Annotated in this window: 52 protein-coding genes and 1 pseudogene; 40 read left to right on the forward strand and 13 right to left on the reverse strand. The window is 71.8% G+C overall.

The window, feature by feature from the left end; all coding sequences use genetic code 11:
- The 3 genes and pseudogenes from AC07FT_RS27305 to AC07FT_RS27315 form a co-directional block, all read right to left on the reverse strand.
- Positions 1–278, reverse strand: a pseudogene (locus AC07FT_RS27305) (sensor histidine kinase); the annotation flags it as partial.
- Complete coding sequence (locus tag AC07FT_RS27310) at positions 236–1,075, reverse strand: ABC transporter permease (RefSeq protein WP_479178499.1); 840 nt, start codon at positions 1,073–1,075, stop codon at positions 236–238. The pseudogene AC07FT_RS27305 and the gene AC07FT_RS27310, both read right to left, overlap by 43 nt.
- Entirely contained in the window at positions 1,072–1,950 is an 879-nt protein-coding gene (locus AC07FT_RS27315) for an ABC transporter ATP-binding protein (RefSeq protein ID WP_479178500.1), read from the reverse strand. The genes AC07FT_RS27310 and AC07FT_RS27315 overlap by 4 nt, the downstream gene beginning before the upstream one ends.
- Before the next feature lie 194 nt (positions 1,951–2,144).
- On the opposite strand from AC07FT_RS27315, the gene AC07FT_RS27320 reads away from it, so the two are divergent.
- Complete coding sequence (locus AC07FT_RS27320; RefSeq protein WP_479178501.1) at positions 2,145–2,801, forward strand: vitamin K epoxide reductase family protein; 657 nt, start codon at positions 2,145–2,147, stop codon at positions 2,799–2,801.
- Positions 2,802–2,842: 41 nt separating this feature from the next.
- A complete protein-coding gene (locus AC07FT_RS27325; RefSeq protein ID WP_479178503.1) occupies positions 2,843–4,216 on the forward strand; it encodes a replication-associated recombination protein A in 1,374 nt (457 codons plus the stop codon).
- A gap of 64 nt (positions 4,217–4,280) precedes the next feature.
- Here AC07FT_RS27325 and AC07FT_RS27330 read toward each other — a convergent pair whose 3' ends face one another.
- Complete coding sequence (locus AC07FT_RS27330; RefSeq protein WP_479178504.1) at positions 4,281–5,021, reverse strand: DUF2470 domain-containing protein; 741 nt, start codon at positions 5,019–5,021, stop codon at positions 4,281–4,283.
- Positions 5,022–5,214: 193 nt separating this feature from the next.
- Here AC07FT_RS27330 and rpsD point away from each other — a divergent pair, with 193 nt between their 5' ends.
- The 14 genes from rpsD (at position 5,215) to nusB (ending at position 19,367) form a co-directional block, all read left to right on the forward strand.
- Positions 5,215–5,826, forward strand: coding sequence for a 30S ribosomal protein S4 (gene rpsD / locus AC07FT_RS27335; RefSeq protein ID WP_176179690.1), 612 nt, complete (start codon positions 5,215–5,217; stop codon positions 5,824–5,826).
- Positions 5,827–6,095: 269 nt separating this feature from the next.
- Entirely contained in the window at positions 6,096–6,536 is a 441-nt protein-coding gene (locus AC07FT_RS27340; RefSeq protein WP_254742092.1) for a DUF948 domain-containing protein, read from the forward strand.
- An 8-nt stretch (positions 6,537–6,544) separates the two neighbouring features.
- Positions 6,545–6,871 carry a DUF6167 family protein gene (locus tag AC07FT_RS27345; RefSeq protein ID WP_479178506.1) on the forward strand — a complete coding sequence of 109 codons (327 nt, stop codon included), beginning with the start codon at positions 6,545–6,547 and terminating at the stop codon, positions 6,869–6,871.
- Positions 6,871–9,540, forward strand: coding sequence for an alanine--tRNA ligase (gene alaS / locus AC07FT_RS27350; RefSeq protein ID WP_479178507.1), 2,670 nt, complete (start codon positions 6,871–6,873; stop codon positions 9,538–9,540). Before AC07FT_RS27345 ends, alaS begins: the two co-directional genes overlap by 1 nt.
- Before the next feature lie 5 nt (positions 9,541–9,545).
- On the forward strand, positions 9,546–10,010 hold the full coding sequence (gene ruvX / locus AC07FT_RS27355) for a Holliday junction resolvase RuvX (RefSeq protein WP_254742083.1): 465 nt from the start codon (positions 9,546–9,548) through the stop codon (positions 10,008–10,010).
- Between the two features lie 85 nt (positions 10,011–10,095).
- A complete protein-coding gene (mltG, locus tag AC07FT_RS27360; RefSeq protein WP_479178508.1) occupies positions 10,096–11,955 on the forward strand; it encodes an endolytic transglycosylase MltG in 1,860 nt (619 codons plus the stop codon).
- A 6-nt stretch (positions 11,956–11,961) separates the two neighbouring features.
- Positions 11,962–12,807 carry a shikimate dehydrogenase gene (locus AC07FT_RS27365; protein WP_479178510.1) on the forward strand — a complete coding sequence of 282 codons (846 nt, stop codon included), beginning with the start codon at positions 11,962–11,964 and terminating at the stop codon, positions 12,805–12,807.
- Between the two features lie 225 nt (positions 12,808–13,032).
- The gene (gene aroC / locus AC07FT_RS27370; protein ID WP_479178511.1) at positions 13,033–14,217 is read left to right on the forward strand and encodes a chorismate synthase; all 1,185 of its coding nucleotides are present in this window, start codon (positions 13,033–13,035) and stop codon (positions 14,215–14,217) included.
- A 47-nt stretch (positions 14,218–14,264) separates the two neighbouring features.
- On the forward strand, positions 14,265–14,747 hold the full coding sequence (locus tag AC07FT_RS27375; RefSeq protein ID WP_479178614.1) for a shikimate kinase: 483 nt from the start codon (positions 14,265–14,267) through the stop codon (positions 14,745–14,747).
- Positions 14,744–15,838: a 3-dehydroquinate synthase gene (gene aroB / locus AC07FT_RS27380; RefSeq protein ID WP_471205354.1), complete on the forward strand. Its 1,095-nt coding sequence runs from the start codon at positions 14,744–14,746 to the stop codon at positions 15,836–15,838. Before AC07FT_RS27375 ends, aroB begins: the two co-directional genes overlap by 4 nt.
- Before the next feature lie 315 nt (positions 15,839–16,153).
- On the forward strand, positions 16,154–17,080 hold the full coding sequence (locus AC07FT_RS27385) for a Pro-rich N-terminal domain-containing protein (RefSeq protein WP_479178512.1): 927 nt from the start codon (positions 16,154–16,156) through the stop codon (positions 17,078–17,080).
- 82 nt (positions 17,081–17,162) lie between these two features.
- Positions 17,163–18,278: a M24 family metallopeptidase gene (locus AC07FT_RS27390; protein WP_479178513.1), complete on the forward strand. Its 1,116-nt coding sequence runs from the start codon at positions 17,163–17,165 to the stop codon at positions 18,276–18,278.
- Positions 18,279–18,354: 76 nt separating this feature from the next.
- Positions 18,355–18,921 (forward strand): elongation factor P, encoded by a 567-nt coding sequence (gene efp, locus AC07FT_RS27395; RefSeq protein WP_471205350.1) that lies wholly within the window; start codon positions 18,355–18,357, stop codon positions 18,919–18,921.
- Between the two features lie 2 nt (positions 18,922–18,923).
- Complete coding sequence (gene nusB, locus AC07FT_RS27400; protein ID WP_254742060.1) at positions 18,924–19,367, forward strand: transcription antitermination factor NusB; 444 nt, start codon at positions 18,924–18,926, stop codon at positions 19,365–19,367.
- Positions 19,368–19,550: 183 nt separating this feature from the next.
- Here nusB and bldD read toward each other — a convergent pair whose 3' ends face one another.
- Positions 19,551–20,051: a transcriptional regulator BldD gene (gene bldD, locus AC07FT_RS27405; RefSeq protein ID WP_014056259.1), complete on the reverse strand. Its 501-nt coding sequence runs from the start codon at positions 20,049–20,051 to the stop codon at positions 19,551–19,553.
- Between the two features lie 195 nt (positions 20,052–20,246).
- On the opposite strand from bldD, the gene pyrR reads away from it, so the two are divergent.
- From pyrR to AC07FT_RS27475, 14 genes are all read left to right on the forward strand, one after another.
- Positions 20,247–20,831 (forward strand): bifunctional pyr operon transcriptional regulator/uracil phosphoribosyltransferase PyrR, encoded by a 585-nt coding sequence (pyrR, locus tag AC07FT_RS27410; protein WP_471205347.1) that lies wholly within the window; start codon positions 20,247–20,249, stop codon positions 20,829–20,831.
- A gap of 137 nt (positions 20,832–20,968) precedes the next feature.
- Complete coding sequence (locus tag AC07FT_RS27415; protein WP_254742054.1) at positions 20,969–21,940, forward strand: aspartate carbamoyltransferase catalytic subunit; 972 nt, start codon at positions 20,969–20,971, stop codon at positions 21,938–21,940.
- Positions 21,941–21,942: 2 nt separating this feature from the next.
- The gene (locus AC07FT_RS27420) at positions 21,943–23,241 is read left to right on the forward strand and encodes a dihydroorotase (protein ID WP_479178514.1); all 1,299 of its coding nucleotides are present in this window, start codon (positions 21,943–21,945) and stop codon (positions 23,239–23,241) included.
- On the forward strand, positions 23,238–23,825 hold the full coding sequence (locus AC07FT_RS27425) for a PH-like domain-containing protein (RefSeq protein ID WP_479178515.1): 588 nt from the start codon (positions 23,238–23,240) through the stop codon (positions 23,823–23,825). The genes AC07FT_RS27420 and AC07FT_RS27425 overlap by 4 nt, the downstream gene beginning before the upstream one ends.
- Positions 23,822–24,961 (forward strand): glutamine-hydrolyzing carbamoyl-phosphate synthase small subunit, encoded by a 1,140-nt coding sequence (gene carA, locus AC07FT_RS27430; protein ID WP_479178516.1) that lies wholly within the window; start codon positions 23,822–23,824, stop codon positions 24,959–24,961. The genes AC07FT_RS27425 and carA overlap by 4 nt, the downstream gene beginning before the upstream one ends.
- The gene (gene carB, locus AC07FT_RS27435; RefSeq protein ID WP_471205339.1) at positions 24,954–28,265 is read left to right on the forward strand and encodes a carbamoyl-phosphate synthase large subunit; all 3,312 of its coding nucleotides are present in this window, start codon (positions 24,954–24,956) and stop codon (positions 28,263–28,265) included. The genes carA and carB overlap by 8 nt, the downstream gene beginning before the upstream one ends.
- 89 nt (positions 28,266–28,354) lie before the next feature.
- Positions 28,355–29,464, forward strand: coding sequence for a quinone-dependent dihydroorotate dehydrogenase (locus AC07FT_RS27440; protein ID WP_479178615.1), 1,110 nt, complete (start codon positions 28,355–28,357; stop codon positions 29,462–29,464).
- Positions 29,461–30,315, forward strand: a complete 855-nt coding sequence (gene pyrF, locus AC07FT_RS27445; protein ID WP_432012764.1) for an orotidine-5'-phosphate decarboxylase — start codon at positions 29,461–29,463, stop codon at positions 30,313–30,315. Before AC07FT_RS27440 ends, pyrF begins: the two co-directional genes overlap by 4 nt.
- Before the next feature lie 204 nt (positions 30,316–30,519).
- Positions 30,520–30,843: an integration host factor gene (locus AC07FT_RS27450; protein WP_009713618.1), complete on the forward strand. Its 324-nt coding sequence runs from the start codon at positions 30,520–30,522 to the stop codon at positions 30,841–30,843.
- Positions 30,844–30,882: 39 nt separating this feature from the next.
- The gene (gene gmk / locus AC07FT_RS27455; RefSeq protein WP_431775232.1) at positions 30,883–31,449 is read left to right on the forward strand and encodes a guanylate kinase; all 567 of its coding nucleotides are present in this window, start codon (positions 30,883–30,885) and stop codon (positions 31,447–31,449) included.
- Positions 31,450–31,479: 30 nt separating this feature from the next.
- A complete protein-coding gene (rpoZ, locus tag AC07FT_RS27460) occupies positions 31,480–31,752 on the forward strand; it encodes a DNA-directed RNA polymerase subunit omega (RefSeq protein WP_005319902.1) in 273 nt (90 codons plus the stop codon).
- A 128-nt stretch (positions 31,753–31,880) separates the two neighbouring features.
- Positions 31,881–33,098 (forward strand): bifunctional phosphopantothenoylcysteine decarboxylase/phosphopantothenate--cysteine ligase CoaBC, encoded by a 1,218-nt coding sequence (gene coaBC, locus AC07FT_RS27465; protein WP_479178517.1) that lies wholly within the window; start codon positions 31,881–31,883, stop codon positions 33,096–33,098.
- A 241-nt stretch (positions 33,099–33,339) separates the two neighbouring features.
- Positions 33,340–34,548: a methionine adenosyltransferase gene (gene metK, locus AC07FT_RS27470; protein ID WP_254742030.1), complete on the forward strand. Its 1,209-nt coding sequence runs from the start codon at positions 33,340–33,342 to the stop codon at positions 34,546–34,548.
- Positions 34,549–34,681: 133 nt separating this feature from the next.
- A complete protein-coding gene (locus AC07FT_RS27475; protein ID WP_479178519.1) occupies positions 34,682–36,853 on the forward strand; it encodes a primosomal protein N' in 2,172 nt (723 codons plus the stop codon).
- 90 nt (positions 36,854–36,943) lie between these two features.
- On the opposite strand, the gene AC07FT_RS27480 is transcribed toward AC07FT_RS27475, so the two are convergent.
- Positions 36,944–37,489 (reverse strand): hypothetical protein, encoded by a 546-nt coding sequence (locus tag AC07FT_RS27480; RefSeq protein WP_479178520.1) that lies wholly within the window; start codon positions 37,487–37,489, stop codon positions 36,944–36,946.
- A gap of 260 nt (positions 37,490–37,749) precedes the next feature.
- On the opposite strand from AC07FT_RS27480, the gene fmt reads away from it, so the two are divergent.
- From fmt to AC07FT_RS27495, 3 genes are all read left to right on the forward strand, one after another.
- Positions 37,750–38,685 carry a methionyl-tRNA formyltransferase gene (fmt, locus tag AC07FT_RS27485; protein WP_479178522.1) on the forward strand — a complete coding sequence of 312 codons (936 nt, stop codon included), beginning with the start codon at positions 37,750–37,752 and terminating at the stop codon, positions 38,683–38,685.
- Positions 38,686–38,887: 202 nt separating this feature from the next.
- Positions 38,888–40,807, forward strand: coding sequence for an ABC transporter ATP-binding protein (locus AC07FT_RS27490; protein WP_479178523.1), 1,920 nt, complete (start codon positions 38,888–38,890; stop codon positions 40,805–40,807).
- Positions 40,808–40,848: 41 nt separating this feature from the next.
- On the forward strand, positions 40,849–42,339 hold the full coding sequence (locus tag AC07FT_RS27495; RefSeq protein ID WP_479178525.1) for an RsmB/NOP family class I SAM-dependent RNA methyltransferase: 1,491 nt from the start codon (positions 40,849–40,851) through the stop codon (positions 42,337–42,339).
- Between the two features lie 2 nt (positions 42,340–42,341).
- On the opposite strand, the gene AC07FT_RS27500 is transcribed toward AC07FT_RS27495, so the two are convergent.
- Positions 42,342–43,268 (reverse strand): serine hydrolase, encoded by a 927-nt coding sequence (locus tag AC07FT_RS27500; protein ID WP_479178526.1) that lies wholly within the window; start codon positions 43,266–43,268, stop codon positions 42,342–42,344.
- A 259-nt stretch (positions 43,269–43,527) separates the two neighbouring features.
- On the opposite strand from AC07FT_RS27500, the gene rpe reads away from it, so the two are divergent.
- From rpe to AC07FT_RS27515, 3 genes are all read left to right on the forward strand, one after another.
- Entirely contained in the window at positions 43,528–44,226 is a 699-nt protein-coding gene (gene rpe, locus AC07FT_RS27505) for a ribulose-phosphate 3-epimerase (RefSeq protein ID WP_479178528.1), read from the forward strand.
- A gap of 112 nt (positions 44,227–44,338) precedes the next feature.
- On the forward strand, positions 44,339–45,328 hold the full coding sequence (locus AC07FT_RS27510; RefSeq protein WP_254742598.1) for a sugar-binding transcriptional regulator: 990 nt from the start codon (positions 44,339–44,341) through the stop codon (positions 45,326–45,328).
- Between the two features lie 155 nt (positions 45,329–45,483).
- Entirely contained in the window at positions 45,484–46,923 is a 1,440-nt protein-coding gene (locus tag AC07FT_RS27515) for a GuaB1 family IMP dehydrogenase-related protein (protein ID WP_479178530.1), read from the forward strand.
- A gap of 99 nt (positions 46,924–47,022) precedes the next feature.
- Here the strand turns inward: AC07FT_RS27515 and AC07FT_RS27520 are convergent, their stop codons facing one another.
- Both AC07FT_RS27520 and AC07FT_RS27525 read right to left on the reverse strand, forming a co-directional pair.
- A complete protein-coding gene (locus AC07FT_RS27520) occupies positions 47,023–47,853 on the reverse strand; it encodes a DUF2637 domain-containing protein (RefSeq protein ID WP_479178531.1) in 831 nt (276 codons plus the stop codon).
- Positions 47,850–48,056 (reverse strand): hypothetical protein, encoded by a 207-nt coding sequence (locus AC07FT_RS27525; RefSeq protein ID WP_479178533.1) that lies wholly within the window; start codon positions 48,054–48,056, stop codon positions 47,850–47,852. Before AC07FT_RS27525 ends, AC07FT_RS27520 begins: the two co-directional genes overlap by 4 nt.
- A gap of 301 nt (positions 48,057–48,357) precedes the next feature.
- Here AC07FT_RS27525 and AC07FT_RS27530 point away from each other — a divergent pair, with 301 nt between their 5' ends.
- The 4 genes from AC07FT_RS27530 (at position 48,358) to AC07FT_RS27545 (ending at position 53,087) form a co-directional block, all read left to right on the forward strand.
- Positions 48,358–49,830, forward strand: a complete 1,473-nt coding sequence (locus AC07FT_RS27530) for an amino acid permease (protein WP_479178534.1) — start codon at positions 48,358–48,360, stop codon at positions 49,828–49,830.
- 10 nt (positions 49,831–49,840) lie between these two features.
- Complete coding sequence (locus tag AC07FT_RS27535) at positions 49,841–50,296, forward strand: Lrp/AsnC family transcriptional regulator (RefSeq protein WP_254741998.1); 456 nt, start codon at positions 49,841–49,843, stop codon at positions 50,294–50,296.
- A 176-nt stretch (positions 50,297–50,472) separates the two neighbouring features.
- Positions 50,473–51,279: a carbon-nitrogen hydrolase family protein gene (locus AC07FT_RS27540; RefSeq protein ID WP_471205315.1), complete on the forward strand. Its 807-nt coding sequence runs from the start codon at positions 50,473–50,475 to the stop codon at positions 51,277–51,279.
- A gap of 86 nt (positions 51,280–51,365) precedes the next feature.
- Positions 51,366–53,087 (forward strand): flavin monoamine oxidase family protein, encoded by a 1,722-nt coding sequence (locus AC07FT_RS27545; protein ID WP_479178536.1) that lies wholly within the window; start codon positions 51,366–51,368, stop codon positions 53,085–53,087.
- Here the strand turns inward: AC07FT_RS27545 and AC07FT_RS27550 are convergent.
- The 4 genes from AC07FT_RS27550 to AC07FT_RS27565 all read right to left on the reverse strand — a co-directional run bounded on the left by AC07FT_RS27550 (position 53,048) and on the right by AC07FT_RS27565 (position 57,060).
- Positions 53,048–53,815, reverse strand: coding sequence for a DUF5995 family protein (locus tag AC07FT_RS27550; protein WP_479178538.1), 768 nt, complete (start codon positions 53,813–53,815; stop codon positions 53,048–53,050). The two genes, AC07FT_RS27545 and AC07FT_RS27550, sit on opposite strands and share 40 nt — an antisense overlap.
- Before the next feature lie 132 nt (positions 53,816–53,947).
- Entirely contained in the window at positions 53,948–55,330 is a 1,383-nt protein-coding gene (locus AC07FT_RS27555; RefSeq protein WP_479178539.1) for a uracil-xanthine permease family protein, read from the reverse strand.
- Positions 55,331–55,456: 126 nt separating this feature from the next.
- On the reverse strand, positions 55,457–56,293 hold the full coding sequence (locus AC07FT_RS27560; protein WP_479178541.1) for an isocitrate lyase/PEP mutase family protein: 837 nt from the start codon (positions 56,291–56,293) through the stop codon (positions 55,457–55,459).
- Between the two features lie 59 nt (positions 56,294–56,352).
- Positions 56,353–57,060 (reverse strand): ArsR/SmtB family transcription factor, encoded by a 708-nt coding sequence (locus AC07FT_RS27565; RefSeq protein ID WP_479178542.1) that lies wholly within the window; start codon positions 57,058–57,060, stop codon positions 56,353–56,355.
- Positions 57,061–57,115: the final 55 nt, after the last annotated feature.

Raw genomic sequence — 57,115 nt, forward strand, 5'->3', positions numbered from 1 at the left:
AAGAGGGGAACCCCCCGGGGGCGCCGTTCGTCCTCTCGGCCAAACAGGACCTGTAGGCAGACAAGCACGCACGGGGGGGAGGCAGGGGAAAAGAGCGCCGCCGCGCCCGCGCGGGCGCCGGGACCCGGATCGGATCCGAACACGATGAACAGCAGGGTCGCCACGAACACGATCGCGTAATAGGCGTCCCAGCGGGGGTAGATGCGGAAGTACACGTCGGGCGGGAGGGGGCCGGTCAGCCGTCGCGACGGCTCTTCCAGCGGAACGTCAGCAGGCACAGCACCAATCCTCCGGCGCACCAGCCGCCCAGCACCAGCGCGATCCGCCCGTACTCCCAGGCGCCCGTCTGCTCCAGCACGGCCGCCGAATCGGGCAGGAATACCCCGCGGAACCCCTGGCACATCCACTTCAGCGGGAAGAGGGCGCCCACATCGAGCATCCAGTCCGGCAGCGTGTCGATGGAGATATAGACGCCGGAGATGAACTGGAGCACCAGGAACGGCAGAACGACCACCGAGGTGGCGCTCTTGCCCGAGCGCGGCACACTGCTGATGGCGATGCCCAGCAGCGCGCAGCCGGTCAGACCGAGGGCGAGGACCCAGCCGAACGTCAGCCACTTGTCCGCGCTCGTGGGCAGTTCCAGATCGAACAGGGACGCTCCGACGAGCAGCAGCAGGACGGTTTCCACGACCCCGGTGACCAGCACCAGCCACAGCTTGCCGAGGAAGTACGCGGCCGGGGGCATCGGGGTGCCGCGCAACCGCCGCAGCACCTTCTCGTCGCGCTCGACCGCGATGGAGACGCCCAGCGACTGGAAGCTGGTCGACATCACCCCCGCGGCGATCATGGCCGCCACATAGAGCTGTGAGGCGGTGACACCGACCCCCTTGACGTCATCGCTGAAGACCGAGGCGAACAGGGCCAGGAGGACGACGGGGAAGGCAAAAGTGAAGACCACCTGTTCGCGTTGGCGGAAGAACTGCCGCAGCTCGATGACGCCACGGTGAAGTCCGACACTCCAGGCGCCGGGCAGCGGGCGGGAGGCGGCGGCACCGCTGGTACGGCTCGTGGTCATCGCATGTTCTCCTCGTCCGCCGCCGGGCCGCCGAACCGGCCGCTGAGCCGCAGATAGACGTCCTCCAGGGTGGGGCGGACGATCCGCAGCCCGGGTATCTCGCCGTCGAAGCGGCGCATCAGCGCGGCGACGGTACGGGTCGGGGTGGCGGTCTCCTCGCTGCACGGCCCGGTCCCGGGATCGGTCCAGTGGACCGTCGCCAACGATCCGTACCGGTCGCGGAGTTCGGCGGGGGCGCCTTCGGCGGCCACCCGGCCCGCGGTGATGACCGCGAGGCGGTCGGCGAGCTCCTCCGCCTCCTCGAGATAGTGCGTCGTCAGCACGATCGTGGTGCCCTCCGCAGCCAACTTCCGCATCAGCTGCCAGAACTGACGTCGCGCCACCGGGTCGAAGCCGGTGGTCGGCTCGTCCAGGAGCAGCAGATCCGGATCGCCGATCACCCCGAGGGCCACATCCAGCCGGCGCCGCTGGCCGCCCGACAACGCCTTGACCCGGCTGCGCGCCTTGGCCTCCAGCCCGACCAGCCCGATGACCTCCTCGGGGTCGCGCGGCCGGGGGTAGTAGCGGGCGAAATGGCGCACCGTCTCCTCCACCGTCAACTCGGCGGGAGACGACTCATCCTGCCAAACGATGCCGATCCGGGAACGCCAGTCCCGTCCCGCCGAGCCGGGGTCCTGGCCCAGCACGTTGACGTCTCCCGAATCCCGGTCGCGATGGCCCTGGAGGATCTCCACCGTCGTGCTCTTGCCCGCCCCGTTGGGACCCAGGATCCCGAACACCTCACCCTGCTGAATGTCCAGGTCAACGCCGTCCAGCGCGGTGATCGCGCTGTATCTCTTGCGGAGTCCGCGCACCCGTACCGCTTGATGTGTCATGGTCACGAGACTCGCGCCCCGGGCGGCTTCCGGGGACGACCGGGCGGCCGGCCTTATGTCCGTCGAACGGGGGACACGCGATGATGGCCGAGCTGTGGTAACCGGGCCGTACGGCGATGCCCGTTGCGGCACAATGGCCGTGCCCGACGGGGGCCTGGACACTCTGGACTCTGTGGAGAGCGACGGACGGCGATATGGCGACGACAGTGGTGGACGACGTGGAGTCCGGCGAGGTGCGGGAGAGCGTGCGGAGCGGGACCGGAGGCGGTCGTGCCTTCGCGCTGTTGCTCGTGATCACCGGAGCGCTGGGGCTGCTCGCCGCCTGGGTCATCACGATCGACAAGAACAAGATCCTCGAGGCCAAGGCGGAGGGGAAGACCTTCACCCCCGGCTGCAGCCTCAACCCGATCGTCTCCTGCGGCAACATCATGGAGAGCGACCAGGCCCAGGCGTTCGGCTTCCCGAACCCGATGCTGGGGCTCGTCGCCTACGGCATCGTCGTGTGCGTGGGCGTGTCCCTGCTGGCCGGGTCCCGGTTCCCGCGCTGGTACTGGCTGACGTTCAACGCGGGCACGCTGTTCGGCGTCGCGTTCTGCACCTGGCTCCAGTACCAGTCGCTGTACGTCATCGGTTCGCTGTGCCTGTGGTGCTGCCTGGCCTGGGTCGCCACCATCGTGATGTTCTGCTACGTCACCGGCTACAACATCAAGCACGGCTACCTGCCGGCCCCGGAGGGGCTCAAGCGGGGACTGCTGGAGTTCCACTGGGTGGTGCCGGTGTTGTGGATCGGCATCATCGGGATCATGATCCTGACCCGCTGGTGGGACTTCTGGACCGGCGCCCAGGGCTGACGCGGGGCGGCGCTGTCAGTGGGGTGTCATAGGCTTCCCGGGTGGAGCCAGACCTGTTCACCGCCGCCGCTGAGGAACGCCAGGAGAAGGACCCCGCCAGCAGTCCGCTGGCCGTGCGCATGCGTCCGCGCACCCTGGACGAGGTCGTGGGGCAGCAGCATCTGCTGCGGCCCGGGTCTCCGCTGCGGAGACTGGTCGGCGAGGGCAGCGGGGGACCGGCCGGACCGTCCTCGGTGATCCTCTGGGGGCCGCCGGGCATCGGGAAGACCACGCTGGCCTATGTGGTCAGCCAGGCCACCCAGAAGCGCTTCGTGGAGCTGTCGGCGATCACCGCCGGGGTCAAGGAGGTGCGGGCCGTCATCGACGGGGCGCGCCGGTCCTCCGGGGCGTACGGCCGGGAGACGGTGCTGTTCCTCGATGAGATCCATCGCTTCAGCAAGGCCCAGCAGGACTCCCTGCTGCCCGCCGTGGAGAACCGCTGGGTGACGCTGATCGCCGCCACCACCGAGAATCCCTATTTCTCGGTGATCTCCCCCCTGCTGTCACGTTCGCTGCTGCTCACCCTGGAGCCGCTGACCGATGACGACTTGCGCGGGCTGCTGGGCCGGGCGCTGGCCGATGAGCGGGGGCTCGGGGGCGCGGTCACGCTGCCCGAGGAGGCCGAGGCGCATCTGCTGCGGATCGCGGGCGGGGACGCCCGGCGCGCGCTGACGGCGCTGGAGGCGGGCGCGGGCTCGGCGATAGCCAAGGGCGAAGCGGAGATCACGCTGACCACGCTGGAGGAGGCGGTCGACCGGGCGGCGGTGAAGTACGACCGCGCGGGCGATCAGCATTACGACGTGGCGAGCGCCCTCATCAAGTCCATCCGCGGCTCGGACGTGGACGCGGCGCTGCACTACCTGGCGCGGATGATCGAGGCGGGGGAGGACCCGCGGTTCATCGCGCGGCGGCTGATGATCTCGGCGAGCGAGGACATCGGACTGGCCGATCCCACCGCGCTGCCCACCGCCGTGGCGGCGGCCCAGGCGGTCGCGCTGATCGGCTTTCCCGAGGCGGCGCTCACCCTCAGCCACGCCACCATCGCGCTGGCCCTCGCGCCCAAGTCCAACGCCGCCACCACGGCGATCGGCGCGGCGCTGGCAGATGTCCGGGCGGGGCTGGCCGGACCGGTACCGGCGCATCTGCGGGACGGCCACTACAAGGGCGCCGCGAAGCTGGGGCACGCCCAGGGCTATCTCTATCCGCATGACCTCCCGGGCGGGATCGCCGCGCAGCAGTACGCCCCGGACAAGATCCACGGCAAGCGGTACTACGAGCCGACGCGGTACGGCGCCGAGGCGCGTTACGCCGATGTGGTCGAGCGCGTGCGCGCCCGGCTGCGCGGCGATGCGCCCCCCGCACCGGATGCGTCGTAGCTGCCGCGCGCTCGTCCCTTCGGGTGCGGTTCGGGTGCGTTCTTCAACCGGCATCAACCGGCCTTCAACCGGCCGCGTCGAACAGCAGATGCATCGCCCGCCGCAGCTCGGACACGGTGCGCACCGGCTCCGGGAAGTCGAAGCGCGCGTCGAAGGGCCGGCCGGAGCCATCGGTGAAGCGGATCCTGAGCCCGAAGCGGTCCAGCGCCACCGGGATCGCCTGGCCGTGGGTGCACACCAGCGACGAGCGGTCGCCGAGCAGGGCGCACAGCCCGCGCACCTGGTCGCTGTGGGCGGAGTGCAGATGCTGGAGCAGATCGGCCTCGTGCGCGGCCAGCGGATCGGGGTCGGCCACCGCGAACTCCTCCGGCTCGACGTCGTCCGCGCCCCACAGGTCGTCCACGCACGCCTCGGCGACCTCCAGCCGCAGCAGGGTCCACGAGGTCCGCGGGGAGGGGCCGTTGCCGGAGTCGGGCAGCAGCGCCTCGCGCAGCCCGAGCAGTTCCCCGACCGGGTGGTGTTCGGCCATCAGAGCGGCTCCGGCCGCCCGTTCGCCGTTGCGCACGGGGGTGAGCCAGCCGGAGATCCAGGCCCGGCCGCGGATCCGGTGGGGCATCGCCACGGGGGCGACGTCCGTGATCTCCATCACGCAGGCCAGGTCGTCATGCTGGGCGTACGCGGCGGCGCGGGCGGCCGGAGAGCCGCCCGGGACCAGCAGCAGAACGTCCCCCTCGGGGGTCACGGTACGGGCCGCCGGCTCATGTGCGCCGAGCTCATCGGGGACCTCGATTCCGGGAATCGACAAAGACGCCGTAGCCTTGGCATCCACGAGAGTCCGTATGCGCTCCGCCGCCGATGGCCGCAGGGCGCCTTCCATGGGACGCGGCTGACCCTTCTCGGCGCTCTGACCAGTGCTGGGCAGGGGGATCCCAGGTCGAAACATGCGTTCTCCTCGGCTAAGGTAAGGCTAACCTAACGTACATGGAGGAAGGTTCCACGTGAACCAGTCGCGTCCCAAGGTCAAGAAGTCGCGAGCGCTCGGCATCGCGCTGACCCCGAAGGCCGTCAAGTACTTCGAAGCTCGCCCGTACCCGCCGGGTGAGCACGGCCGTGGCCGCAAGCAGACCAGTGACTACAAGGTCCGTCTGCTGGAGAAGCAGCGTCTGCGCGCTCAGTACGACATCAGTGAGCGCCAGATGGCCCGTGCCTACGACCGCGCTCGGAAGGTCGAAGGCAAGACGGGCGAAGCCCTGATCGTCGAGCTTGAGCGCCGTCTGGACGCGCTCGTCCTGCGGAGCGGTATCGCCCGCACGATCTACCAGGCCCGCCAGATGGTGGTCCACGGCCACATCGACGTCAACGGCCGCAAGGTCGACAAGCCCTCCTTCCGCGTCCGCCCGGACGACGTGGTGATGGTTCGCGAGCGCAGCCGCGACAAGCACCCCTTCCAGGTGGCCCGTGAGGGTGGCTACGCCCCCGACGGCGAGACCCCGCGCTACCTTCAGGTCAACCTGAAGGCGCTGGCCTTCCGCCTGGACCGGGACCCCAACCGCAAGGAGATCCCGGTGATCTGCGACGAGCAGCTCGTCGTCGAGTACTACGCCCGCTGATCCAGCGGACACCGCGTACTCATCCGGCCCGCGGGTTCCCCCGACTTCGTCGACGGGGGCCCGCGGGCCGTTCGGTCCCCGCTCGTCCGGTCCGGTTCCCACCGGCCGCGAGTGCGGGACCCTAATGCGTTTCAGGTGGGCCCGCGCGGCGCGATAAGGTCGATACCTGCCGCCCGCGCCCGGATGACCGCCCGAGAGCGGCGGGCGACGGACGACGGACGACCGAGTACGACGACCGACGACGAGCGGCAGCAGGGGAGCGGTGCAACGTGTCCGGTGGAGAGGTGGCCGGGATCCTCGTGGCCGTCTTCTGGGCGATCCTCGTGTCCTTCCTCGCCTTCGCACTGGTGAGGCTCGCGCAGACGCTCAGGGCGACCACCAAGCTGGTGGCCGAGGTCACCGAGCAGGCCGTACCGCTGCTCAGTGAGGCCTCCGCGACCGTCCGCTCGGCCAACACCCAGCTCGCGCGGGTGGACTCGATCGCGGCCGACGTCCAGGAGGTCACCTCCAACGCCTCCGCGCTCTCCTCGACCGTCTCCACCGCCTTCGGCGGACCGCTGGTCAAGGTGGCCGCGTTCGGCTACGGCGTGCGCCGCGCGATCGGCCGCAAGGGGCGCCCGGACGAGCGTCCCGCGCGCACCGTCGTCGTCGGCAAGACCCTGCCGTCCGCCCGCTGGGGCGGCCGCCGCAACCGTGGATCGAAGGGCTGACAGACCGGATGTTCCGCCGCACGTTCTGGTTCACCACCGGCGTCGCCGCCGGTGTGTGGGCCACCACCAAGGTCAACCGCAAGCTCAACCAGCTCACCCCGGAGAGCCTGGCGGCGCAGGCCGCCGACCGGGCGGTGCTCGCGGGCCGGCGGATCAAGGTCTTCGCGCTCGACGTGCGGGACGGCATGGCCGACCGTGAGGCGGCGCTCAAGGACGCGCTCGGTCTGACCGCGGCACCCCCCGCCGACGACATCCGGCAGCTGCCCGCCCAGCGTGGCCGCGCCCAGCTCACCCACCCCCACCACCCCACATCCGCCGGAAATGAGGACCACTGATGGAGTCGGCTGAAATCCGCCGCCGCTGGCTGCGCTTCTTCGAGGAGCGCGGGCACACCGTCGTGCCGTCGGCGTCGCTCATCGCGGACGACCCGACGCTGCTCCTGGTCCCCGCGGGCATGGTCCCCTTCAAGCCGTACTTCCTCGGCGAGGTCAAGCCGCCCTTCGACCGGGCCGTCAGCGTGCAGAAGTGCGTCCGCACCCCGGACATCGAAGAGGTCGGCAAGACCACCCGGCACGGCACCTTCTTCCAGATGTGCGGCAACTTCTCCTTCGGCGACTACTTCAAGGAAGGGGCCATCCGCTACGCCTGGGAGCTGCTGACCTCCTCCGTCGAGGACGGCGGCTACGGCCTGGAGGCCGACCGGCTGTGGATCACCGTCTACGAGCAGGACGACGAGGCCGAGCGCATCTGGCGTGATGTCATCGGCGTCCCCGCCGAGCGTATCCAGCGCCTGGGCATGGGCCCCAACTACTGGTCCATGGGCGTCCCCGGCCCCTGCGGTCCCTGCTCCGAGATCAACTACGACCGTGGCCCGGAGTTCGGCGAGGAGGGCGGCCCGGCCGTCAACGACGAGCGCTACGTGGAGATCTGGAACCTGGTCTTCATGCAGTACGAGCGCGGTGCGGGCGAGGGCAAGGAGAACTTCCCGATCCTCGGTGAGCTCCCCTCCAAGAACATCGACACCGGTCTCGGCCTCGAGCGGCTCGCCATGATCCTCCAGGGCGTGCACAACATGTACGAGACCGACACCCTGCGCGTGGTCATGGACAAGGCCACCGAGCTGACCGGGGTCGCCTACGGCGCCGCCCAGGACAGCGATGTCGCGCTGCGCGTGGTCGCCGACCACATGCGCACCTCCGTGATGCTCATCGGCGACGGCGTCACCCCCGGCAACGAGGGCCGCGGCTATGTGCTGCGCCGCATCATGCGCCGCGCCATCCGCAACATGCGCATCCTCGGTGCCACCGGCCCGGTCGTCGGTGAGCTGGTCGACGTCGTCCTGAAGACGATGGGCCAGCAGTACCCGGAGCTGCTCACCGACCGCAAGCGCATCGAGACCGTCGCCCTCGCCGAGGAGGCCGCCTTCCTCAAGACGCTGAAGGCCGGCACCAACATCCTGGACACCGCCGTCAGCGACACCAAGGCCGCCGGTGGCCGTGTGCTCGCCGGCGACAAGGCGTTCCTGCTCCACGACACCTGGGGCTTCCCGATCGACCTCACCCTCGAGATGGCCGCCGAACAGGGCCTGAGCGTGGACGAGGACGGCTTCCGCCGTCTGATGAAGGAGCAGCGGGAGCGCGCCAAGGCCGACGCCAAGGCCAAGAAGACCGGTCATGCCGATATGTCCGCCTACCGTGAGGTGGCCGACACCTCCGGCTCCACCGTCTTCACCGGCTACACCGCCACCGAGGGCGAGTCCACGGTCGTCGGACTGCTGGTCGACGGGGTGTCCTCACCCGCCGCCGGCGAGGGCGACGAGGTCGAGGTCGTCCTGGACCGCACCCCGTTCTACGCCGAGGGCGGTGGCCAGCTCGCCGACACCGGCAGGATCCGGCTGGACTCCGGCGCCGTCGTCGAGGTCCGTGACGTCCAGCAGCCGGTGCCCGGTGTCAGCGTGCACAAGGGCGTCGTCCAGGTCGGTGAGGTGACGGTCGGCTCCGGTGCCCACGCCCAGATCGACGTCACCCGGCGCCGTGCCATCGCCCGTGCCCACAGCGCCACCCACCTGACCCACCAGGCGCTGCGCGACGCCCTCGGCCCGACCGCCGCCCAGGCCGGTTCGGAGAACTCGCCGGGCCGCTTCCGCTTCGACTTCGGCTCCCCGGCCGCCGTACCCGGCACCGTGCTCACCGATGTCGAGCAGAAGATCAACGAGGTCCTCTCCCGGGAGCTCGACGTCACCGCCGAGGTGATGAGCATGGACGACGCCAAGAAGCAGGGCGCCATCGCCGAGTTCGGCGAGAAGTACGGCGACCGGGTGCGCGTGGTGACCATCGGCGACTTCTCCAAGGAGCTGTGCGGCGGTACGCATGTGCACAACACCGCCCAGCTGGGTCTGGTGAAGCTGCTCGGCGAGTCCTCCATCGGCTCCGGGGTGCGCCGTGTCGAGGCCCTGGTGGGCGTGGACGCCTACAACTTCCTCGCCCGTGAGCACACGGTCGTCTCCCGGCTGACCGAACTGGTCAAGGGCCGCCCGGAGGAGCTCCCGGAGAAGATCTCCGGCATGCTCACCAAGCTCAAGGAGGCGGAGAAGGAGATCGAGCGGTTCCGCGCCGAGAAGGTGCTCCAGGCCGCCGCCGGTCTCGCCGCGGGCGCCAAGGACGTCCGGGGCGTGGCCCTGGTCGCCGCCAAGGTGCCGGACGGCACCTCCGCCGACGACCTGCGCAAGCTGGTGCTGGACGTCCGCGGGCGCATCCCGGGTGACCGCCCGGTCGTCACCGCCCTGTTCACGGTGGCGAACGACCGTCCGCTGACCGTCATCGCCACCAACGAGGCCGCCCGTGAGCGCGGGCTCAAGGCCGGTGACCTGGTCCGCACCGCCGCCAAGACGCTCGGCGGCGGAGGCGGCGGCAAGCCGGACGTCGCCCAGGGCGGCGGCCAGAACCCGGGCGCCGTCGCCGAGGCCATCGAGGCCGTCGAGCGGCTCGTCGCGGAATCGGCCTGACCGCCGTGCGACGCGGCAGGCGCATCGCCATCGACGTCGGGGACGCCCGCATCGGGGTCGCCTCGTGCGACCCCGACGGGATCCTCGCCACCCCCGTGGAGACGGTGCCGGGACGTGACATCCCGGCCGCCCACAAGCGGCTGGCGGCGATCGTCGGGGAGTACGAGCCCCTGGAGGTGGTGGTCGGCCTGCCGCGTTCGCTCAGCGGACGCGAGGGGCCGGCCGCGGCCAAGGTACGGACCTTCGCGCGGGAGTTGGCGCGGCGGGTGCAACCGGTCTCGGTGCGGCTGGTCGACGAGCGTATGACCACTGTCACAGCGGCCCAGGGGCTGCGCGCTTCCGGCGTGACGTCCAAGAAGGGCCGTTCGGTGGTTGACCAGGCAGCCGCCGTGGTGATCCTGCAGAGCGCGCTGGAGGCGGAGCGTACCTCGGGACGGCCGCCGGGAGAGGCCGTCGAAGTGGTCATCTGATCGCGATACGGTAACGTTCCGCGCGACATGGCAGCCGCGAACCCGAGCACCGACCGCGGCCGCCACCACCGTCGCTAGGGGTTCGATGACTGAGTACGGCCGGGGACCCGGCTCCCAACCGTGGCATCCCGAGGACCCGTTGTACGGGGACCAGGGATGGGGACACCAGGCGGTTACCGGTCACGATCCCCAGCAGGCCGCTTACGGCCAGGACCCGTACGCCCAGGACCCGTACGGGCAGGGCGCGCACGCACCGGACGGCTACGGCCAGGACCCCTACGGACAGGATCCGTACGGACACCAGCGTGACCCCCACGGCCATCCGCAGGACCCCCAGCAGTACCAGCAGCAGCCGCAGCAGCCGCAGTGGAACGGGCAGAACGGCGGCCATCCGCAGCAGATGCCGCAGAACTACGCGGGCGGCGGCTGGGACGGCGGCTACGGCGGCGGTCTCGATCCGCACGATCCCTACGCCCGGCCCGCCGACCCGTACGGCGCCGGCCAGGGCGCCCCCGCCCCCGGCGGCTACTACGGCCAGGACGGCTACCAGCAGCAGGTTCCGCAGCAGGCCCAGCACCAGGTTCAGCAGCAGGTCCCGCAGTCCGCGCCGCAGACACAGGCCATGCCGCGGGTGCAGGAGGCGCCGCAGACGCAGGAGATGCCGCAGGTGCCCCAGGATCCGGCCGCGCCGGATCCGGCCGCCGAGGAGACCCGTCGGCGCGGGCGCCCGGAGGAGGACCACCCCTTCTTCCAGGACGGCAAGGGCAGCCGTGGCCGGATCCCGTCGGACGATGACGGGGACGACGACGCCGATGACGGCGCCGCGACCGGTGAACGCCGCGGCAAGAAGGGCGGATCGGGCAAACCTGCCAAACGCCGCAGTGGCGTCGCCTGCCTGTTCGTCACCGTCGCCCTGGTGGGCGTGGTCGGGGGTGGCGGTTACTTCGCCTATGACTTCTGGCAGAGCCGGTTCGGCCCGGCGCCGGACTACTCCGGTGCGGGCAGCGGCTCGGTCACCGTCGAGATCCCCGAGGGCTCCGGCGGTGCCACGATCGGCGACATCCTCACCAACAAGGGCGTGGTGAAGAGCAGCCGGGCCTTTGTGAAGGCGGTGGAGGACAGCGGCAAGGTCATACAACCGGGCACCTACACCCTGAACAAGGAGATGTCGGGTGCCGCCGCGGTCAAGATGATGTCCGACCCGACGAGCCAGAACGCCCTGATGGTCACCGAGGGCATGCGCAACGCCACGGTCTACGCGGCCATCGACAAGAAGATCGGCCTGAAGTCGGGCACCACCGCGGGCATCGCCAAGAAGGAGGCCAAGAACCTGGGCCTGCCGTCCTGGGCCGATGACAACGCCAAGATCAAGGATCCGCTGGAAGGATTCCTCTACCCGTCGCGCTACAGCGTCGGCGAGGACGCCAAGCCCAAGGATGTCCTGCGCAAGATGGTCGCCCTGGCCCGGCAGAACTACGCCAAGCAGGACCTGGAGGGCAAGGCCGACGAACTCGGCCTGAAGTCGCCGCTCCAGCTGATCACCGTCGCCAGCCTGGTCCAGGCGGAGGGCGTCACCCACAGCGACTTCCGCAAGATGTCCGAGGTCGTCTACAACCGGCTGAAGCCGGGCAACACCGAGACCAACGGCAAGCTGGAGTTCGACTCCACGTACAACTACATCAAGAACCAGAGCAAGATCGATATCTCCATCAGAGAGATCAAGAAGTACAACAATCCGTACAACACGTACTTCTACGCCGGGCTGACCCCCGGTCCGATCGGCAACCCGGGCCAGGACGCGCTCAAGGCGGCGATGAACCCGACCGACGACGGCTGGTACTACTTCATCTCGCTCGACGGCGAGACGAGCCAGTTCTCCAAGACCTACGCCGAACACCAGAAGTGGGTCGACAAGTTCAACCGGCAGCGCAAGAACGACGGCTGAGGAAAGATGTCGGAAAACCGCAGGGCCGCGGTGCTCGGTTCGCCCATCGCCCACTCCCTGTCACCGGTACTGCACCGGGCCGCCTACCGCGAACTCGGCCTGGGCGGCTGGGTCTACGACCGCTTCGAGGTGGACGAGGCCGCACTGCCCGGCTTCCTCGCGCGGCTCGGCGAGGACGGCGGCCCCGCCTGGGCCGGGCTCTCGCTGACCATGCCGCTCAAGCGCGCCGTCATCCCGCTGCTGGACCGGGTCAGCGAGACCGCGGCATCGGTGGAGGCCGTCAACACGGTGGTCTTCACCGACGACGGCCACCGCGTCGGGGACAACACCGACATCCCGGGAATGGCGGCCGCCCTGCGCGAGCGCGGGGTGGAGCGGGTCGAGCGCGCCGCCGTGCTGGGCGCCGGGGCCACCGCCTCCTCCGCCCTCGCCGCGCTCGCCCTGATCTGCGACGGCGAGGTCACCGCATACGTCCGCAGCCAGGCGCGGGCGGCCGAGATGCGGCAGTGGGGTGAGCGGCTGGGTGTGGTGGTGCGCACGGCGGACTGGTCCGACGCGGCCACCGCCTTCGACGCCCCGCTGGTGATCGCCACCACCCCCGCGGGTACCACCGACGCGCTGGCCGGGTCCGTCCCGGACCGGCCCGGCGCGCTCTTCGACGTGCTCTACGATCCCTGGCCGACCCCGCTGGCCGCGGCCTGGTCGGCGCGCGGCGGCGCGGTCGTCGGGGGTCTGGACCTGTTGGTGCACCAGGCGGTTCTGCAGGTCGAGCAGATGACCGGCCGGGCACCCGCGCCGCTGGCCGCGATGCGCGCGGCGGGCGAGGCCGCGCTGGCGGCGCGCGGCCGCTGACGCCCCCGCCCACCCGCTGATGCACCCGGCCCACCCGCTGACGCCCCGGCCCACCCGCTGATTCCGGGACGATGGGGTCCGCCAGCTGGACCGGAGCCCCGGTGGCCCTCGTGGACGTGGGAGGATCGTAGGTGGCGGGCCGGGGCCGGTGCCCCCAGCCACCGCTGGGAGGTGTGCCCAGGCCGCGCCGTACGACGTCGAGGCGCGAAGCATGAGGGAGCACCGTTGAGCAGGTTGCGTTGGCTGACCGCGGGGGAGTCGCACGGCCCCGCACTCGTGGCGACGCTGGAGGGGCTGCCCGCCGGTGTACCGATCACCACCGAGATGGTGGCGGACGCCCTGGCGCGGCGGCGGCTCGGCTACGGCCGCGGTGCCCGGATGAAGTTCGAGCGGGACGAGGTCACCTTCCTCGGCGGCGTACGCCACGGTCTGACCCTCGGCTCACCGGTCGCCATCATGGTCGGCAACACCGAGTGGCCGAAGTGGGAACAGGTCATGGCAGCCGACCCGGTGGACGAGGAGATCCTCGCGGGACTGGCCCGTAACGCGCCGCTCACCCGCCCCCGCCCCGGCCACGCCGACCTAGCCGGAATGCAGAAGTACGGCTTCGACGAGGCCCGGCCGATCCTGGAGCGCGCCAGCGCCCGGGAGACCGCCGCCCGGGTCGCCCTCGGCACCGTCGCCCGCTCCTACCTCAAGGAGACGGCCGGGATCGAGATCGTCTCCCATGTGGTGGAGCTGGCCGCGGCCAAGGCCCCCTACGGTGTCTACCCCCGGCCGTCCGACGTCGAGCAGCTGGACGCCGATCCGGTGCGCTGCCTGGACTCCGGCGCGAGCAAGGCGATGGTGGCCGAGATCGACCAGGCCCACAAGGACGGCGACACCCTCGGCGGTGTCGTGGAGGTGCTGGCCTACGGCGTGCCGGTGGGCCTCGGCTCCCATGTGCACTGGGACCGGCGGCTGGACGCCCGGCTGGCGGCGGCCCTCATGGGCATCCAGGCCATCAAGGGCGTCGAGGTCGGCGACGGTTTCGACCTCGCCCGGGTGCCCGGCTCCCAGGCGCATGACGAGATCCTGCCGTCCGAGGACGGCATCAAGCGCGCCTCCGGCCGCTCCGGCGGCACCGAGGGCGGGCTGACCACCGGTGAGCTGCTGCGCGTCCGCGCCGCGATGAAGCCGATCGCGACCGTGCCGCGCGCGCTGGCCACCATCGACGTCACCACCGGTGAGCCGACCACCGCCCACCACCAGCGCTCCGATGTGTGCGCCGTCCCGGCGGCGGGGATCGTCGCCGAGGCGATGGTCGCGCTGGTGCTCGCCGACGCGGTCGCGGAGAAGTTCGGCGGCGACTCGGTCCCCGAGACCCGCCGCAATGTGCGGAGCTTCCTCGAGAACCTGGCCATCCGGTGAGCGCCCCGAGCGGGCCGGGCGGACCCGCGGTGGTCCTGGTCGGGCCGATGGGCGTGGGCAAGACGACCGTCGGACGGGTGCTCGCGGACCGGCTGGGCACCACCTTCCGTGACACCGACGCCGATATCGTCGCGGCCTCGGGCAAGGAGATCGCGGAGATCTTCATCGACGAGGGCGAACCGCACTTCCGCGAACTGGAGCGGCAGGCGGTGCGCACCGCGGTCGCCGGGCACACCGGTGTGCTGGCCCTGGGCGGCGGCGCGGTGATGGACGAGGGCACCCGTGCCCTGCTGTCCGGGCTCCCGGTGGTCTTCCTGGAGATGGGCGTCGCCGAGGCCGTGCGGCGCACCGGTCTGGACGCCCCGCGTCCGCTCCTCGCCGTCAATCCCCGGCAGCGCTGGCGCGAGCTGATGGAACAGCGCCGCCCCCTGTACACCGAGGTCGCCCGTGCCGTGGTGGCGACCGAGGGCCGCACCCCCGAAGACGTCGCCGACGCCGTCCTGGACGCACTGGAGCTGAAGCAGGCATGACCACCGACACCCCCACGCGCATCCAGGTCGCCGGTACGGCGGGGACCGAGCCGTACGAGGTCCTGGTCGGGCGGCAGCTGCTCGGGGAGCTCCCCGGGCTGATCGGCACCCCGGCCAAGCGCGTCGCCGTCCTGCACCCCGAGGCGCTGGCCGAGACCGGTGAGGCGGTCCGCCAGGACCTCGCCGACCAGGGTTACGAGTCCATCGCCATCCAGCTGCCGAACGCGGAGGAGGCCAAGACCGCCGAGGTCGCCGCCTACTGCTGGAAGGCACTCGGCCAGACCGGCTTCACCCGCACCGACGTGATCATCGGGGTCGGCGGCGGCGCCACCACCGACATCGCGGGCTTCGTGGCCGCCACCTGGCTGCGCGGAGTGCGCTGGATCGCCGTGCCGACCACCGTGCTGGGCATGGTGGACGCCGCGGTCGGCGGCAAGACCGGGATCAACACGGCCGAGGGCAAGAACCTCGTCGGCGCCTTCCACCCCCCGGCCGGGGTGCTGTGCGACCTCGCCGCGCTGGACTCGCTGCCCGTCAACGACTTCGTCAGCGGACTGGCCGAGATCATCAAGGCGGGCTTCATCGCCGACCCGGGGATCCTGGAGCTCATCGAGCGGGACCCGGCCGCGGCCCGCACCCCCACCGGTCCGCACACCGCCGAGCTGATCGAGCGCTCCATCCGGGTCAAGGCCGAGGTCGTCTCCGGTGACCTCAAGGAGTCCGGCCGGCGCGAGATCCTCAACTACGGGCACACCCTCGCGCACGCCATCGAGAAGAACGAGCGCTACAACTGGCGGCACGGTGCGGCGGTCTCCGTCGGCATGGTCTTCGCGGCCGAACTCGGCCGTCTCGCGGGCCGGTTGGACGACGCCACCGCCGACCGGCACCGCGCCGTGCTGGAGTCCGTGGGGCTGCCGCTGACCTACCGCGGTGACCAGTGGCCCCGGCTGCTGGAGACCATGAAGGTCGACAAGAAGTCCCGCGGTGACCTGCTGCGCTTCATCGTGCTCGACGGGCTGGCCAAGCCCTCGGTCCTGGAGGGCCCGGACCCGGCCGTCCTGCTCGCGGCGTACGGGGAGATCTCGGCCTGAGCCGGGCCGCCGGGCGGGTGCGGACCACCGGCCGGCGGACCGGATCCCCTCTTCCCCTCGTCCTGGCCGACGGAGATGGCCACCGGAGCCCGCGGTACCGCCGCGGGCTCCGGTGATTTCCGCTCCGGAAGTCCGCGGCCACGGGCTTCCGGAGAGGAATCGCCTGGCAGACGCGGTGTACCGGGCACGCAACAGGTTCGTCCGCCGTTCACACAGCGGACGTCGGGCCAGGTACCGTTCGGTAGGAGCGGCCTCACCGCCGCCTCGCTACGCGACAGTTGCCGGACTTGCCTGTACGAGACGGAGTGCCACCGGATGCAGCACGCAGTGGGAGCTCCGCTGCCACCGCCCCACGGACCGGGGCAGGGGCCCGGACCGCGGGACGGAGGCTGGGCCCAGGGCGCAGGCCACCACCCGGGCCCTCACCCGAACCCTCCCGTTCCGCCCGTGCCCCCGCCGCCCGCCCACCCGGGCCCGCCCGCACACCAGGTCCCGCCGCCGCAGCCCCCCGTCCACCAGGGCCCGCCCCCTCAGGTACCGCCGCCGGTCCCGCAGGCGGCGGCCCCCTCCGTGGCGCCGCCGTCCGCCGAGACCGGGGGTGTCACCGGCCATGTCCAGCTGCCCCCCGGCGGTCCGGTGCCGCTGCCGCATCCCTCGCCTGACCAGCCGGTGCCCGACGCCTCGCAGACCGCGGTGGCGGTGCTGCTGATCGGCCCGGCCGGAGCGGGCAAGACGACGGTCGCCCGCCACTGGGCCGACCGCCGGCGGGTGCCCACCGCCCACATCAGCCTGGACGACGTCCGCGAATGGGTCCGCTCCGGATTCGCCAACCCGCAGTCGGGGTGGAACGAGAACTCCGAGGCGCAGTACCGGCTGGCCCGCCGCACCTGCGGCTTCGCCGCCCGTAACTTCCTGGCCAACGGCATCTCCTGCATCCTCGACGACGCGGTCTTCCCGGACCGTCCGGTCGTCGGGCTCGGCGGCTGGAAGCGCCATGTCGGCCCCGGTCTGCTGCCCGTGGTGGTGCTGCCCGGTCTGGAGATCGTGCTGGAGCGGAACGCGGAGCGCAGCGGCAACCGCCGCCTCAGCGACGACGAAGTGGCCCGGATCCACGGCCGGATGGCCGGCTGGTACGGCTCCGGGCTGCCGATCATCGACAACTCCACCCATGACGTGGAGACCACCGCGCGGATGCTGGACGAGGTCGTCGCCCGGTCCATCGCGAGCCCGCCCACCTGGTAGCCCGCGCGGCGCTCCGGCGGGCGACGCCCATACGGCCCCGCTCGACCGGCCGCGGGGCGCGACCCTGCGTACGCTCGGGGTCATGTCCGAGGTGTACGCCGTTCGCCGTGCCCGTCTGCGCGATCAGTGCGCCACGGCCGGGAGCGGCGCCGCGCTGGTCTCCCGGCCGGCCAATGTGCGCTATCTGTGCGGTGTCGCGCCGCCCGGAGCCGTGCTGCTCCTCGGCCCGGCCCAGGACGTGCTGGTGGCGGCCGAGACCCCGGCGGCCCCGGGCTGGGGGGTGGGGAACCCCTCGCATCCGGAGGATCTGCGGCTGCTGATGCTGCCCGGAGGCGACGGTGACCCGGCCGCGGCCGCCGCCGATCTGGCCGCGGCCGACGGTGCCGAGTCACTGGCGGTGGAGGAGCACGACCTGACCGTCGCCCGGCACCGGGCGCTCGGCTGCGCCGCCCCCAAGCTGCTGCTGGCCGATCTCGGCCGGGCGGTGGAACAGCTGCGGCTGATCAAGGACGACGAGGAGATCTCCCGGCTGCGGATCGCCGGGGAGCTGGCCGACCAGGCCCTCGGTGAACTGCTGGAATCGATCCTGGTGGGCCGGACCGAGCGTCATCTGGCGCTGGAGCTGGAGCGCCGGCTGGTGGATCACGGCGCGGACGGACCGGCCTTCCCCACCGTGGTGGCCGCGGGGCCGAACGCCGGACGGGCCGGGCACCTGCCCACCGACCGGCGGGTCGAGGAGGGAGATTTCCTCAGCATCTGCCTGGGCGCGGACTACCGCGGCTACCGCTGTCAGGTGGGACGGACGTTCGTCATCGGCCCCTCGCCCGCGGACTGGCAGGTCGAGCTCTACGACCTCGTCTTCGCCGCTCAGCGGGCCGGACGGGAGGCCCTGGTGCCGGGTACGGCCTACCGGGACGTGGACCGGGTGACCCGCCAGGTGCTGGACGCGGCGGGCTACGGAGACGGGCTGGAACCCCGTACCGGACACGGTGTGGGCCTGGAAATCGACGAGGACCCTCGGCTCGGGCCGTCGGCCATGGGTAAACTGGACGCTTGTGTGCCGGTCACCGTCGAGCCGGGGGTCCACCTTCCGGGCCGGGGCGGTGTCCGGATCGACGACACGCTCGTCGTCCGCCCCGAGGCGGACGGCGGACCCGAGCTACTCACCATCACGACCAAAGAGCTGCTCGCGCTCTAGCCTCGGCTCCGGCTGACGAACGGCGCGTCGCAACTTTCTGGTCTCCATCAGCTGCAGTCCAGGAGATCCCGCAACCGTGGCATCCACGAACGACCTCAAGAACGGCATGGTGCTCAAGCTCGAAGGCGGCCAGCTCTGGTCCGTCGTCGAGTTCCAGCACGTCAAGCCCGGCAAGGGCCCTGCTTTCGTGCGCACCAAGCTCAAGAACGTGCTGTCCGGCAAGGTGGTCGACAAGACCTTCAACGCCGGCGTGAAGGTCGAGACGGCCAATGTCGACAAGCGTGGCATGCAGTTCTCGTACAAGGACGGCGAGAGCTTCGTGTTCATGGACATGGACACGTTCGACCAGATCTACATCACCCCCGAGGTGGTCGGTGACAACGCCCGCTACCTGCTCGAAGGGTTCGAGGCGGTCGTCGCGATGTACGAGGGCAACCCGCTCTACGTCGAGCTGCCCGCGGCCGTCGAGCTCGTGATCGAGTACACCGAGCCGGGCGTCCAGGGCGACCGCTCCACCGGTGGCAGCAAGCCGGCGAAGCTGGAGACCGGCTACGAGATCGGTGTGCCGCTGTTCATCACCACCGGTGAGAAGATCAAGGTTGACACCCGTTCCGGTGAGTACCTCGGTCGGGTGAACAACTAACCGTGGCTGCCCGCAACAAGGCCCGTAAGCGTGCCTTTCAGATTCTCTTCGAGGCCGACCAGCGTGGCAGCTCCGTGCAGACCGTCCTCGCGGACTGGATACGGCACGCCCGGACCGACGACCGGCAGCCTCCGGTCAGCGAGTACACGATGCAGCTGGTCGAGGGGTACGCGCAGTACACCGCGCGGATCGACGAGCTGATCGCCACCTATGCGGTGGGCTGGACGCTGGACCGGATGCCGGTCGTCGACCGGAACATCCTGCGGCTCGGCGCGTATGAGCTGGTGTGGGAGGACGAGACCCCGGACGCGGTGGTGATCGACGAGGCGGTGCAGCTCGCCAAGGAGTTCTCCACCGATGACTCGCCGGCGTTCGTCAACGGTCTGCTGGGCCGCTTCAAGGAGCTGAAGCCGAGCCTGCGCCGCGACCTCGAGCACCCGGCGTGACGCACTGCCGCCGCTGAGGCGCCGCACACGCCGCCCCCGGGCGACGTGACCGATACGAAACCGCCGGGGGCGGTGGAGGGCCTGAGAGGGGCCTCCACCGCCCCCGGCGGCACGTTTCTGCTGTTCTCTGCTGCTTGAGGTGGGTCAGTCGGCCCCAAGGCGTCCGACGGCGTCTGAGGTGGCTCAGACGTCCTCGTGCTGGACGGCCCGTCGGGCGTCGGCGCCCAGCACACCCCAGCTGATCAGCTGCTCGGTCAGCACGGAGGGCGACTGGTCGTAGATAACGGCGAGGGTGCGCAGATCGTCCTGGCGGATCGAGAGCACCTTGCCGTTGTAGTCACCGCGCTGGCTCTGGATCGTCGCGGCGTACCGCTGAAGCGGGCCCGCCTTCTCGACCGGCACATGGGCCAGCCGCTCCAGGTCCAGTACCAGCTTCGGCGGCGGCTCGGCGGCGCCGGCCGGGCTCGTGCCCGGAAGCAGCTCCTGAACCGGGACGCCGTAGAAGTCGGCCAGTTCGGCGAGACGCTGTACGGTCACGGCGCGGTCGCCGCGCTCATACGATCCCACCACCACGGCCTTCCAACGGCCCTGGGACTTCTCCTCGACACCGTGGAGGGAGAGGCCCTGCTGGGTGCGGATGGCGCGGAGCTTGGCCCCGAGCTGTTTGGCGTATTCGCTGGACATAAAGCTCCCCGGACGAAGACTGGTAACTCACTGTGAGGTTACGCAGCGTAATCTCGATCGTCAAGCCGAACGAGGCGGAGGGGCTCCCGCCAGGGGTGATGACGGGTGACTCCCTCGTCCCTGCTAATGTGATTGGCGCAAATCCGACGTCCTTTAAGGTCCGTCCCGTGAGGCGGAGAAGGAGGTCCGTTTCGTATGGACGCACACACCTCGAGTCCCGCGCGCTCGGTGCTGGAAGCACCCGACATCGCGCGAGTCCTCACCCGCATCGCCCACGAGATCGTCGAGCGCGCCAAGGGCGCCGATGACGTGATGCTCCTGGGAATCCCCACCCGCGGTGTCCATCTCGCCCGGCGGCTGGCCGCCCGGCTGGAGGAGATCACCGACCGGGCGCCCGGTGAGGTCCCCGTCGGCTCGCTCGACATCACCATGTACCGCGACGACCTGCGGCTGCGCCCGGCCCGCGCGCTCGCCCGCACCGAGATCCCCGGCGACGGCATCGACGGACGCCTGGTGGTCCTCGTCGACGACGTGCTCTTCTCCGGCCGCACCATCCGCGCCGCGCTCGACGCCCTGGGTGACATCGGGCGCCCCCGCGCGGTCCAGCTGGCGGTCCTGGTCGACCGGGGCCACCGGGAACTGCCGATCCGCGCCGACTACGTCGGCAAGAACCTCCCGACGTCGCTGCGGGAGACGGTCAAGGTCCAGCTGACCGAGGAGGACGGCCGCGACAGCGTCCTCCTCGGCCTGCGCGAGACCGCCCCCGCGGACGGGCAGTAGCGCCCGCCGAGGCGGCGGCCCGGCACCCGGCGATCCCGGGGACCGGCCGTCGTCACGCCCCGGTGCCGCCCCGCGCCACCGGGCAGCGCACGCCCGCCCGTACGCCCGCACACCTCCTTCACCCACGGAGCATCCGGATGAAGCGCCACCTCATCTCGGCCGCCGACCTCTCGCGCGATGACGCCGTCCTGATCCTGGACACCGCCGAGGAACTGGCCCGGCTCGCCGACCGGCCGATCAAGAAGCTGCCCACGCTGCGCGGCCGTACCGTCGTCAACCTCTTCTTCGAGGACTCCACCCGCACCCGCATCTCCTTCGAGGCGGCCGCCAAGCGGCTCTCCGCCGACGTCATCAACTTCTCCGCCAAGGGCTCCTCGGTCTCCAAGGGCGAGTCCCTGAAGGACACCGCGCTCACCCTGGAGGCGATGGGCGCCGACGCGGTGGTCATCCGCCACCACTCCTCGGGCGCCCCGCACCGGCTGGCCACCTCCGGCTGGATCGGCGGCTCGGTCGTCAACGCGGGTGACGGCACCCATGAGCACCCCACCCAGGCGCTGCTGGACGCCTTCACCATGCGCCGCCATCTGACCTCCGGCACCGGCCAGGACCTCGCGGGCCGCCGGATCACCATCGTCGGCGACATCCTGCACAGCCGGGTGGCCCGCTCCAACGTCCACCTGCTGGCCACCCTGGGCGCCGAGGTCACCCTCGTGGCCCCGCCGACCCTGGTCCCCTTCGGGGTCGAGAGCTGGCCCTGTGAGGTCTCCTACGACCTGGACGCGGTGGTGGGCAAGTCCGACGCCGTGATGATGCTGCGGGTCCAGCGCGAGCGCATGAACGCCGCCTTCTTCCCCACCGAGCGGGAGTACGCGCGCCGCTACGGCCTGGACGGCGACCGGATGGCCCGGATGCCCGAGCACGCCATCGTCATGCACCCCGGCCCGATGAACCGCGGGATGGAGATCACCGCCGAGGTCGCCGACTCCGACCGCTGCACCGCCGTGGAGCAGGTCACCAACGGCGTCTCCATCCGCATGGCCGTCCTGTATCTGCTGCTCGGCGGGAACGAGTCCGCCGTCGCCGCCGCCCGCACCGAGGAGAGCAAGTAACCATGAGCGAGACGAACACGACGCTGCTGCGCGGCGCGAAGGTGCTCGGCGGCGAGCCGCAGGACGTGCTGATCGAGGGCGAGCGCATCGCCGCCGTCGGCACCGGGCTGGACGCCCCCGCCGGTGCCATCGTGATCGAGGCCGCCGGACAGATCCTGCTGCCCGGCCTCGTCGACCTCCACACCCATCTGCGCGAGCCCGGCCGCGAGGACTCCGAGACCGTCCTGACCGGCACCAAGGCCGCCGCCGTCGGCGGGTTCACCGCCGTGCACGCCATGGCCAACACCTTCCCGGTCGCCGACACCGCGGGCGTCGTCGAGCAGGTCTGGCGGCTCGGCAAGGAATCCGGCTACTGCGACGTCCAGCCGGTGGGCGCCGTAACCGTCGGCCTGGAGGGCAAGAAGCTCGCCGAGCTGGGTGCCATGCACGACTCCGCCGCCGGGGTGCGCGTCTTCTCCGACGACGGCAAGTGCGTCGACGACGCGGTGATCATGCGCCGCGCCCTGGAGTACGTGAAGGCGTTCGACGGAGTGATCGCCCAGCACGCCCAGGAGCCCCGGCTCACCGAGGGTGCCCAGATGAACGAGGGCATCGTCTCCGCGGAGCTCGGCCTCGGCGGCTGGCCCGCCGTCGCCGAGGAGTCGATCATCGCCCGCGATGTGCTGCTCGCCGCGCACGTCGGCTCCCGGGTGCACATCTGCCACCTGTCCACCGCGGGCTCGGTCGAGATCGTCCGCTGGGCCAAGTCCAAGGGCTGGAACGTCACCGCCGAGGTCACCCCGCACCACCTGCTCCTCACCGACGAGCTCGTACGGTCCTACAACCCCGTCTACAAGGTGAACCCGCCGCTGCGCACCGAGGCCGATGTGATGGCGCTGCGCGAGGCCCTGGCCGACGGCACCATCGACTGCGTCGCCACCGACCACGCCCCGCACCCGCACGAGGACAAGGACTGCGAGTGGGGCGCGGCGGCCATGGGCATGGTGGGTCTGGAGACCGCGCTGTCGGTGGTCCAGCACACGATGGTGGACACCGGGCTGCTGGACTGGGCGGGGGTCGCCGACCGGATGTCGCACCGCCCGTCGGTCATCGGCCGCCTCACCGGCCACGGCCGTCCCATCGCCGCCGGGGAGCCCGCCAACCTCACCCTGCTCGACTCCGCTTACCGTGGTGTGGTGAACCCCGCGGGCTTCGCCTCCCGCAGCCGCAACACCCCCTACGAGGGCCGTGAACTGCCGGGCCGTGTGACGCACACCTTCCTGCGGGGCCGGGCGACGGTCGTGGACGGGAAGCTGGCGTGACACCTCTGAGCAATCCGGCGGCGGGCCTCACGGCCCTGGCCGCCGACCAGAAGTCGCAGGACGTGACGGACTGGGCCGCGCGGATCGGCTGGGTCGTCGGACTGCTGCTGGTCATCGCGCTCGTCTACTGGCTGATGCGCGAGGGCTGGCGGTGGCGCGGCACCCTCCAGGGCGATCTGCCGGAGCTGCCCGAGGCCCCCGCCGAGCCCGGCGACCCGCGACTTGAGATGACCGGCCGCTACCACGGCTCCACCACCGCCGGGCAGTGGCTGGACCGGATCGTGGCCCATGGCCTGGGCAGCCGCAGCCGCGTCGAGCTGACCCTCACCGACGCCGGGGTGAGCGTGGTCCGCCCCGGGGCCCGGGACTTCTTCATCCCGGCCGGGAGCCTCCTCGGCGCCCGGCTCGACAAGGGCATCGCGGGCAAGGTCCTCGCCGAGGGCGGGCTGCTGATCATCACCTGGCGGCACGGCGACCGGTCGATCGACTCCGGTTTCCGCTCCGACCACGCCGCAGAGCACCGGGCCTGGGTCGAGGCCCTGGCCGTCAAGAACACCGAGCACAACCAGGAAGGCGCACGATGACGACCTCCACCCGGGGGGCCAGGACCCCCGCCGTACTCGTCCTGGAGGACGGCCGCACCTTCCGTGGCCGTGCCTACGGGGCCGTGGGGGAGACCTTCGGCGAGGCGGTGTTCTCCACGGGGATGACCGGCTACCAGGAGACCCTGACCGACCCGTCCTACCACCGCCAGGTCGTCGTCATGACCGCCCCCCACATCGGGAACACCGGCGTCAACGACGAGGACCCCGAGTCCCGGCGCATCTGGGTCTCCGGCTACGTGGTGCGCGACCCCGCCCGTACGCCCTCCAACTGGCGCTCCCGCCGCTCCCTGGACGAGGAGCTGACCGCACAGGGCGTCGTCGGCATCAGCGGGATCGACACCCGCGCCCTCACCCGCCACCTGCGCGAGCGCGGTGCCATGCGGGTGGGCATCTTCTCCGGTGACGCGGTCGCCGACGAGGCCACGCTGCTGGCCAAGGTGCAGGCCGCCCCGCAGATGAAGGGCGCCGACCTCAGCGGCGAGGTCGCCACCGACGAGACCTACGTCGTCCCGGCGATCGGCACCAAGCGGTTCACCGTCGCCGCGATCGACCTCGGCATCAAGGGCATGACCCCGCACCGGATGGCCGAGCGCGGTATCGAGGTGCACGTGCTGCCCGCGACCGCCACTCTGGAGGACATCTACGCCGTCAACCCCGACGGGGTGTTCTTCTCCAACGGACCGGGCGACCCGGCCACCGCCGACCACCCGGTCTCGCTGATGCGCGGAGTGCTGGAGCGCGGCACCCCGCTGTTCGGCATCTGCTTCGGCAACCAGATCCTCGGGCGGGCCCTCGGCTTCGGCACCTACAAGCTGAAGTACGGGCACCGCGGGATCAACCAGCCGGTGCAGGACCGTTCCACCGGCAAGGTCGAGGTCACCGCCCACAACCACGGCTTCGCCGTCGACGCCCCGCTCGACGCGCCCTCCGACACCCCCTACGGACGGGCCGAGGTCTCCCACGTCTGCCTGAACGACGACGTGGTCGAGGGGCTCCGCCTGCTCGACCGCCCGGCCTTCAGCGTCCAGTACCACCCCGAAGCCGCCGCAGGTCCGCACGACGCCGCGTACCTGTTCGACCGCTTCGTCACCCTGATGGAGGGCCAGCGTGCCTAAGCGCACCGACATCCAGTCCGTCCTGGTCATCGGCTCCGGCCCGATCGTCATCGGCCAGGCCGCCGAGTTCGACTACTCCGGAACCCAGGCGTGCCGCGTCCTCAAGGCCGAGGGGCTGCGGGTCATCCTGGTCAACTCCAACCCGGCCACGATCATGACCGACCCGGAGATCGCCGACGCCACCTACGTCGAGCCGATCACCCCCGAGTACGTCGAGAAGATCATCGCCAAGGAGCGCCCCGACGCGCTGCTGCCCACCCTCGGCGGCCAGACCGCGCTCAACACGGCGATCTCCCTGCACGAAGCGGGCACCCTCGCCGAGTACGGCGTCGAGCTGATCGGCGCCAATGTCGAGGCCATCCACAAGGGTGAGGACCGCGACCAGTTCAAGGAGGTCGTCAGGGCGGTCCACGCCAAGATCGGCCACGGTGAGTCCGCCCGCTCGGTCATCTGCCACTCCATGGACGACGTCCTCGCCGGTGTCGAGGAGCTCGGCGGCTACCCGGTCGTCGTCCGCCCCTCCTTCACCATGGGCGGCGCCGGTTCCGGCTTCGCCCACGACGAGGACGAACTGCGCCGGATCGCCGGCCAGGGGCTGACCCTCTCGCCGACCACCGAGGTGCTCCTGGAGGAGTCCATCCTCGGCTGGAAGGAGTACGAGCTGGAGCTGATGCGCGACAAGCACGACAACGTCGTGGTCGTCTGCTCCATCGAGAACTTCGACCCCATGGGCGTGCACACCGGTGACTCCATCACCGTCGCCCCGTCGATGACCCTCACCGACCGTGAGTACCAGGTCCTGCGCGACATCGGCATCGCCGTGATCCGCGAGGTCGGGGTGGACACCGGCGGCTGCAACATCCAGTTCGCGGTCAACCCCGAGGACGGCCGGGTCATCGTCATCGAGATGAACCCGCGCGTCTCCCGCTCCTCGGCGCTGGCCTCCAAGGCGACCGGTTTCCCGATCGCCAAGATCGCCGCCCGGCTCGCGGTGGGCTACACCCTCGACGAGATCCCCAACGACATCACCGAGCAGACCCCGGCGTCCTTCGAGCCCACGCTCGACTACGTCGTGGTCAAGGTGCCGCGGTTCGCGTTCGAGAAGTTCCCGGCCGCCGACGCCCGGCTGACCACCACCATGAAGTCGGTCGGCGAGGCCATGGCCATCGGCCGCAACTTCACCGAGGCGCTGCAGAAGGCGCTCCGCTCGCTGGAGAAGAAGGGCAGCCAGTTCGACTTCACCGGTGATCCCGGCGACAAGCTCGAACTCCTCCAGCGGGCCGACATCCCCACCGACGGCCGGATCAACACGGTCATGGCGGCCATCCGCGCCGGGGCCACCCCGCAGGAGGTCTTCGACGCCACGAAGATCGACCCGTGGTTCGTGGACCAGCTGTTCCTGATCAAGGAGATCGCGGATGAGCTGGCCGCCGCCGACAAGCTGGGCCCGGAGCTGCTGACGGAGGCCAAGCGGCACGGCTTCTCCGACGCCCAGATCGCCGGGATCCGCTCGCTGCGCGAGGACGTCGTCCGCGAGGTGCGGCACGCCCTCGGCGTCCGGCCGGTCTACAAGACCGTCGACACCTGCGCCGCCGAGTTCGCCGCGCGGACGCCGTACTTCTACTCCTCCTACGACGAGGAGTCCGAGGTCGCCCCGCGCGAGACCCCCGCGGTGATCATTCTCGGTTCGGGCCCCAACCGCATCGGCCAGGGCATCGAGTTCGACTACTCCTGTGTCCACGCCTCCTTCGCGCTGCACGACGCGGGCTACGAGACCGTCATGGTCAACTGCAACCCGGAGACCGTCTCCACCGACTACGACACCTCCGACCGGCTCTACTTCGAGCCGCTCACCCTGGAGGACGTCCTGGAGATCGTGCACGCCGAACAGCAGGCGGGCCCGGTCGCCGGTGTGGTCGTCCAGCTCGGCGGCCAGACCCCGCTGGGCCTGGCCCAGGCGCTCAAGGACAACGGGGTGCCGATCGTGGGCACCTCGCCCGAGGCGATCAACCTCGCCGAGGAGCGCGGCGCCTTCGGCCGGGTGCTCACCGAGGCCGGGCTGCCCGCCCCCAAGTACGGCACCGCCTTCTCCTTCGACCAGGCCAAGGGCATCGCCGCCGAGATCGGCTACCCGGTCATGGTCCGCCCCTCCTACGTGCTGGGCGGCCGTGGCATGGAGATCGTCTACGACGAGCCCTCGCTGGCCGCGTACCTGGAGCGGCACGCGGGTCTGATCTCCGAGCACCCGGTGCTCATCGACCGCTTCCTCGACGACGCCATAGAGATCGACGTGGACGCCCTCTACGACGGTCAGGAGCTCTACCTCGGCGGCGTCATGGAGCACATCGAGGAGGCCGGTATCCACTCCGGCGACTCGGCGTGCGCCCTGCCCCCGATCACCCTCGGCGGCTTCGACATCAAGCGGCTGCGGGCCTCCACCGAGGCCATCGCCCGCGGGGTCGGGGTGCGCGGTCTGATCAACATCCAGTTCGCGATGGCCGGGGACATCCTGTACGTGCTGGAGGCCAACCCCCGCGCCTCCCGGACCGTGCCCTTCACCTCCAAGGCCACCGCGGTACCGCTGGCCAAGGCCGCCGCCCGGATCTCGCTGGGCGCGACCATCGCCGAACTGCGCACCGAGGGGCTGCTCCCCGCGGCCGGTGACGGCGGCACCCTGCCCATGGACGCCCCGATCTCCGTCAAGGAGGCCGTGATGCCCTGGAGCCGGTTCCGCGACTCCTCGGGGCGCGGGGTGGACACCATCCTCGGCCCGGAGATGCGCTCCACCGGCGAGGTCATGGGCATCGACTCGGTCTTCGGCTCGGCCTACGCCAAGTCGCAGGCCGGGGCGTACGGCGCGCTGCCCACCAAGGGCCGCGCGTTCGTCTCGGTGGCCAACCGCGACAAGCGCTCGTTGATCTTCCCGGCCCGTGAACTGGTCGGCCTCGGCTTCGAGCTCATGGCCACCTCGGGCACCGCGGAGGTCCTCAAGCGCAACGGCATCAACGCCACGGTGGTGCGCAAGCAGAGCGAGGGCGAGGGCCCGGACGGTGAGAAGACCATCGTCCAGCTGATCCACGACGGCCAGGTCGACCTGATCGTCAACACCCCCTACGGCACCGGCGGCCGGCTCGACGGCTATGACATCCGCACCGCCGCCGTGGCCCGCGGCGTCCCCTGCCTGACCACGGTCCAGGCGCTGGCCGCCGCCGTCCAGGGCATCGAGGCGCTGGGCCGGGGCACGGTCGGTGTCCGGTCGCTCCAGGAACACGCGGAACATCTGACCGCGGCCCGCGAGGAGTGAGGCGAGGGAGGGGGACACCGGCCGGTGTCCCCCTCTTCATGAGCCCTCCTCATGAGTCCCTCGCCCTCACCCCCTCCCAGAAAGAGACCATGTACCAGCTCCTGTTCCGCCTGGTCTTCCGGCGCATGGACCCCGAGAAGGCCCACCACCTGGCCTTCGGCTGGATCCGGCTCGCCGCCCGCATCCCCGTACTGCGGACCTTCGCCGCCGCCGTCCTGGCCCCCCGCCACAAGGCGCTGCGCACCGAGGCGCTGGGGCTGCGGATGCACGGCCCGTTCGGGCTGGCCGCCGGGTTCGACAAGAACGCCGCCGCCATCGACGGCATGGCCATGCTCGGCTTCGACCACGTCGAGATCGGCACCGTGACCGCCCAGCCGCAGCCCGGCAACCCCAGGCAGCGGCTCTTCCGGCTGGTCGCCGACCGCGCCCTGATCAACCGCATGGGCTTCAACAACGACGGATCGGCCGCGGTCGCCGCCCGGCTGGCCGAGCGCCGCCCCGTCTTCGGTACGACGGTCGGCGTCAACATCGGCAAGACCAAGGTCGTCCCCGAGGCGGAAGCCGTCGGCGACTATGTGACGTCCACCGAGCGGCTGGCCGCCCACGCCGACTACCTCGTCGTCAACGTCTCCTCGCCCAATACCCCCGGACTGAGGAACCTCCAGGCCGTCGACCACCTGCGGCCGCTGCTCACCGCCGTCCGCGAGGCCGCCGACCGCACGGTCACCGGCCGCCGGGTACCGCTGCTGGTCAAGATCGCCCCGGATCTGGCCGACGAGGACGTGGACGCGGTCGCCGACCTCGCCGTCGACCTCGGCCTGGACGGCATCATCGCCACCAACACCACCATCGCCCGCGAGAGTCTGGGGCTGCGCTCCGGCGCGGGGCTCACCGGCGAGACCGGCGGACTGTCCGGCGCGCCCCTGAAGGCCCGCTCCCTTCAGGTGCTGCGGCGGCTGTACGCGCGCGTGGGGGACCGGATCACCCTCGTCGGCGTCGGCGGGATCGAGACCGCGGACGACGCCTGGGAGCGCATCCTGGCCGGGGCCACGCTGGTCCAGGGCTACAGCGCGTTCATCTACCGGGGCCCGTTCTGGTGCCGGGAGATCCACCGCGGCCTCGCCGACCGGCTCGCCGCCTCCCCCTACGCCACCCTCGCCGACGCCGTCGGTGCCGAGGCCCGCAAGGAGACCGCATGACCACCGCCCCGTTCGGCGCCCGGCTGCGCGCCGCCATGGACGCCCGCGGCCCGCTGTGCGTCGGGATCGACCCGCACGCCTCCCTGCTCGCCGAATGGGGCCTGGGGGACGATGTGGCGGGCCTGGAGCGGTTCACCCGCACCGTGGTGGACGCCCTCGCCGGGCGGGTCGCCGTCCTCAAGCCGCAGTCGGCCTTCTTCGAGCGCTTCGGTTCGCGCGGGATCGCCGTCCTGGAGCGGGCCGTGGCCGACGCCCGGTCCGCCGGGGCGCTGGTCCTCATGGACGCCAAGCGCGGTGACATCGGCTCCACCATGGGCGCGTACGCCGCCGCCTATCTGGACCCGGGCAGCCCGCTGTTCTCCGACGCGGTCACCGTCAGCCCCTACCTCGGCTTCGGCTCGCTGCGCCCGGCGCTGGACGCGGCCCGGGCGAGCGGGGCGGGGGTGTTCGCGCTGGCGCTGACCTCCAACCCGGAGGGCGCCGAGGTGCAGCACGCGGTCCGCGCGGACGGCACCTCCGTCGCCGCCTCGGTGCTGGCGTCCCTGAAGGCGGAGAACGCCGCGGAGGCGGCCGCGGGGCGGCTCGGCTCCTTCGGCGCGGTCGTCGGCGCGACGCTGGGCACCGCGGCATCCCGGGCGGGCGCCGAGCTGACGATCGACGGACCGCTGCTCGCCCCCGGCATCGGGGCGCAGGGAGCGACCCCGGCCGACCTTCCCGGGGTCTTCGGCGCGGCGGTCCGCAATGTCGTCCCGAGCGTCAGCCGGGGGGTGCTCCGGCACGGCCCGGACGCGGCCTCGCTGGTCGAGGCGGCTGCCCGAATGGCCGATGAGGTGCGCGCCGTGGCCGAATAACCAGGCTATTTTGTCCGGAAATGTACCGGTCGAGCGAGTCTGACCAGGACTTTTCGTCTGTTCTCGCTGACTGGAGCGGGATGGGCCGCTAGTCTCCGACGAGAGCGAACGTGCGCGTGCGTTGCGCGTTGCTCCGCAGGTGAGGGCCGACTAGGTTCCTCACCGGTCCATATCCGACAGTTCGACATCCGAGGTGACGAAGGCGTGGCTCTTCCGCCCCTTACCCCTGAACAGCGCGCAGCCGCGCTCGAAAAGGCCGCCGCGGCTCGCCGGGAGCGCGCCGAGGTCAAGAATCGGCTCAAGCACTCCGGCGCCTCCTTGCACGAGGTCATCAAGCAGGGCCAGGAGAACGATGTCATCGGCAAGATGAAGGTCTCGGCTCTCCTGGAGTCCCTGCCCGGCGTCGGCAAGGTCCGCGCCAAGCAGATCATGGAGCGCCTCGGCATCTCCGAGAGCCGCCGCGTGCGGGGTCTCGGCTCCAACCAGATCGCATCGCTCGAGCGTGAGTTCGGCGGCGCCGCCGGCTGACGTTTCCAGGCACCTCCGGGAACCTGGATAATCGCTGCCATGGCAGCACACTCCGCACGTCCGCGACTGACCGTGCTCTCCGGCCCCTCCGGGGTCGGCAAGAGCACGGTCGTCGCCCATATGCGCAAGGAACACCCCGAGGTCTGGCTCTCGGTCTCGGCCACGACCCGCAGGCCCCGCCCCGGCGAGCAGCACGGCGTCCAGTACTTCTTCGTGGACGACGGGGAGTTCGACAAGCTCATCGCCAATGGTGAGCTGCTGGAGTGGGCCGAGTTCGCGGGCAACCGCTACGGCACCCCGCGGCAAGCCGTGCTCGACCGCCTCGAAGCGGGTGAGCCGGTGCTGCTGGAGATCGATCTCCAGGGCGCCCGCCAGGTCCGTGAGTCCATGCCCGAGGCGCAGCTCGTCTTCCTCGCCCCGCCCAGCTGGGAGGAGCTGGTCCGCCGGCTCACCGGCCGCGGCACCGAGGCGCCGGAGGTCATCGAGCGGCGGCTGGAGGCCGCCCGGACCGAACTGGCCGCGGAGTCCGAGTTCGACCGGACCCTGGTCAACACCTCCGTCGAGGACGTGGCGCGTGAGCTGCTAGCCTTGATGAAGGTTCTATAGATCTTTATCCCCCTTTTCGGAAGGTAGAGCGTGTCCTCTTCCATCACCGCGCCCGAGGGCATCATCAACCCGCCGATCGACGAGCTGCTCGAGGCCACTGACTCGAAGTACAGCCTCGTGATCTACGCGGCCAAGCGTGCGCGGCAGATCAACGCGTACTACTCCCAGCTCGGCGAGGGCCTGCTCGAGTACGTGGGCCCCCTGGTGGACACCCACGTCCACGAGAAGCCGCTCTCGATCGCGCTCCGCGAGATCAACGCGGGTCTGCTGACCTCCGAGGCCATCGAGGGCCCGGCGCAGTAGTTTCAGATCGCTCATCACCGGCCCGGCACGGGGCGCCTCCAGCGACGGCTGAGGGTCCCGAAAGCCGGGCTCGTGGTGTGTCATGGGTGGGTACGTACGACGGCGTACACGGCGGGGAGAGGCGAGCGATGACCACGGCGGACAGGCCCAGGGTCGTGCTGGGCGTCAGCGGCGGGATCGCCGCGTACAAGGCGTGTGAGCTGCTGCGGCGCCTCACCGAGTCCGGACACGAGGTACGGGTGGTGCCCACCGCCTCGGCGCTGCAGTTCGTCGGCGAGGCCACCTGGTCGGCGCTGTCCGGCCGGCCCGCGAAGACCGAGGTGTGGGAGTCCGTCCACGAGGTCCCGCATGTGCGCATCGGCCAGTCCGCCGATCTCGTCGTGGTCGCCCCCGCCACCGCCGACCTGCTCGCCAAGGCCGCCCACGGCCTCGCCGACGATCTGCTCACCAACACCCTGCTCACCGCGCGATGTCCGGTCGTCTTCGCCCCCGCGATGCACACCGAGATGTGGGAGCACCCCGCCACCCGGGAGAACGTGGCCACCCTGCGCCGCCGCGGCGCGCTGGTCATCGAGCCCGCCGTCGGACGGCTGACCGGTGTGGACACCGGCAAGGGCCGGCTGCCCGACCCCGAGCAGATCTTCGAGGTCTGCCGCCGGGTGCTGGAGCGCGGGGAGCGTGCGGGGGAGCAGGACCTCGCCGGACGCCATGTGGTGGTCAGCGCGGGCGGCACCCGTGAGCCGCTGGATCCGGTGCGCTTCCTCGGCAACCGCTCCACCGGCCGCCAGGGCTACGCCCTCGCCCGCGCCGCCGTCGCCCGGGGGGCCCGGGTGACGCTGGTCTCGGTCAACAGCGAGCTGCCCGACCCGGCCGGGGCCGATGTGGTGCGCGCGGGCACCGCCGCTCAGCTGAGGGAGGCGGTCCTGAAGGCCGCCGCGGACGCCGACGCGGTGGTGATGGCCGCCGCGGTCGCCGACTTCCGGCCCGCCCAGTACGCCCAGGGCAAGATCAAGAAGCGGGAGGGCGCCGAGCCCGAGCCGCTCGCGCTGGTGCGGAATCCGGACATTCTCGCGGAGATCTCCGCGGACCGTGCCCGCCCCGGCCAGATCGTCGTGGGCTTCGCCGCCGAGACCGATGACGTCCTGGCCAACGGGCGCGCCAAGCTGGCGCGCAAGGGCTGCGATCTGCTCGTGGTGAACGAGGTGGGGGAGCACAAGACGTTCGGTTCCGAGACCAATGAGGCCGTTGTGCTTGCGGCCGACGGCACCGAGACCCCCGTTCCGCACGGCCCCAAGGACGCCCTGGCCGACACCGTCTGGGATCTTGTGGCCGCCCGGCTGGGCTGACCGGCGCGCCCCGCGGCCGGGGGACGGCCGATCGGGCCATGACACCTTCCTGACGGGCCGCCGTGGCTGTTTTTCCGTCCTCGTCGGGGTATGTTCCAGGTCACGGCCTGCCCGTTCTGTGGGACGGGATGCCCGACCGGCCCGCGTGCCGGATAAACTGGCCGAGGAACCGCACCGGGCGCAGCCCCCGAGCGGTCCCGCCCATGATCAGCCAGCAGCCGCTGCAACCCCAGGGAGCGATGTGTCCCGCCGCCTGTTCACCTCGGAGTCCGTGACCGAGGGTCACCCTGACAAGATCGCTGACCAGATCAGCGACACCATCCTCGACGCCCTCCTCAAGGAGGACCCGACCTCCCGGGTCGCGGTCGAGACCCTGATCACCACCGGCCTGGTCCACGTGGCCGGCGAGGTGACGACCAAGGCGTACGCTCCGATCGCGAGCCTCGTCCGCAGCAAGATCCTCGAGATCGGTTACGACTCGTCGAAGAAGGGCTTCGACGGCGCCTCCTGCGGCGTCTCGGTGTCGATCGGCTCACAGTCCCCCGACATCGCCCAGGGTGTCGACTCGGCCTACGAGCTGCGGGTCGAGGGCGACGAGGACGAGCTGGACAAGCAGGGCGCGGGTGACCAGGGCCTGATGTTCGGCTACGCGTGCGACGAGACCCCCGAGCTGATGCCGCTGCCGATCAACCTGGCCCACCGGCTCTCCCGCCGGCTGTCCGACGTCCGCAAGAACGGGACCATCCCCTACCTGCGCCCGGACGGCAAGACCCAGGTCACCATCGAGTACGACGGCAACAAGGCGGTCCGGCTGGACACCGTCGTCGTCTCCTCGCAGCACGCCTCCGACATCGACCTGGACTCGCTGCTCGCCCCGGACATCCGTGAGTTCGTCGTCGAGCACGTGCTGAACGAGCTGGTCGAGGACGGCATCAAGCTGGACACCGAGGGCTACCGCCTGCTGGTCAACCCCACCGGCCGCTTCGAGATCGGCGGTCCGATGGGTGACGCCGGTCTCACCGGCCGCAAGATCATCATTGACACCTACGGCGGGATGTCCCGCCACGGTGGCGGCGCCTTCTCCGGCAAGGACCCGTCCAAGGTCGACCGCTCCGCCGCCTACGCGATGCGCTGGGTCGCCAAGAACGTGGTCGCCGCCGGGCTCGCCCAGCGCTGCGAGGTCCAGGTCGCGTACGCCATCGGCAAGGCCGAGCCGGTCGGTCTCTTCGTCGAGACCTTCGGTACCGCCACCATCGACGCCGAGAAGATCGAGAAGGCCATCTCCGAGGTCTTCGACCTGCGCCCGGCCGCGATCATCCGCGATCTCGACCTGCTGCGCCCGATCTACGCCCAGACCGCCGCCTACGGCCACTTCGGCCGTGAGCTGTCGGACTTCACCTGGGAGCGCACCGACCGCGTGGACGCGCTCCGCGCCGCCGCCGGGCTGTAAGCCCTCCGGTTCCGTACAGGGCCCGGCACCCCGGAAGGGGTGGCCGGGCCCTGCGGCGTCCCAAGGGCCGCCGGTCCCGGGCCCGTGGCCCGGAAGGATCTCCGTGTCGGCGCCGTCTGCTAAGACTTGAGCTGTGAGCAGCGAGAACCAGGGGCCGAAGCGGGACGCCGAGGCGCAGCCGCCCGGCGGGGAGCAGCTCGCGCTCATCCGGGAGACCGTGCGCGGCGCCAAGGTGCCGCGGGCCAAGCCGCGCACCTGGCGGGGGGCCGCGCTGGCGGCGGAGCTGCCGGTGGCCAAGGTCCTCGTCGACAAGGGCCCGGTGCACCTGGACAAGTTGTGGGACTACGCCGTCCCCGCCGAGATGGACGCCGAGGCCCAGCCCGGAGTGCGGGTGCGGGTGCGGTTCGGGGCCGGGACGGGCAGGGTGCGCGAGGGGCGCCGGGAAGGCGGCGGACTGCTCGACGGCTACATCATCGAGCGGGTGGCCGAGTCCGACTACCGCGGTCCGCTGGCCGCCCTGGCCCAGGTGGTCTCCCCGGAGCCGGTGCTCGGGCCCGGCCTGCTGGCGCTGTGCCGGGCCGTCGCCGACCGCTACGCCGGATCGCTGGCCGATGTGCTCCAGCTCGCCGTGCCCCGGCGCAGCGCGCGGGCCGAGGCCGAGCCGTCCCCGCCGGGGCTGCCGCCCCCTCCGCCGCCCGCGGCCGGCACCTGGGCGCGCTATCCGGCCGGACCCGGATTCCTGGAGGCGCTCGCCCGCGGCGACCTGCCGCGCGCGGTGTGGACCGCGCTGCCCGGACCGCACTGGCCCGCCGAATGGGCCGCCGCCGTGGCCGCCACCCTCGCCTCCGGCCGCGGCGCCCTGATCGTGGTGCCGGACGGAAAGACGGCCGCCCGGGTGGACGTGGCGCTGACCGCCGCTCTCGGCGGCCCGGGGCGGCATGTGCTGCTCACCGCCGAACTCGGGCCCGAGGAGCGCTACCGCCGCTGGCTGGCGGTCGCCCGGGGCGCGGTACGGGCCGTGGTGGGCACCCGCGCCGCGATGTTCGCGCCGGTCCGGGAGCTGGGCCTGGTGGGGATCTGGGACGACGGCGACCAGAGCCACAGTGATGACCACCTGCCCCGGCCGCACGCCCGGGACGTCCTGCTGCTGCGCGCGGTCCAGGAGCGGACCGGTTTCCTGCTGGGTGATCTCGGCCGCACCGTGGAGGCCGCCCAGCTGGTGGAGAACGGCTGGGCGCGGCCCCTGGAGGCCGGGCGCGACCAGGTCCGCGCCGCCGCGCCCCTGGTCCGCACGGTCGACGAGGGTGAGGTGGCCCGGGACGCCGAGGCCCGCGCCGCCCGGCTGCCCACGCTCGCCTGGCAGACCGTGCGCGAGGCGCTGACCCGTGGTCCGGTGCTGGTGCAGGTGCCGCGCCGGGGCTATGTGCCCCGGCTGGCGTGTGAGCGCTGCCGGGAGCCCGCGCGCTGTGGTCACTGCTCCGGTCCGCTGGAGGCGCGGGACGCGGACCGGCTGGTGTGCGGCTGGTGCGGACGGCCGGAGACCGGCTGGCACTGCGCATCCTGCGGCGGCGCGCGGCTGCGGGCAAGTGTGGTCGGGGCCCGGCGCACCGCCGAGGAACTGGGCCGGGCGTTCCCGGCCGTCCCGGTCCGTACCTCCGGCCGGGACCATGTGCTGACCACGGTGCCCGACCGTCCGGCGCTGGTGGTGAGCACCCCGGGCGCCGAACCGGTCGCCGAGGGCGGCTACGCGGCGGCGCTGCTGCTGGACGGCTGGGCGCTGCTGGGCCGCCCCGATCTGCGGGCGGGCGAGGACGCGCTGCGCCACTGGCTGGGGGCGGCCTCCCTGGTGCGCGGCCACGGTGAGGGCGGGGGCGCGACCGGCGGTGGCACGGTGGTGGTGATCGCCGAGCCGACACTGCGTCCGGTGCAGGCGCTGGTGCGCTGGGATCCGGCCGGGTACGCGGCGCGGGAGCTGGCCGAGCGGGCCCAGCTGGGCTTTCCTCCGGTCTCGCGGATGGCGGCGGTGTCCGGTCCGGCGGAGGCGGTGGCCGAGCTGATCGCCTCGGCATCGCTGCCGGAGGGGGCGGAGACCCTCGGTCCGGTGCCGCTGCCGGTGAGCGAGCCGGGGCGGCCGCGCCGTCCCGGTGATCCGCCGCCGGGCGAGCGGTGGGAGCGGTCGCTGGTGCGGGTCCGGCCCGGTCAGGGCAGCGCGCTGGCCGCGGCCCTCAAGGAGGCGAAGGCGCGCCGCCTGGCCCGGGGGGAGAAGGACCCGGCGGTCCGGGTGGATCCGCTGGAGATCGGCTGACGGGCCGTCCCGCCCGCGGGGGTCGGCGATCCGCGGGGAGAGCGGCCCGTGGGCCCGGGCCCGCCGTGCGGGCCGGATGAGGCGTGCGCGTCAGCCGTTGCGCGGGCTGGGGAAGGCGCTCGGGCGGGCCTCTTCGCGCAGCGGGCGGGGCTCGTCACGCAGCGGCGCGGGCTGCGGCGGACCGGAGCGCGCCGCGGGCACCGACGGCAGGGTGGGCGAGGGCAGTGCGGCGGGTCCTTCAGGGCGGGCCGCCGGGACCTCACCCCCCTCGCCCGTGGGCTGCGCGGCGGCCCGGCGGGCGCCGTAACGCCGGTGCACAGCCTGCTTGGTGACGCCCAGTGCGGAACCCACCGCGTCCCAGGAGAATCCGAGCGAGCGGTCGAAGTCCACCGCGGCCGTGACCAGCGTCTCGACGCTGTCCCGCAGCTCCTGGGCCAGCCGCACGGTGGGGGCGGGGGCGCGTCCGTAGACCACGAAACCGGCGGACGGGCCGGCGCGCCGCGGGCGGTAGACGTTGCCGAGCTGGGCGGTGAGCGTACGCAGCGCGTCCACCTGTCGGCGGACCCGCTCGATATCCCGGACCAGGAGGTGCAGGCTGGCCCGTGCCTGGGCGTCGTGGGTTGCGTGGTCGGCCATGAACAAGCCTCTCGAACCGGGGTGGAAGGGGGAGGAGTAGGGGGATGCGGGGTCGGGGGAGTCCGGAGGTGAGAACGGTATGGGGGGAGACACATCGGGCCGCTGGCGCGGCCCGGTGTCGGTCAATCTCTCTTGACCAACGCGGCACCCGCCCGTCGGTCACGGTCCGGGGCGTGCGGGCCTCGGACCGTACGCCCCCCGGGATGGCGGACCATAGACTGAGTCGCCGTTTCCGCTGTGTGAGAGGTAGTTCGCCACCCATGAGGCTCGTCTTCGCCGGTACCCCCGAGGTCGCACTGCCCGCCCTGGACGCGCTGATGGCGTCGGACCGGCACGAGGTGGTCGCCGTGGTGACCCGTCCCGACGCCCCCGCCGGGCGCGGCCGCCGGCTGGTGGCCAGCCCGGTCGCGGAACGGGCCGCGGAGGCGGGGATCGAGGTGCTCAAGCCCGCCAAGCCGAGGGATCCGGAGTTCCTGGCGCGGCTGGCCGGGATCGCGCCGGACTGCTGCCCGGTGGTGGCGTACGGGGCGCTGCTGCCCAAGGCGGCGCTGGAGATCCCGGCGCACGGCTGGGTCAATCTGCACTTCTCGCTGCTGCCCGCGTGGCGCGGTGCCGCGCCGGTGCAGCACGCGGTGCTCGCGGGTGACGAGGTGACCGGGGCGTCCACCTTCCAGATCGAGGAGGGACTGGACTCCGGACCGGTGTACGGGGTGGTCACCGAGGACATCCGGGCCACCGACACCAGTGGCGATCTGCTGACCCGGCTGGCCTTCGCCGGGGCCGGACTGCTCGCGGCGACGATGGACGGCATCGAGGACGACACCCTGCGCGCCGTGCCGCAGCCCGCCGAGGGCATCTCCCTCGCCCCGAAGATCAATGTGGAGGACGCGGAGATCGACTGGTCCGTGCCCGCGCTCCGGGTGGACCGGGTGGTGCGCGGATGCGCCCCGGCGCCCGGCGCGTGGACGACCTTCCGCGGTGAGCGGCTGAAGGTGGTGTCCGCCGCGATGGTGCCGGACCGCACCGAACTGGAGCCGGGCGCCATGGCGGTCACCAAGAAGGCGGTCTACGTGGGCACCGGCAGCCATGCGGTGGAGCTGACCTGGGTCCGCCCGCAGGGCAGGAAGCCGATGCCCGCGGCCGACTGGGCGCGCGGGGTGCGGATCGCCGAGGGGGAGCGGCTGGGGGTGTCGTAGGGCGCGGCGCTTCCGGCGAACGCGCCGGGCGCCACCGGGGCGCGCTGAAGTGAAGGGACGGCCCGGCGTGCCACGACGCGCTGCCCCTCGCATAGGAGACTGTTGACTTCAACCTTTGTTGAGGTTCTACCGTCCCTGATGTGCCGCCGGTTCCGGATCAGCCGGTTTCACGGGGGCGGCACCCGGACCCCGGAGGTGCGCGATGGACATGGAAGTCACCGCCTGGCATTCCCTGCACCACGCCTCGAACGCCAGCGATGACCGACGTCCCTTCTCCCGCGCGACGCTGCGCCGGATCGGCGCGTTCGCCCGTCCCCACAGCCGTCCGCTGCGGCTGTTCCTGCTGCTGAGCACGGTCACGGCGGCGCTCGCGGTGGCGACGCCGCTGCTGGCGGGCCGGGTGGTGGACGCGATCATCCACCGTTCGGGACAGGGCACCGTCCTCGGACTGGCCGGGCTCATCGCCGTGATCGCGGTGGCCGAGGCGGCCCTCGGACTGCTGACGCGCTGGCTCTCCTCGACCATCGGCGAGGGGCTGATCCTCGATCTGCGCACCGCGGTCTTCGACCACGTCCAGCGGATGCCGGTGGCCTTCTTCACCCGCACCCGTACCGGCGCGCTGGTCAGCAGGCTCAACAACGATGTCATCGGCGCGCAGCGGGCGTTCAGCGACACCCTCTCCGGAGTGGTGAGCAATCTGGTGACCCTGCTGCTCACCCTGGTGGTGATGATCGGCATCTCCTGGCAGGTCACCCTGGTGGCGCTGCTGCTCCTGCCGCTGTTCCTGCTGCCCGCCCGCCGCGTCGGCGGCAGGCTGGCCGGACTGCGGCGCGAGGCGGCCGCCCACAACGCCGCAATGAGCACCCAGATGACCGAGCGGTTCTCCGCCCCCGGCGCGACGCTGGTCAAGCTCTTCGGACGGCCCGCCGAGGAGTCGGCGGAGTTCGCCCGGCGGGCGAGCCGGGTGCGGGACATCGGGGTGCGCACCGCGATGGTCCAGGTCTCCTTCGTCACCGCGCTCACCCTGGTCTCGGCGCTCGCCCTGGCCCTGGTCTACGGCCTCGGCGGCTACTACGCGCTGAACGGACGGCTGGACCCCGGCTCCGTCGTCTCGCTCGCCCTGCTGCTCACCCGGCTCTACGCCCCGCTGACCTCGCTGGCCGGGGCCCGGGTGGAGGTCATGAGCGCGCTCGTCAGCTTCGAGCGGGTCTTCGAAGTGCTCGACCTCAAGCCGCTGATCAGCGAGAAGCCGGACGCCCGGAAGGTCCCCGAGGGCCCGGTGTCGGTGGAGTTCGACCGCGTCGGCTTCGGCTACCCGGCCGCCGACAAGGTCTCCCTCGCCTCCCTGGAGGAGGTGGCCGCCCTCGACACCCGCGGCGGTGTCCAGGTGCTGCACGAGGTGTCCTTCCGCGCCGAACCCGGGCAGATGGTCGCCCTCGTGGGCTCCTCCGGCGCGGGCAAGTCGACCATCGCCCAACTGCTGCCCCGGCTCTACGACACCGACAGCGGTGCGGTGCGGCTGGCCGGTGTGGACGTCCGCGACCTGACCGCCGAGTCCCTGCGCGGCACGCTCGGCATGGTCACCCAGGACGGCCACCTCTTCCACGAGAGCATCCGCGCCAATCTGCTGCTGGCCCGCCCCGGGGCCACCGACGAGGAGCTGTGGGACGTCCTGCGCAGGGCCCGCCTGGAGGGGCTGATCGCGTCCCTGCCGGACGGTCTGGACACCGTCGTCGGCGAGCGCGGCTACCGGCTCTCCGGCGGTGAGCGCCAGCGGCTGACCATCGCCCGGTTGCTGCTGGCCCGCCCCCGGGTGGTGATCCTGGACGAGGCCACCGCCCATCTGGACTCCACCTCCGAGGCGGCCGTCCAGGAGGCGCTGGCCGAGGCGCTGGAGGGACGTACCGCGGTGGTCATCGCCCACCGGCTGTCCACCGTGCGGGCCGCCGACCTCATCCTCGTCGTCGAGGACGGACGGGTCGTGGAACGCGGTACGCACCCCGATCTGCTCGCCGCCGAGGGACGCTACGCCCAGCTGTACCGGACCCAGTTCGAACGGCCGGGCGGGGAGCCGGGAACGGCCCCCGACGGTGCGCGGACCACGCCCACCCCGGCCGCGTAGGCTGGCCCTTTCAGCCCCATCCCGCACCGGAGCACATTCCCGTGAACGACCAGCCCCGTCGTCGCCCCCGCCGTACCCCCGCAGCCGGTTCCGCGCCCGGAAACCCCGGCCGGGGCGGCAAGCCCGGCCGGCCGTACCGCAGGCCGCAGAAGGACCCCGTGCGGATCCTCGCCTTCGAGGCGCTGCGGGCCGTCGACGAACGGGACGCGTACGCCAACCTCGTCCTCCCGCCGATGCTCCGCAAGGCGCGGGAGGACGGGGAGTTCGACGCCCGGGACGCCGCGCTCACCACCGAGCTGGTCTACGGCACCCTGCGCCACCAGGGCACCTACGACGCGATCATCGCCGCCTGCGTGGACCGCCCGCTGCGCGAGGTCGACCCGCCGGTGCTGGACGTCCTCAGCCTCGGCGCCCACCAGTTGCTGGGCACCCGCATCCCCACCCACGCCGCGGTCTCCGCCAGTGTCGAACTCGCCCGGGTGGTGCTCGGCGACGGACGGGCCAAGTTCGTCAACGCGGTGCTGCGCCGGATCGCCTCCGACGACCTCGACGGCTGGCTGGAGCGGGTGGCCCCGCCGTACGACGAGGACCCCGAGGCCCACCTCGCCGTCGTCCACTCCCATCCGCGCTGGATCGTCTCCGCGCTGTGGGACGCGCTCGGTGGCGGCAGCGCGGGGATCGAGGACCTGCTCGCGGCCGACAACGAGCGGCCCGAGGTCACCCTGGTCGCCCGGCCGGGGCGCGCCACCCCGGACGAACTGCTGGCCGCGGTCGGCGAAGAGGCCGCCGCACCGGGCCGCTGGTCCCCGTACGCGGTACGGCTCACCGAGGGCGGGGAGCCCGCGGCGCTGGAGGCCGTGCGCGAGGGGCGCGCCGGGGTCCAGGACGAGGGCAGCCAGCTGGTCGCCCTCGCCCTGGCCAACGCCCCGCTGGAGGGGGAGGACCGGCGCTGGCTGGACGGCTGCGCCGGGCCCGGCGGCAAGGCCGCGCTGCTTGCCGCGCTGGCCGCGCGGCGTGACGCCGCCCTGCTCGCCGCCGAGAAGCAGCCGCACCGTGCCCGCCTGGTCGGCCGGGCACTGGCGGGCAACCCCGGCCCGTACCAGGTGATCGCCGCGGACGGCACCCGGCCGCCGTGGCGACCGGGCACCTTCGACCGGGTCCTGGTGGACGTCCCGTGCACCGGACTCGGCGCGCTGCGCCGCCGCCCCGAGGCCCGCTGGCGGCGGAGCCCCGAGGACCTGGCCGGATTCGCGCCGCTCCAGCGCGGACTGCTGCGCGAGGCGCTCGCGGCGGTGCGGATCGGCGGAGTGGTCGGCTACGCCACCTGCTCACCGCATCCGGCCGAGACCCGGGCCGTGGTCGAGGACGTCCTCAAGGGCCGGGGCGGCCCGGCGGCCGGGGCCGAATGGATCGACGCCCGACCGCTGCTGCCCGGTGTGCCCGCGCTCGGCGAGGGCCCCGACATCCAGCTGTGGCCGCATCTGCACGGTACGGACGCGATGTATCTGGCCCTGCTGCGCCGCACCGGCTGAGGTCACCCGCCCGGCACCGCCGGAAGCGTCTCCTGCGGGCTCTCGGTCGGCAGGTAGAGCATGCTGCCGCGGGCGCCGGGGTTGAGGTCCCGGTGCACCGCGCGGGAGACCGCCTCGATGGTCGCGACCCCGCTCTCCATCGTGGCGTTGTCCTGCGTCAGCACGGTGATCGTGTAGTCGTGGGAGCCACCGGTGAAGGCCCCCACGCTGTGCACCCGCCAGCCGTGGGTCGACCGCTCCAGCCAGCCGTTCTTCAGCTGGATCCGGACGCCCTGCGGGGCCCCGGCCGGGGTGCCCCAGCGTTGCTCGGCGATGACCTCGCCCATCAGCTTCAGGATGTAGGCGCGGGAGGCGTCACCGAGCAGCCGGTTGTGGTGGGTCACCAGCTCCAGCAGCTTCTCCTGGTCGTCGGCGGTGATCCGGGTGAGCCCCCAGTAGCCGTCCTCGCCGGGCACGGTGCGGTTCATCCCGGCGGCCCGGACGAACGCGCTGACCTTGCCGCGGCCCAGCTGCTTCCACAGCGCGGTGGTGGACTCGTTGTCCGACTCGGTGATCATTTTGGTGGCCAGACCGGCCTCCCGGTCGGTCAGCCGCCGGTGCTCCTTGCCGGCGTCCCACAACAGGGTGGCCAGCACGGTCACCTTCACCACGCTCGCGGAGTCGAACTTCTGGTCCCCGCGCAGGGTGCAGACCGTGCCCGTGGTGTGGTCACGGAGGCTGACCGCGGCGGTGGCGGACTTGTCCCGCAGTGCCGCGGCGATGTCCCGGGAGAGCTTGCCGGCCAGTCCCGCCTTGTCCGAGGTGCAGACCGGCCGCGGCGCGGCGGCCGCCGCCGACCCCGCCCCGGCCACCGGGGGCACGAGCACGGCCGCGGCCAGTGCCACGGACAGTGCGGCGCGGGGGCGCCGGGGTATTCGGTGTCGCGTCATCGTCGTATGTCCATTTCCCTTGTCATGTCGCGTTTGCGCCCTGGGGTGCGTCGTTCCTGGTCTCCGGCGCACGTCGGGTGCGCTCGACTCACAGGACCCCCAGGCGACAGCCAAGGGTTGTGTCGTATGTGTTCATGCTTTCGCATGGACACGATTTCGCATGTCGTGCGGAGGGGCGTGTCGTGCGGATGTCCAGGGAGTGGGAAACCGCGATCATCCCGGCTCCCTGGACCGGTGCCGGTCATGGGAGGCTGGGGGCATGGCCGCGCAGATCAATCCCAGCATCCTGTCCGCCGACTTCTCCCGCCTCGCGGACGAGGCGAAGGCGGTCGAGGGCGCCGACTGGCTCCATGTCGACGTCATGGACAACCACTTCGTGCCCAATCTGACCCTTGGTGTGCCGGTGGTCGAATCCCTGGCGAAGGCCACGGACACCCCGCTGGACTGCCATCTGATGATCGAGGACCCGGACCGCTGGGCCCCGGGGTACGTCGAGGCCGGAGCCGGTTCGGTGACCTTCCACGTGGAGGCCGCCGCCGCGCCGGTGCGGCTGGCGCGGGAGATCCGGGCCAAGGGCGCGCGGGCGTCGATGGCGCTCAGGCCCGCCACCCCGATCGAGCCCTACGAGGACCTGCTGCCCGAGCTGGACATGCTGCTGGTGATGACCGTGGAGCCCGGTTTCGGCGGTCAGGCGTTCCTCGACATCATGCTCCCCAAGATCCGCCGCACCCGTGAGCTGATCGCCAAGCACGGTCTGGAGCTGTGGCTCCAGGTGGACGGCGGTGTCTCCGCCTCGACGATCGAGCGCTGTGCGGAGGCGGGCGCCGACGTGTTCGTGGCGGGTTCCGCGGTCTACGGTGCCGAGGACCCGGCGAAGGCCGTCCAGGAGCTGCGCGCCCTGGCCGAGAAGACGACGGGCGCCACCGGACTGTGCGGCCACTCCACTACGGGGCGGTGAACTGAAGGGTAAAGGCCGGACCAACTCCACCGTTTCTGACAGGATGAACGGTGAGTCCAGAACATTGACAAGTGAGGAGACCGCGGTGTCGACGGGCCGTTCAGCCACGCGGATGGGACCCGCCGAACTGGTGCAGGCGGCGGCCATGGCGCGTCGCTTCTACCTCGAGGGCAAGTCCAAGATCCAGATCGCCGAGGAGTTCGGGGTCAGCCGCTTCAAGGTCGCGCGCGTGCTGGAGACCGCGCTCGAGCGCGACCTGGTGCGCATCGAGATCCGGGTTCCCGCCGAACTCGACGCGGAGCGTTCCGACGCGCTGCGCGCCCGTTACGGGCTGCGCCACGCGGTGGTCGTCGAGTCCCCGGCGGACGCCGAGGCGGACACCCCCGACCCGGAGAACCTGGGCGAGGTCGCCGCCGATCTGCTGGGTGAGCTGGTCACCGAGGGAGACGTACTGGGGCTGGCCTGGGGGCGGTCCACGATCCATATGGCCGCCGCGCTGCACCAGCTCCCGCCGTGCACCGTCGTCCAGCTCACCGGGGTGTACGACGCGGGCACCGCCGAGCGCGGTTCGGTGGAGGCGGTCCGCCGGGCCGCGGCCGTCTCCGGCGGCGAGGCCCACCCCATCTACGCGCCGATGCTGCTGCCCGACACCGCCACCGCGGACGCGCTGCGCGGTCAGACCGGCATCGCGCGGGCCTTCGAGTACTTCGACAAGGTCACCGTCGCGGCCGTCTCCATCGGCTCGTGGGAGGCCGGGATCTCGACCGTCTACGACATGCTCAGCGAGGAGGAGCGGGCCCACTACGCCGGGCTCGGGGCCGCCGCCGAGATGTCGGCCCACCTCTTCGACACCGAGGGCCGCCGGATCGGCCGTGATCTCGGCGAGCGCTGCATCACCGTCGAGGCCGACCGGCTGCGGCGGATCCCCGAGGTGGTGGCCATCGCGGGCGGCGGCCGCAAGGCCGCGGCGATCGGCGCGGTGCTGCGCTCCGGTCTCGTCACCAGCCTGGTGACGGACACCGCCGCCGCCGACCACCTGCTGCTGGAGACCGGCCCCGGGCCGCGTCCGGCGCTGGACCGCGCCGATCCGGACGGTCCGTAGCCCCCCGGCTCGTACGATCCGCCCACCGGGGCCCGGTACGACTGGATGATCGTCCGGGCCCCCGTGGCAGGGGTGGCATGGGAGAATGAAGTACGTGCGATTTCCTCGGCTTCCTGCGTCGAGGGCTGATTCCGAACGACTGGGAAGTTGAGCACGTGCGTTTCCTGAATGATCAGAAGCCCCCGTACGACCTGACCTACGACGATGTGTTCATGGTCCCGAGCCGCTCCGCGGTCGGTTCCCGGCAGGGGGTGGATCTGAGCGCGCCGGACGGCACCGGCACCACCATCCCCCTCGTCGTCGCCAACATGACCGCGATCGCGGGCCGCCGGATGGCGGAGACGGTCGCGCGCCGCGGCGGGCTCGTCGTCATCCCGCAGGACATCCCGATCGACGTGGTCACCGATGTGGTCCGCTGGGTCAAGTCCCGGCACCTGGTGCTGGACACCCCGATCGTGCTGGCGCCCACCGGGACCGTCGCCGACGCGCTGTCCCTGCTCCCCAAGCGCGCCCACGGCGCGGGTGTGGTGGTCGAGGACGGGCGTCCGGTGGGCGTGGTCACCGAGTCCGACCTCACCGGGGTGGACCGCTTCACCCAGCTCTCCGAGGTGATGTCCCGCGAACTGCTGGTGCTGGACGCGGACATCGACCCGCGCGAGGCGTTCACCCGCCTCGACTCCGCCCACCGCAAGCTGGCCCCCGCCGTCGACGCCGACGGCCGTCTGGTCGGCATCCTGACCCGCAAGGGCGCGCTGCGCGCGACCCTCTACCAGCCCGCCGTGGACGCGGGCGGCAAGCTGCGGATCGCCGCCGCCGTGGGGGTCAACGGCGATGTGGAGGGCCGCGCCAAGGCCCTGCTGGACGCCGGCGTGGACACCCTCGTGGTGGACACCGCCCACGGCCACCAGGAGTCGATGATCAGTGCCCTGAAGGCCGTGCGCGGACTCGGCCCGCGGGTGCCGGTGGCGGCGGGCAACGTGGTCGCCGCCGAGGGTGTGCGCGACCTCATCGAGGCCGGTGCCGACATCGTCAAGGTCGGTGTGGGACCGGGCGCGATGTGCACCACCCGGATGATGACCGGAGTGGGCCGTCCGCAGTTCTCCGCGGTGCTCGAATGCGCGGCCGAGGCGCGGAAGTTCGGCAAGCACGTCTGGGCCGACGGGGGCATCCGCCACCCGCGCGACGTGGCGATGGCACTGGCCGCCGGAGCCTCCAACGTGATGGTCGGCTCCTGGTTCGCGGGCACCTACGAGTCGCCGGGCGACCTCCAGCACGCCGCCGACGGGCGGCCGTACAAGGAGAGCTTCGGCATGGCCTCCGCCCGCGCGGTGCGCAACCGCACCAGTGAGGAGTCGGCCTACGACCGGGCCCGCAAGGGGCTGTTCGAGGAGGGCATCTCCACCTCGCGGATGTTCCTGGACCCGGCGCGTCCGGGCGTCGAGGACCTGATCGACTCGATCATCGCGGGTGTCCGCAGCTCGTGCACCTACGCGGGCGCGGGGTCGCTGGAGGAGTTCCACGAGCGTGCCGTGGTCGGCGTCCAGAGCGCCGCGGGCTACACCGAGGGCAAGCCGCTGCACGCCAGCTGGGACTGACGCCCGGTCACCACGGGGGCGAGCCCCCGGGAATACGCCGCTGGCCCCCACTTCACCCGAGCGAAGTGGGGGCCACCGTCGTGCCCTTCGACAGGTGGGTTACCGCGGCATCCGCTGTTCACCGCGGGTGCGGGGCAGCGCGTGACGCGGCGGGCTGGTCAGCGTGATCTGCCGGACCAGCTGGTGGAACGAGACCAGCGCGGCGACCGGCGGCAGACCCGCGACCGCCATGCTGGCCGGGTTCTTGGGGGCGTGGGCGACGCACAGGAACACCGCGATGACCGAGAACAGCACCACCACGGCCCAGGAGTGCGCGGCGCCCCGCCGGTGCAGCGCGGCCCGCAGCACCGACAGCGAGGCCACCAGCCACGGCCCGTAGACCAGCAGCGGCCACCACGCGGCCATGGTCTCCGATGTGCTGGGGGAGGCCAGATAGCGCAGGGGCGGATAGGAGATCATCCCGCCCAGCACGCTGAGCATGGCGACGATGACCGTGGTGGCCGCCGCGAACAGCAGGCTGGTCAGCTGGACCCAGGGCATCGTCGGCAGCCGGAAGCGCACCCGGCGACGCTTGCCGCGGCCCCCGCGGACCTGCGCGTTGGTGGGTGCGTGGAGGGGTGGGGCGGGGTGCGGCGGGGCGACCGGGTGCGGTGGTGCGGCCGGTTGCGGCGGCTCCTCGGGGGCGGCCGTCTGCAGCAGTCGTGCCAGATCCCCTTCCAGGTCCCAGCGGCCCTCGATGGTTTCGGGGTCCGGGAGGGGGAAAGGATTCATCGCGTACTCGATGCCCACGTAGTTGACACCCGGGTAGTCCGGGTAGTCGGCACCCGCGTAGTCGACGCCCGCGTCGAACCGCTCGCCATGGGCGGGGGCGGCTCGGTGGCCGGTGAGTGGGGGCCCGTAGCCGCCCGGCCTCGGCTCGGTGTAGGTCATGCCTTGACGCCCGGGTCCGGGGAGCCGGAGCGCTGGAGGAAGTCGTCCTCGATCCGGTTGAGCGCCCGGAGGAAGTCCTCCCACACCCGCGCGCAGTACTCGAGCGGGTAGCGGTCGTCCTCACCTCCGTGGTCCCGGGCCCGGAACACCGGTTCGGGGCGGAGCGCTGAGTGTTCGGGTGGTTGCAGACTGTCAGTGGTCACGTCCCCACCAACGACCGCTAAAATGGTGCAGTATCGCGGCATTCGGGTGAATCGCGCGCTCACTCTTGCAGTAGCCCGCAATGATTCCCCGCCGCACGCCCCCGCGCGCAACGATCAACCACCCATGCGCAAGAGTGGTGCATTACGGCCGTGGGCGGACGGCTCATAGGGTCTTGCGCTGACGTGGAGTGGCGGGGACCGACTGCTCGGCGATTCCCACCTGCGGGTTTGTCTTCGGGCAGCCGCATGTCCGCCGTCGGTCGCCGTCACCTGACCGGCAGTGAAATAAGGAGCCACCCAAGTGTTGGAGCACGGCGCAGCCCCGCCCACGACCCCGCGCCCGGAGCCAGAGCCTCCGGCGGCCGGGTTCGGCGCCCGGCTGATGCGGCGCAAGCCCGTGGAGCGGCTGGTCGCGGAAGGCGGACAGGGTGAGGGCGGATCGCTGCGGCGTTCGCTCGGAATGTGGCAGCTGACCATGATCAGCATCGGTGCCACCCTGGGCACCGGCATCTTCGTGGTGCTCGGCGAGGCCGTCCCGGACGCCGGGCCCGCGGTCATCGTGTCGTTCGTCATAGCCGGGCTCACCGCCCTGTTCTCGGCGCTGTCCTACGCGGAGCTGGCGGGCACCATCCCGGTCTCCGGATCCTCCTACTCCTACGCCTACGCCACCATGGGCGAGCTGATCGCCTGGATCTGCGGCTGGTGCCTGATCCTGGAGTACGGCGTCTCGGTGGCGGCGGTCGCCGTCGGCTGGGGCGAGTACCTCAACGAGCTGCTCGACGGCACGCTCGGCATCACCATCCCGGACGCGCTGTCCGCTCCGCCCGGCGACGGCGGGATCTTCAACCTGCCCGCGCTGCTGGTGGTGCTGCTGTCCATGGCGTTCCTGCTGGGCGGCGCCAAGGAGAGCGCCCGCGCCAACACCGTCATGGTCGTGGTGAAGATCGCGGCCCTGGTCCTGTTCTGCGCCGTCGCCTTCACCGGTATCCGCGCGGGCAACTACACCCCCTTCATGCCGCTGGGCATGGCGGGCGTCAGCGCCGCGGGCGCCACCCTGTTCTTCTCCTACATCGGCTTCGACGCCGCCTCCACCGCCGGTGAGGAGGCCAAGAACCCGCAGCGTGACCTGCCCCGCGCGATCATGCTCTCGCTGGTCATCGTCACCGCCCTGTACTGCCTGGTCGCGGCGGTGGCCGTGGGTGCGCTGCCGTGGAAGGAGTTCTCCGGCTCCGAGGCCGCGCTCGCCGGGATCATGGAGGATGTCACCGGTCAGAGCTTCTGGGCCGTGCTGCTGGCCGCCGGTGCGGTCGTGGCCATCGCCTCCGTGGTGCTGACCGTGCTCTACGGCCAGACCCGCATCCTGTTCGCGATGTCCCGTGACGGCCTGGTGCCCAAGGTGTTCTCCACCGTCCACCCCACGACCGGGGTGCCGCGCGCCAACACCGTGATCGTCTCGCTGTTCTGCGGTGTCCTGGCCGCCGCGATCCCGCTGGGCCAGCTCGCCGACGCCACCAGCATCGGCACCCTGTTCGCCTTCGCGCTCGTCAACATCGCGGTGATCGTGCTGCGCCGCACCCGGCCCACCATGGAGCGCACCTTCCGGGTGCCGCTCTCGCCGCTCTTCCCGGTGATCGGCTTCGCGCTCTGCCTGTGGATGATGGGCAGTCTGGAAGTTGTGACCTGGGTGGTCTTCGGTGTCTGGATGGCAGTCGGCCTTGTGCTGTACTTCGGATACGGCATGCGCCGATCCCGACTGGCCACAGCAGAAAAGTGATTCCCCCGCAGTGCGACTGAACGACCTCGACGAACGCATCGTCCACGCCCTCGCCGAAGACGCCCGCCGCAGTTACGCCGATATCGGCGATCTCGTCGGCCTCTCCGCCCCCGCCGTCAAACGCCGGGTGGACCGGCTGAGGACCGAGGGGGCCATCACCGGCTTCACGGTGCGGGTCGACCCGGCGGCGCTGGGGTGGGAGACGGAGGGCTTCATCGAGCTCTTCTGCCGCCACAACACCTCTCCCGAGGACATCCGACGGGGCCTGTCGCGCTATCCCGAGGTGGTGTCCGCGTCGACCGTCACCGGCGACGCGGACGCCGTCGTCCAGGTCTTCGCCTCCGATATGCGGCACTTCGAACGGGTCCTGGAGCGCATCGCGGGGGAGCCGTTCGTGGAGCGCACCAAGTCGGTGCTGGTGCTCTCGCCGCTGCTGCGGCGCTTCAGCTCCGGCGCTCCGGCCTGATCCGGAGGGGAACCCCAGGCGATACCGGCCCGCGCGCAACGAATCGTTGCCGCGGGCCGGAAACGTGTAATGAATCGACGCCGGATGCGCAACGGTCGCGCCTTGTCGATGGTTCTCGGCCACACGTACCGTTCTGGTGTCGCTTCCTCCCCCTCCCGGATCCCCAAGGTCTGCCCATGCCGCCGCTGCGCACCGCACTGCTCCAGAGCTCCGGTCACCCCGGCGACCCCGCCCGCAACCTCAAGGCCCTCGACGCGGCCGCCGGGCGTGCCGCGGCCGACGGGGCCGGGCTGCTGATCGCCCCGGAGATGTTCCTCACGGGCTACGCCATCGGCGACCGGATCCAGGAGCTGGCCGAGCCCGCCGACGGGCCCGGCGGCCAGGCCGTGGCCGCCATCGCCGCGGCACACGGCCTCGCGGTCCTCTACGGCTACCCGGAGCGCGACCGCATGCGCGCCGAGGTCGTCTACAACTCCGCTCGGCTGGTCGGCCCGGACGGCGCCGAGCTGGCCAACTACCGCAAGACCCATCTCTTCGGCTGCTTCGAGCGCGACGCCTTCACGCCCGGTGACACCCCCGTCGTCCAGGCCGCCCTGGGCGGGCTCACCGTCGGCATCCTGATCTGCTACGACGTGGAGTTCCCGGAGAATGTCCGGGCCCATGCGCTGGCCGGAACCGATCTGCTGGTGGTGCCCACCGCGCAGATGCACCCCTTCCAGTTCGTGGCCGAATCCCTGGTCCCGGTGCGGGCGTTCGAGAGCCAGATGTACATCGCGTACGTCAACCGCACCGGCCCCGAGGGTGAGTTCGACTTCGTGGGCATGAGCTGTCTGGCGAGCCCCGACGGCACCACCCGCACCCGGGCCGGTCACGGCGAGGAGCTGGTCATCGGCGACGCCGACCCCGAGCTGCTGGCCGCCTCGCGCACCACCAACCCGTATCTGCGCGACCGCCGCCCCGGGCTCTACGGGTCGCTGACCTGAGCCCCGGGCGCCCGCCGCCCGCCCCCACGCCCTGTTTCCCTCCCTCCCCCCACGCGCACCCGCACGACCGCAAGGAGTCCGTACCGATGACGTCCATGCCCAACGCCGTGCCCGGCGAGCACGAGCCGCAGCAGGCCGACGCCCTCCCGCCCATCACCATGTTCGGGCCGGACTTCCCCTACGCGTACGACGACTTCCTGGCCCACCCGGCGGGTCTCGGCCAGATCCCGGCCACCGAGCACGGCGCCGAGATCGCGGTCATCGGCGGCGGTCTGTCCGGCATCATCACCGCGTACGAGCTGATGAAGATGGGTCTGAAGCCGGTCGTCTACGAGGCCGACCGGATCGGCGGACGGCTGCGCACCGTCGGCTTCGACGGCTGTGACGCGTCGCTGACCGCCGAGATGGGCGCGATGCGCTTCCCGCCGTCCTCCACCGCGCTCCAGCACTACATCGACCTGGTGGGTCTTGAGACCCGGCCGTTCCCCAACCCGCTGGCGCCCGACACCCCCTCCACCGTGGTCGACCTCAAGGGCGAGTCGCACTACGCCCGCACCATCGACGACCTCCCGCAGGTCTACCGCGAGGTCATGGAGGCGTGGAACGCCTGTCTGGAGGAGGGCGCGGACTTCTCCGACATGAACCGCGCCATCCGCGAGCGCGATGTGCCGCGGATCCGGGAGATCTGGGCGCGGCTGGTGGAGAAGCTGGACAACCAGACCTTCTACGGCTTCCTCTGCGACTCCTCGGCCTTCACCTCCTTCCGGCACCGGGAGATATTCGGCCAGGTCGGCTTCGGCACCGGCGGCTGGGACACCGACTTCCCCAACTCCATCCTGGAGATCCTGCGCGTCGTCTACACCGAGGCCGACGACCACCACCGCGGTATCGTCGGCGGCAGCCAGCAGCTTCCGCTGCGGCTGTGGGAGCGCGAGCCCGAGAAGATCGTCCACTGGCCGCACGGCACCTCGCTGTCGTCCCTGCACGGCGGTGACCCGCGTCCGGCCGTGACCCGGCTGCACCGCGCCGCGGGCGACCGCATCGTGGTCACCGACGCGGACGGGGACATCCGCTCGTACCAGGCCGTCGTCTTCACCGCGCAGTCCTGGATGCTGCTCTCCAAGATCGACTGCGATGACTCGCTCTTCCCGATCGACCACTGGACGGCGATCGAGCGCACCCACTACATGGAGTCCAGCAAGCTCTTCGTGCCCGTCGACCGTCCGTTCTGGCTGGACCAGGCCGTCGATGACAAGGGGGAGCCGACGGGCCGGGACACGATGAGCATGACGCTCACCGACCGGATGACCCGCGGCACCTATCTGCTGGACGACGGCCCGGACCGCCCCGCCGTCATCTGCCTCTCGTACACCTGGTGCGACGACAGCCTCAAGTGGCTGCCGCTGTCGGCGAACGAGCGGATGGAGGTCATGCTCAAGTCCCTGTCGGAGATCTATCCGAACGTGGACATCCGCAAGCACATCATCGGCAGCCCGGTCACCGTCTCCTGGGAGAACGAGCCCTACTTCATGGGCGCGTTCAAGGCCAACCTGCCCGGCCACTACCGCTACCAGCGGCGGCTGTTCACCCACTTCATGCAGGACCGGCTGCCCGAGGACCAGCGCGGCATCTTCCTCGCGGGCGATGACATCTCCTGGACGGCCGGATGGGCCGAGGGCGCCGTACAGACCGCGCTCAACGCGGTGTGGGGCGTGATGCACCAGTTCGGCGGCGCCACCGACGCCACCAACCCGGGGCCGGGCGACCGTTATGACGAGATCGCGCCGGTGGAGCTGCCGGAGGACTGACCGGAAGGCCGGCCGGAGGACTGGACCGGCCAGGACGGCAGGGGAGTCAGCAGGAAGCGCCCGACCAGGCCCACACTCGCGTCGACGCGCTCGGTGAAGTCCTCCGCGAGATCCGGGAGTCCGCGCAGCCCCCACAGGGCGCGGAACGCCGCCCACGCGGCGTCCCGCGCCCTGTCCAGGCTCCAGGAGCCCACCAGATGGGTCAGCGGATCGGCCACGTCCAGCAGATCCGGGCCGGGCATCAGATCCTCCCGGATCCGCTCCTCCATCCCGGTGAGCAGGGCGCCGACCCGGTCGAAGTCCCCCTCCAGCGCATCCGGTTCGGTGTGCCGGGCCCGGCAGGTGTCCACCAGCGCGAGCGCCAGGTCATGGCCGATATGGGCATTGATCCCGGCGAGCGCGAACTGCACCGGACGCACCTGAGGATGGCACCGCAGCTCGAACAGCGGGCGCCAGCAGGCGGGCGGCCGGCGTCCCGCCGCCACCGTGTCCACCGCGGCCAGATAGCGCCCGGCGAAGCGCGCGTCCAACTCCTCGGTGGCGACCGGGTCCTGGAAGTACCCGGCCGTGAGCCCCCGGCCGATCTCCTCGGTGACCGCGAGGTACACCCGGTTGAAGACCGCCACCCCGTCCGCGGGCGGCAGCGCCGCGCCGAGCGCGCGCATCCGCGCCACGACGCTCCTCACACTGCGCGGCGGTGCGGGCCGCGCGCCGGTCGGCATCGTCATGGACGCAAGCGTGGCAGGGCGGCGCCGTCCCGTCCCGCCGGTCGGCCGGGCTTCCCCGGATCGGCCCAACGGACCGTCAATCCCGGGGCGTCGGCGCCCGGTCACGGGTCCGCGCGCACGGTCTGCCGGCCGTCACTCCGGACGCCGGTCGTCGTAGCCGCTGGTGCCCTCGTCCAGCAGCGGCGGCTGCGGCTTCAGATGGGCCGGGGCCAGGGCGCGCAGCACGTGGTAGCCGACCAGGACCACGATGGTGCCCAGGGCGATCCCGCTCAGCTCGAAGTTCTCGCCGATCTTCAGACTGACCCCGCCGACGCCGATGACCACACCCGCGGCGACCGGCACCAGATTCAGCGGATTGCGCAGGTCCACCTTGTTGTGCACCCAGATCTGAGCGCCGAGCAGCCCGATCATGCCGTAGAGGATCACGGTGATCCCGCCCAGCACCCCGCCGGGAACGGCCGCGACCACCGCGCCGAACTTGGGGCAGAGTCCGAACAGGAGCGCGAAGCACGCCGCCGCCCAGTACGCGGCGGTCGAGTAGACGCGGGTGGCGGCCATCACGCCGATGTTCTCGGAGTAGGTGGTGGTGGCCGGGCCGCCGACCGCCGTGGAGAGCACGGTCGCCGCGCCGTCCGCCGCGATCGCGGTGCCGAGCTTGTCGTCCAGCGGATCGCCGATCATCTCGCCGACGGCCTTCACATGTCCGGCGTTCTCCGCGATCAGGGCGATGACCACCGGCAGGGCGACCAGCACCGCGGACCACTCGAAGCTGGGCGCGTGCAGGGACGGCAGTCCGATCCAGTCCGCCGAGGACACCTTCGACAGGTCCAGCCGCCAGTGGTCGGTGATCTTCCCGCTGCCGTCGATCGAGTGGATCCTGCCGAAGACCCGGTCGAAGAGCCAGGAGACCGCGTAGCCGAAGAGCAGCCCCAGGAAGATCGCGACACGGGACCAGAACCCGCGCAGACAGACCACGGCCGCACCGGTGACCAGCATCGTCAGCAGCGCCGTCCACTGGTCCGCGGGCCAGTACGTCCCGGCGGTCACCGGGGCCAGGTTGAACCCGATCAGCATCACCACCGCGCCGGTGACCACCGGCGGCATCGCGGTGTGGATGATCCGGGCGCCGAAGCGCCGTACCGCGAGTCCGCTCAGCAGCAGCGCCGCGCCCACCACCAGGATCGCGCCGGTGACGGCCGCGCTGCCGCCGCCCTGCGCCCTGATCACCGCGGCCACGCCGACGAACGACAGACTGCACCCCAGATAGCTGGGCACCCGGCCGCGGGTCGCCAGCAGGAACAGCATGGTCGCGACACCGGACATCATGATCGCGAGATTGGGATCGAGGCCCATCAGCACCGGCGCGACGAAGCTGGCCCCGAACATCGCGACCACGTGCTGTGCGCCCAGACCCGCCGTTCTCGGCCAGGACAGCCGCTCATCCGGCTTGACGACGGCTCCGGGGGCGGGGGTGCGCCCGTCGCCGTGCAGGGTCCAGCGCACGCCGAGGCCCATGAAACTGCTCCACTTCCTTGCTGAGACTGCTGAGAGTGCACTCGTCGCCGAGGGGCTTCCGCGCGGGATTCCGCGGAAGGCCGGCGAGCGAATCGGAGCAATGTTAGTTGGCTGAAAATGCGCTTCTCACGTTCGCGCCGCCCTGAAGGCGTCGGACAGCGACTCCGTCTCCGTGTATCCGGGAAGCGGGGTGGGATCGCTCCCGGGGTGGGCGAGGGACCAGGCCAGTTCGACGGCGCTGTGCAGCGCGGCACGGAAGAGCAGTGAACCGCAGCTGATCCGTCGTACGCCCAGCTCCGCCAGCCGCTCATAGGTGTGGTGGCCGGGGGAGAGAAGGATGTTGAGCGGGGTGTCGCCGAGGTCGTCCGCGAGCGAGGCGATGTGGTGCTCGTCGGTGAGCGCGGGGACGAAGACGCCGTCCGCCCCCGCCCGGACGTAGCGCTCCAGCCGCTCGGCGGTGACCGACAGCCGGGGCGCGCCGGCGGCGCCGGTGGCGGCGAGCCAGTGGGTGTCGGTGCGGGCGTTCACGAACAGCCGGGGGACCCGCTCCTTGACCGCCTCGATCACCGCGCACTGCCGTGCGAGCGGGGTGAGTGTGCCGTCCGGGCGCCCGTCCTCGATGTTCACTCCCACGACCCCCGCCGCGTCCAGTGCGGCGGCCAGCGCGGCGACCTCCTCGGGCCGCTCGCTGAAGCCGCCCTCGATGTCCACGCTCACCAGCGCCGGCAGCCGGGTTAGTCCACGGGCGAGGGCGAGCGTCTCCGCGCGGGTGGCGCCCGTCGCGTCCGGCAGCCCGGCCGCGACGGCCACCCCCAGGCTGGTGGTGCCGATCGCGGGGAACCCGCGGCGGACGAGGGCGGCCGCGGAGGCGTGGTCCCAGGCGTTGGGCAGCAGCAGCGGCCGTCCGGCGTGGTGGAGCCGGTGGAAGGCGGTGTGGCCGTCGGGGGCCGGGTGTGCGCTCATGGATCCGACGGTAGGTCCGCGACGGTTCGGCCCCGGCCGAACCGTCGCGGCGGTGCGCCTCACACCACGGCGGTGACGCCCAGCAGGTCGCGCAGGGCCCGTTCACCCTCCGGGCTGACGCGCAGCGCGCGCCCGCTGCCGATGCGGACGCACCAGCCGGTGTCCAGCGCGTGGCGGCACAGCGCGGCGCCGGCCACCCCGGCCAGATGCGGCCGCCGCTCGGTCCAGTCCAGACAGCTGCGGGCCATCGGCCGCCGTCCGTGCGCGGCGGCCTCCGGCAGATTCAGGCCCAGCTCCGCGAACCAGTCCATCCCGGCGTCGGTCAGCGCGAACCCCGTCGTGCCCTGGAGCAGTCCGCGCTCCAGCATCGCGTCGGTGATCGCGGTGCCCAGCCGCCCGGCCAGATGGTCGTAACAGGTCCGTGCCCGCGCCAGCGCGCCGCTCGCGCCGGCGGCGCGCAGCGTACGCGGCGGTGGCGGTGGCGCGGCGTGCGCGGACAGATCCTCGATGAGCTGCGCCACCTGCGGCCCGGCCAGCCGCACATAGCGGTGTCTGCCCTGCCGTTCCTCGGTCAGCAGCCCGCCGTCGATCAGCTTGTGCAGATGTCCGGTGGCGGTGGAGGCGGCCACCCCGGCGTACCGCGCCAGTTCCCCCGCGGTCCAGGCCCGTCCGTCGAGCAGCGCCAGACACATGGCGGCACGGGTCTCATCGGCGAGCAGCCCGGCCAGTCGCGCGAGCCGCGGTCCCCGGTGCGGTGAGGGTGTCATGGCTCCATGGTGCGCCCGCGACGGTTCGGCGGTCACCGAAGGGTCGCGGGGCGTG

It is taken from the genome of Streptomyces sp. NPDC045899, from assembly GCF_056431485.1.

What these genes read in the sequence shown, in the direction of transcription:
- AC07FT_RS27315 (WP_479178500.1), bottom strand. Translation starts at nt 1,950, where the DNA reads ATGACACATCAAGCGGTACGGGTGCGCGGACTCCGCAAGAGATACAGC.
- aroB (WP_471205354.1), top strand. Translation starts at nt 14,744, where the DNA reads ATGACCACCGACACCCCCACGCGCATCCAGGTCGCCGGTACGGCGGGG.
- AC07FT_RS27540 (WP_471205315.1), top strand. Translation starts at nt 50,473, where the DNA reads ATGCCGCCGCTGCGCACCGCACTGCTCCAGAGCTCCGGTCACCCCGGC.
- AC07FT_RS27390 (WP_479178513.1), top strand. Translation starts at nt 17,163, where the DNA reads ATGTCCGAGGTGTACGCCGTTCGCCGTGCCCGTCTGCGCGATCAGTGC.
- coaBC (WP_479178517.1), top strand. Translation starts at nt 31,881, where the DNA reads ATGACCACGGCGGACAGGCCCAGGGTCGTGCTGGGCGTCAGCGGCGGG.
- AC07FT_RS27375 (WP_479178614.1), top strand. Translation starts at nt 14,265, where the DNA reads ATGGGCGTGGGCAAGACGACCGTCGGACGGGTGCTCGCGGACCGGCTG.
- AC07FT_RS27545 (WP_479178536.1), top strand. Translation starts at nt 51,366, where the DNA reads ATGACGTCCATGCCCAACGCCGTGCCCGGCGAGCACGAGCCGCAGCAG.
- pyrR (WP_471205347.1), top strand. Translation starts at nt 20,247, where the DNA reads ATGGACGCACACACCTCGAGTCCCGCGCGCTCGGTGCTGGAAGCACCC.
- AC07FT_RS27555 (WP_479178539.1), bottom strand. Translation starts at nt 55,330, where the DNA reads ATGGGCCTCGGCGTGCGCTGGACCCTGCACGGCGACGGGCGCACCCCC.
- AC07FT_RS27490 (WP_479178523.1), top strand. Translation starts at nt 38,888, where the DNA reads ATGGACATGGAAGTCACCGCCTGGCATTCCCTGCACCACGCCTCGAAC.
- gmk (WP_431775232.1), top strand. Translation starts at nt 30,883, where the DNA reads ATGGCAGCACACTCCGCACGTCCGCGACTGACCGTGCTCTCCGGCCCC.
- alaS (WP_479178507.1), top strand. Translation starts at nt 6,871, where the DNA reads ATGGAGTCGGCTGAAATCCGCCGCCGCTGGCTGCGCTTCTTCGAGGAG.
- fmt (WP_479178522.1), top strand. Translation starts at nt 37,750, where the DNA reads ATGAGGCTCGTCTTCGCCGGTACCCCCGAGGTCGCACTGCCCGCCCTG.
- AC07FT_RS27365 (WP_479178510.1), top strand. Translation starts at nt 11,962, where the DNA reads ATGTCGGAAAACCGCAGGGCCGCGGTGCTCGGTTCGCCCATCGCCCAC.
- AC07FT_RS27565 (WP_479178542.1), bottom strand. Translation starts at nt 57,060, where the DNA reads ATGACACCCTCACCGCACCGGGGACCGCGGCTCGCGCGACTGGCCGGG.
- AC07FT_RS27520 (WP_479178531.1), bottom strand. Translation starts at nt 47,853, where the DNA reads ATGACCTACACCGAGCCGAGGCCGGGCGGCTACGGGCCCCCACTCACC.
- AC07FT_RS27310 (WP_479178499.1), bottom strand. Translation starts at nt 1,075, where the DNA reads ATGACCACGAGCCGTACCAGCGGTGCCGCCGCCTCCCGCCCGCTGCCC.
- AC07FT_RS27500 (WP_479178526.1), bottom strand. Translation starts at nt 43,268, where the DNA reads ATGACGCGACACCGAATACCCCGGCGCCCCCGCGCCGCACTGTCCGTG.
- AC07FT_RS27440 (WP_479178615.1), top strand. Translation starts at nt 28,355, where the DNA reads ATGTACCAGCTCCTGTTCCGCCTGGTCTTCCGGCGCATGGACCCCGAG.
- carA (WP_479178516.1), top strand. Translation starts at nt 23,822, where the DNA reads ATGACGACCTCCACCCGGGGGGCCAGGACCCCCGCCGTACTCGTCCTG.
- AC07FT_RS27550 (WP_479178538.1), bottom strand. Translation starts at nt 53,815, where the DNA reads ATGACGATGCCGACCGGCGCGCGGCCCGCACCGCCGCGCAGTGTGAGG.
- AC07FT_RS27385 (WP_479178512.1), top strand. Translation starts at nt 16,154, where the DNA reads ATGCAGCACGCAGTGGGAGCTCCGCTGCCACCGCCCCACGGACCGGGG.
- AC07FT_RS27320 (WP_479178501.1), top strand. Translation starts at nt 2,145, where the DNA reads ATGGCGACGACAGTGGTGGACGACGTGGAGTCCGGCGAGGTGCGGGAG.
- mltG (WP_479178508.1), top strand. Translation starts at nt 10,096, where the DNA reads ATGACTGAGTACGGCCGGGGACCCGGCTCCCAACCGTGGCATCCCGAG.
- bldD (WP_014056259.1), bottom strand. Translation starts at nt 20,051, where the DNA reads ATGTCCAGCGAATACGCCAAACAGCTCGGGGCCAAGCTCCGCGCCATC.
- AC07FT_RS27480 (WP_479178520.1), bottom strand. Translation starts at nt 37,489, where the DNA reads ATGGCCGACCACGCAACCCACGACGCCCAGGCACGGGCCAGCCTGCAC.
- AC07FT_RS27420 (WP_479178514.1), top strand. Translation starts at nt 21,943, where the DNA reads ATGAGCGAGACGAACACGACGCTGCTGCGCGGCGCGAAGGTGCTCGGC.
- pyrF (WP_432012764.1), top strand. Translation starts at nt 29,461, where the DNA reads ATGACCACCGCCCCGTTCGGCGCCCGGCTGCGCGCCGCCATGGACGCC.
- AC07FT_RS27345 (WP_479178506.1), top strand. Translation starts at nt 6,545, where the DNA reads ATGTTCCGCCGCACGTTCTGGTTCACCACCGGCGTCGCCGCCGGTGTG.
- AC07FT_RS27510 (WP_254742598.1), top strand. Translation starts at nt 44,339, where the DNA reads ATGGGACCCGCCGAACTGGTGCAGGCGGCGGCCATGGCGCGTCGCTTC.
- AC07FT_RS27415 (WP_254742054.1), top strand. Translation starts at nt 20,969, where the DNA reads ATGAAGCGCCACCTCATCTCGGCCGCCGACCTCTCGCGCGATGACGCC.
- rpe (WP_479178528.1), top strand. Translation starts at nt 43,528, where the DNA reads ATGGCCGCGCAGATCAATCCCAGCATCCTGTCCGCCGACTTCTCCCGC.
- AC07FT_RS27560 (WP_479178541.1), bottom strand. Translation starts at nt 56,293, where the DNA reads ATGAGCGCACACCCGGCCCCCGACGGCCACACCGCCTTCCACCGGCTC.